Below are 49,394 nucleotides of genomic sequence, written 5' to 3' on the forward strand. Positions count from 1 at the left end.
GACGATCTCATTACCGGCGTTGCGGATGATTTCTCCATTCACCGGATCATTGTTAAGCCGCATACGAGCGACCAATTCGTCCCAATCATCACCAGCTAACCGTGCCCACCGCCAGAGCGTAGTGAGGGTTCGATCATCACCTTCCTGAGTTGTCGCAATTTGCATGATGAGGCCGGTGACGACCGAACGCGCTGTATCGGTAAAGAAGCGGTTCTTATCGTCGCGCTCGACGGGGACGAGCATTTCCGCGATCATGTGCGCATCATCGACTAAATGAATGCTGCTGGTATCGGCTAGAATATCGAGTGGGTTATAGGATTCCGCTTCACCAATATGCTCTTCGAGCAATCCCCACGGATTGAGAATGACAACCTGTCGACCACTCTCCCGCTGATACCTCGCTGTGATCGCGGCATTCTCACCTTTGGGGTCGATGATAACCCAGGAACCGGTATAACCACCCAAGCCGAGCAGATTCGGGATAATCAAATTCGTGCCTTTGCCACCCCGTGTACCGGCAACGCTCAGAATGTGGCCTTTGTCCTTGAAGACGAACCCGCCACCGATATAAATCCCTGGGCCTTGCCTGTAGGGATTTAATTCATCAGGTCTGGCAAAGCGTGCCGAGCCAAACCGGTTGCCTTCGATCAGCTCGTTGTTAACACCAATCTGCCAACGTCGGAAAATGAAAAATACGACGAGTGAAAAGAAAAGATTGAAGCTCATGAAAACAAGAAACGCATAGCCCTGCATTCCCATTAGTGATGCGACGAACCAGAGAACGAACAGAAGCCCAAACAGAACGAACCAGCCCAATATCGCCCAGACAACCATCGCAAACTTAACGATGGGCCGCAGGGGATAGAGCAGGGGGTATTCCGCCAATGGCTTCATAAAACGCAGATAGGCTTGCGTATAGCCGAATAAGGCTCCTGCCAAAGTAATAGGTGTTAGGAAGAGGCCGACTAGAAACAGAATAATTCTGTTCTGTAGCGAAGGATTGGGGGTGATATTGAAAAGCTGATTGATTTCATCAGAGGTCACACCGAACCCGTTTGTGGCTGGTTTTGGTGCGCCTACCATTTGGGGTTGGGCGGGATTCATCAAAGAGTAGGTTAAGGAGGGTAGAAACGTTGCCCAAAAACGAAAAAAGAATAACTCCCCGCAACGGGATTTTTCCCGTATTTGTGAGATGGTCTAATTTATCGGCACACTGGACTTGCTTAACTTCGCAAGACCATGCAGCAAACCAGAAAGCCCAAAACTCGGTGTAAATATGACGCTGACTTCAAAAGTGAAGTCGTTAAAATGTTGGTCAGCGGCCAGACTGTCGCCTATATCTCTAAAGCATTAGGCATTTCAGAAAATCTAATCTACCGCTGGAAGAATCAGAACCAAGGGGTAAAAAAGGCAACCTGTGAGCAAAATGAGTTAGCTCTGGAAAATCAGCAACTTAAGGATCGAGTACGGCAATTGGAAACCGAGCGCGAAATCCTAAAAAAAGCCTTGAGCATTTTCAGCCGACAGACTTGACGTTATACTATGAGCTCATTCATGCCCTGACTGATACGTTTACGGTCGAAATACTCTGCTCTGTGTTAGGCCTGAGTCGGACGGCTTACTATCGTTACCAGCGAGGGGAAAGCTACAAACCAACGGTTGAAAAGGGGAAGAAACAGCAGTTGATCGAACAAGTTTTCGCCAATCATAAGCGTCGGTATGGGAGTCGACGGGTTGTAGCTGAATTGAAGGAGCAAGGCCATGAAGTAGGACGGCATCAGGTGCGAACACTTATGAAACTAGCTGGCTTACAGCCTATTCAGCCCAAGTCGTTTGTACCACGAACGACGGATAGCACTCATGGAAAAGGCTATTGGCCTAACCTATTATTAGATCAGCCCTTACCACAGGAACCTAATTTGATTTGGGTAAGTGATATCACGTATTTGCCTTCGACCAATGGAGAATGGGCCTATTTAGGCGCTTGGCTGGATCTGTTCTCCCGGCGAATCGTAGGGTGGCGCGTCGACGATAACATGGAAGATGCCTTGGTTATTATACCTCTGCGTAACGCCTTGCAATCTCGCCAGCCTTCACCCAGCTTAATTACCCACTCAGATCGAGGAGGTCAATACGTATCGAATGAGTTGCATGAGTTGATCAACTTGTGGCATATTAGGCCCAGCATGAGCCGAGCCGACGATCCCTATGACAATGCCTTTGCGGAGTCATTCTGGAGCCGCCTAAAAGCGGAATTATTGGAAGGAGGAACGTTCTTGAGTGTGGACGATGCTCGAACCGAAATCTTCGAGTATATTGAAATGTACTACAATCGGGTGCGCAAGCATTCGTCACTGGGCTACAAAAGCCCTGAACAGTTTGAGCAGGAGTATTATACAAAACTTGCAAGTTCAGTGTGCCGCTAAACCGGACCACCTCATTGAATGGGTGTTTTTCGCACAGGAAAAGTAATTGCCCAGAAAAAAGAAAAATCGGTTTGCCTTGAAAATCAGTGCTTTCCTTGTCTTAAAGTAGGTATTGTAGGACGGACAAGCGAATTAAAAACAGCACTCCGAAATTATTTTAGCGCTATATTGATGGTCAACCCTTTTAAAGGTTGAACTCAAGATTGATAGTTTATAGCTGCTACTATTGAATGGTGTGGATAGAAACTAAAAAAGGGACCAACATTGTTAGTCCCTTTTTTTTCTAAGCAGTGCTTAGGGAAGGTATCTGATAGAGAATCTAACGAACCAAGTTTAGCTACAACTATACGTTTTGCCGCTTAAGAATTCATACGAACCCGCATTTTTATCGTACGTGATAACGAGTTTGATTTGCTTGACACCCTGCTTACAGTAGGTGAAATCTTTTCGGGCTGCCAGTGTCTTAGTGGTGGCCAGCACCCATCCTGAACTAGGCGATGTGGTCATGTTATAATAACATGCAACGGTAATGGAGCTTGTGGTCGATTTGTTCCAGACCCAACCATAGGTATATGGATAAGATACAATTCGTGTTTCAGTTGCTACATTAGCAGCCGCAATTTTTAGTGCTCCTTGAGGATCGCTAATGCGATCATCGATTGCACTTTTTTCGCAAGCCGACAAGCCGATGAAAACAAAGAAGAACGTGATTACCCAAGTAAGAAGTGCTTTCATTATCTCTTATGGTTTAGAAGTGAACTTTGTTCGATTCTAAATTAAGGCTAATTTTCAGTATTCCAAATTTTTCTTTGAGCAAAATTTTTAAGGATCTTAAAACGGATGGGGTATTACGAAGCGAGGCACATAGAGCATAACTGGCGTTCCTCTGAACGGAATATAATGCAGGATAAAAAAGGGGTTTCCGATTGTATAATGTTTCGTTATCTTCCTAAACAGATTGACAATGAACATAAGGATTCTGCTTTGTCTGCTGAACAATCTCAAAATCAGTTACCCATATCATTTAAGGCGTCAGTTCGTGATATTGTAAAAGCAATCGCTACGAATGTTGACATTCAGGGTGTTAACCTTGTCGATAGAGTACAAGATCCTGGTTTCCGTTTTACGAGCGAGGTTGACCCTGATTTTGGAACTGATTTGTCGGAAGCCTTTGCCGTACTATTAGCAAGAGCTCGCGCTCTTGCTAGCCAACTGCATTCTGAAACGGCTAAAAAGGGTGGAGCGACAAGTAGTATTTCCCGGAATGAACATGCCAATGCTTACGCAGCGAAAATGTTTGGTATGATTAGCGACTTAAAATCTGAACATGGTATTTCAACTTATCAAGCAGTAGTGGACTTGCTGAATGATAAAAAAGTTGAAACAGCCGGTGGTAAAACGACTTGGCATATAAAAACGCTGCAAAATTTAGAGAAGCGTTGGCAGAATTTAGGCTTAGTGCCGTCTAAGCCTAAACTGAAGTAAATCACTTGTTCTCGTTACCCTTCCATTCAGACACATCTGATTTCTGCTTGGCACCGGAAACATAGATAAACTCCTTACCGGCAAAAATCAGATGTCTCCTTGCTTCCTATCGTCCAAATTCCGAACGTTGTAGAAACTGAAATGGGTGAGTGTCGCAAGACGTGCTTTGTAGCTACAAAAACTCCGTAATTGTAGTTTCCAAACCGTTCTTGTAAGGGCGGGGATGCTCCCTCCCTTAACCCTCCCTGTAACCGCTACCGCGTATGGCACGACCCCAAAAGGACGATGCGGACAAACGCGAATTCACCATTCGCGTTCGCGTCACGGCATCTGAGAAACTGCGTATCTGGCAGATGGCAGCCGAGAACGGCTATACGCCCAGCGACTTCATGCGGTTACGGACGATGGCCGCTACACAACCCTTGCGGCATAAGCCGACACCCGAGCGTGAATTGATGCTCAACGTCATGGCCGAGCTTGGTAAGATCGGCAGCAACGTCAATCAGATTGCCCGTGCCCTTAATAGCCGTGATGAGACGGGGCAATTGATTGGTATCAATACGGATGAGATCAATCAGGCCATGCAAGGTTTGGATAACCTCATGGCACATGTTCTCAAACTCCTCAGCTAATGGTCATTCGAGGAGCGATACGGGGCAATGGCAAACAGCTAGCGCATTATCTTCTCTCCGGTGAAGCCAATGAACGTGTCCAGATTGTGGAAGTTGCCGGTCGCTCTAATGCAACCGACGCTTATTTGCACCAGACCTTGCAAGGTATGTCCTTAACCTCCGAACTGACCAAAAGTCAGAAAGGGCTGTATCACGCCCAGATCAATCCGGCCTATAGCGAAGACCGGAAGATGAGCGAAAAGAACTGGCTGAAAGCGGCAGACATTTTGGGTAGTGAGTTAGGGTTACAGGAGCAACGGCGCGTGATTGTCCTCCACACCAAAAAGGGTCGGACACACGCGCATGTGGTCTGGGAACGCTACGACCATAAAACGGGTAAAGTGATTTCCAACAAGTTTAGCCGGTTGGCTCAGGATCGCGCTCGTAAAGAAATGGAGCGGGTGTTTGAACAGCAGCCAACACCCCATCGGAATCAGCATCGGCCTGAACTTAAAGAAGCACTAACCAATCTGTGGAATGAAACTGGAACGGGGAAAGAGTTTGTCAAAGCCGTTCACGACAATGGGTACCTGTTAGCCGAGGGAGTCCCGCGCCATCCGTTCATGGTAGTGGATGAGAACGGACGGTCGTTCGATCTGGTGCGCCAGCTAAAAGGTGTACGGATTAAAGAGGTGCGTCAGCGTTTACGCCATGAAAAGCTAATCCCTGAAAAAGAAGCCATCGAACTGATGCGGCAAAAGCAGGATGGCAGCAGTGACGCAAATAAGGATGAACAACAGCGTGATTTAGATAAAGCGAAACGAACGGCTGGTGCTTTCTGGGATAATAAACAGGAAACGACTTTAGAGAACGCAGAGACTCAGAGTGAGAAGCGCATGAAAGATTTGGCTGAAAACTTTATTCAGTCAGGGAGGGAGTTGGCGGAAATCATAGATCAATCTGATAGCCTTGAAAAGAAAAAGAGACGGGTAGGGGAATATTTTCTGAATGCCGATGAATTGACGGGCGAAGCCGAGGAAACCGAAGTCGATGAACCTGCAACACAATTAGTAGACGATTACACAGAGACACAAGAGGAGATAACTACGAAGTCACAGAGCACAAAGAGCCGACAGAGACAGCAAAGGGTAGCGCAGCAATTTGCAGCTAACGAAGAAGACACAAGCCAACCGAGTGCAAAGCCAGATAGTAAACGGCATCAGGACATCCTGAAAGAGCTTATGCAGGCCGAGTACGAATTGGTTAATCAAAATGATAAACCACAGGAAGAAACCGTGCAGCGACAGCAGACAACCGCACGGCAATTTTTTGAAAATGAAGACTTAACGACAGCCGAAGTTGCCAACGACGAAAACGAGCTTCAACGACTGATGCAGGAGCAGAGGGCGATCCGAGAGCGCAAACAGCACAAGGTCAAAAAGCGGTCTCGCTAAAAATATGCGTGAAAAATTCGTTGAACTGGTGCCCTTATTGGTACGGGCCTAAAATTCTTGTCCAAATAAAAATCACTTACAAGGTTTACCTCATAAGTGATTCATCTGCTTTTGACTGCTCGGAAAACAGTTGCTTATCGTTAATAACTTAAAACAGTATCGAGGGCATCATCTGCCTCTTTGTGGATGAAGTTGGACTGATAGTTAAGGGTTGTCTTCAAGTCCGAGTGGCGATAGAGCTTTTGCAACATCAATGGATGAATTTTATCCCCTGCTATATTTCCGAAGGAATGCCGCGCGATGTGAGCGGACAGATTTTTTTGGATGCCACACATCCCGGCGATTTTCTTTAAATTCTTGTCAATCAGCCGTGTCGCATTCCGAGTTTTTCTGAATATATCGCGTGGATCGCCGAGGTTTGCATCTTTCAGAAACGGAAAAACGAACCCCTGATTTTCCGATCTTTTCCCAAAATAAAGTTCTAATATCTTTTGGGCTTTCTCTGGGACTTTGAGGCTTACAGGCTTTTCGTTTTTGTTCATCCTATAGTAAAGGCGGCCATCTAAAAAATCCAGCCACTTCAGTTCCACCACATCCGAAACTCGGATGCCAGCGAAATAGAAGGCAAAGAGCCAGACATTCTTGGTATCCCACAGGGATGTCTCCGGCTCCAATACTAAATCTTCGATATTGTCGATTTCGCCTGGTGTGCATCCAATTTTATTGCCGGACATAATTCTTATAATTTCATTGTCTCCGCCAAAAGGATAGTGCTTCTCATCGACTAACTTTTCCTGTATGGCCGCATTAAAAAGGGTTCGTATAAATATTAACTCGTTGGCAATGGTACGTGTGCTGTGGGCTAGGTACGCAGCACAGAACGTTTTGAAGCGGTTGAGGAAATTGACATCGATTTCCGAAAAAGCCAGTTTAGTGTTGTTTTCGAAGAATTTTAGGTGATCTTGTAGGGTGAGTGTTCCTTTTCGCCCCTGAGATATTCGCTCTTTTCGTCGGGCATTGATGCCCTCAATGATCTTTTCTCTGGAAAGTGCGGGGTTCCAGGTGATAAACTCATGAATATTATACAGGATAGAAAGCTCTGGCTGGCTAACCGAAAACGTCCCGGTTAGATGTTTGCTTTTGATCCTTTCGGATGCAAACTTGAAAAAGGATACTTTGGTATTCTTCCGGGTATATTTTTTCTTGATCTGTGCAGACGACAAATCCTCATCCAGAAGGTCGGCTCTATCAGAGATGGTTTCGACCTTGGCGAGCTCCTTGCCAAGAAAGACATTGAGCCGGGTCGATCCCTCATGCGATTTTTTTACTTTACATTTTTCGGCATCCCAATCCTTTTCGAGTATATACTTTCCAGTAAAGACATATCGGATTTTTCGATCCTTGGTTATCCGGATCGCAATAGGGAAGGTATTGTCGGTTTTTTGATCCTTTTTGTTCTTCCAAAGAACTAATTTCACGGTTGCCATACGTCTTTAGTTTATTAGTAAAGATACAAAAAAGAACGCAATCGCCTTAAACATACCTTAAACATTTTATGGTTTGAGGTGTATCAATATGGTCTTATAGTAGATAAGAAACAGCCTAATTTTGTCAGAAAAGCACTTCTTGAAATAGATCAAACCATAGTTCGTTAGGCTCATAACCCAAAGGTCGCTGGTTCGAGTCCAGCTCCCGCTACTAAAAGAGGCAAGCCGTTACAGATCAATTCTGTGACGGCTTTTTCGTTTCTTGCGACTGCTTCATAGTATTGCCATATCGCCAATAGGTTTGTCTGATTCATGGAAGAGCTCATCGCCTATTTGCTCCAGTTTGGATACCTTAACTTTCAACAGCGTGAATTAATTCTGGCTAAAGCCAAACACTGGCGCATTGCCAAAGGGGCGTATTTTGCCGAAGCTGGAAAAATTTCTACTCAGATTGGTTACGTAACCGACGGGATTTTTAGGGTTTGTTACTATGATAAACAAGGCGATAGTTTCACCCGGTACTTTGTCTATGAGAACCGATTTGTTGTCGATGTGAGTAGCTTTCGGGATGAAATTCCATCCGCCGAGTACATTGAAGCGATTACAGATTGTCAGCTTTTAGTGTTCTCCAGAGAAGACTTTATCCAGCTTTCTGCCCTTATTCCCGGCTGGCACGATATGTTCGTGAAAATTACGTCATATGTCCTGGAAAATAAGTTGAAGGTAACCAGCAATATGCTGGTGCAGGATGCTCAAAAACGATACCTGAATTTTCTTGACCATTACCCAGGGTTGGCTAATCGGGTTCCGCTTAATATGCTGGCTTCTTATTTAGGCATTACACCCTCTTCACTCAGCCGGATCCGAAAAAATATCCCGTGATTGTATTTCTTGCCAAATGGCAATTGCGTTTATCGGCTTACAGGTCAACTTTGCCTCGTCATTAAACAGAAACCGATGGAAACGACGAATCTCTTGAGGCAGATTGAGTTTATAAAGGAAGTGGACAAGCTGAAGTACATCGTTCGCAAAACGAAGCTATTCAACAGTGATCGGAATGAGAACGACGCCGAGCACAGTTGGCATCTGGCTCTTATGGCCATCGTTTTGGTCGAGCACGCTAATTTTCCGGTTGATCTGCTCAAGGTTATTAAGATGCTACTGATTCATGATCTTGTCGAAATAGACGCTGGCGATACCTTTATCTATGACACGCAAAAAAGCCATGACAATACGGCTGAGGAGCGGGAGGCTGCTAAACGGATTTTTGGCTTACTGCCCGATGAACAGGCTACTGAATTGATCACTATTTGGGAAGAGTTTGAAGAGCAGCAGACCAATGAAGCTAAGTTTGCCCGAGCGATGGACCGACTTGAGCCTCTGTTGCAGAATACCTCGAATCAGGGTGGTACCTGGACTGAATTTGGTGTGCGTTATAATCAGGTGTACGCTAAGAAGAAAGTAATTGAACAGGGGTCTACGCAAATCTGGCAATACGCTGAGCAGCTTATTAATGACAGCGTTGAGAAAGGAATCTTAAAAAAGTAAGGCAGCCGCCCTGGCTGGGCATGACATCCACTATTTTGGGCGTCATGCCCAGCCAGGATACTAGCCAATCACTGTGCAAGGATACGCAACTTGGTGGCCCATCACCAGACAGTTATCCGTTCATGCTCGGGTTTGTACATTTTGTCGCCTTCTCGCACATTAAACGCTTTGTAAAACGGAGTGAAATTCATCAGTGGCCCATTTACGCGCCATTTAGCCGGTGAATGTGGATTGGTGTTTACGTACATCCGTAGAAACTCGTCTCGTGTTTTTACCCGCCATATTCTGGCAATGGAAATAAAAAACCGTTGGTCAGGCGTAAATCCATCCAGTTTCGTTGTGTCTTTGCCTTGCTGGGTTAGTTTAAAGGCGTCATAGGCGATGGCAACTCCGGCCAGATCCGCCGTATTTTCTCCAACGGTTAGCGGGCCTTTTATAGGTACCGAATCCAGCACGGTAAATCGGTTATATTGATCAATCACCTGCTGGGTTTTCGCTTTGAATTTGGCATAGTCTGCTTTTGTCCACCAGTTTGTCACGTTACCGACTTTATCATATTGAGCACCCTGATCGTCGAACGAATGGGTTATTTCGTGACCAATGACCATACCAATGCCCCCATAATTCAGCGCATCATCGGCATTCATATCAAAGTAGGGCGATTGTAGAATGCCAGCCGGGAACACAATTTCATTGAGAGGAGGATTGTTATACGCCGTTACGGTGGGTGGTGTTGTAAGCCATTCTGTCCGGTCGACTTGCTGGCCTACTTTGGCCAGGTTATAAAGATAGTCCTGTTTATTCGCCGATAACCGGTTTTCGAAGTAAGCATCTCGTTTTACAATTACTTTTGAGTAGTCGCGCCATTTGGACGGATAGCCAATTTTTTCGCTAAAGGCGTGTAGCTTTTCTTTCGCTCGGGCTTTGGTCGAATCGCTCATCCAGTCCAGTTTGTTGATGCGGGCTTCAAAGGCTTTTTTGAGATTGTCGACCAAAGCGGTCATCCGTCGCTTGGCTTCTTCAGGGAAATACTTCTTTACGTAGATCTGCGCCAGTGCATCGCCCAAAGAACCATCGACGGCCTGGGTCATTTCTTCGGATCGGGTTTTCTTAACCGCTTGCCCAGTCAGAATTTTAGTGTAGACAAACGTGGCTTCGTCAAAGGGTTTACTTAAATATGTTGCGTAGTTGGTAAGCGCATGGGCTTTTAGGTAGATTTTCCAGGTAGGGATCGAAACGGAGCTTAACAAAGCGTTGAGCTTTTCATAATAAGCAGGTTGGCCTACGTTGACGGAGTCGGCTTTTACACCCAGGTTAGTTAACAAGCCAGTCCAGTTGAGAACAGGTTGTTTTTTAGATAAAGCAGCTACTGCCAGCTTATTGTAATTGGCATTTACATCCCGAAGTTCGATGTTGGTTCTGTGGGCGGTTGCTAATTGCTTTTCAAGATCATAGACCACCGTTGCGTTATTCCGGGCGGTCGTTGGGGCAGCGCCGGTTAATTCAAACAGACGGGTGAGGTAGTTTTTATAGCCTTGCTGAATAGCGCGTGTCGACGAGTCAGTTTTGAAATAATAGTCTCGTTCAGGTAATCCAATGCCGGTTTGGTAAAACTGGGCAATATTGACCGTGCTCTGTTTATTGTCGGGACTAACCGAAAAGCCGATGATCGACGCATTGCCAACTTTTTGTTCGTCGGCCACCAGTTTCAGTAACGACCCAGCATCCGTAATCGCATCGATACGGGTCAGAAGAGGTATTATAGGTGTATAGCCGCGTTTGTTGATCGCGACCGTGTCCATACCTGATGCATAAAAATCACCCACCTGTTGTTCGAGGCTCCCCACGGGATGCTGGCTTGCAGCCAGACTATCCAAAATTCCCTGTAATCGTATCCGTTGCGGGTAATTCAGAAAAGAATACGACCCAACACCCGTCTGACTGGGTGGTATACGGGCGGTATCATACCAGATGCCATTGGCGTACATGAAAAAATCATCTCCGGCTTTCTTCGTGGTGTCAATCCCTGTTATGACCACCCGTTTGGTATCCGAATTGTGCTTACAGGCAACTGCCAGCAGCAGTGCAATTGAGAAATATAAAAATCGTTTCATGCTCTATGTATACTGGTTGTTGTACCAGACCTGGTTTTGCCTTTGTAAGTTAATAACGATCACGACTTGATAGCGAATGTTTTCCTGGATTCCATGAGGCTGTCGGGGAAACAGGTCAAGTAGAGGTAGCGCGAAAACAACTTCTTAAGAAGTCAACCCGTTTGCCTCGACCAATGAAGTATGTATTAGCCACGGTGTTAAGTCTGCTGCTCATGACCAGCAACGCCCAATCTCCCCTCCGACTTGCCATTGCGGGTCTAAGCCATGGCCATGTAGGCTGGGTGTTTAACCGTCCCGACAAGAAAGATGTAGAACTTGTTGGTATTTACGAAACGGATCAGGCATTGGTCGATCGGTTTGTCAACCGCTACAAGTTGGATAGAAAGTTGTTTTTTACGGATATGGGTCAGATGCTCGATCAAACCAAGCCGGATGCGGTTTCGGCCTTTGGCGCTATCAGCGATCACATTACTATTGTCCGCGCCTGTGCCCCCCGAAAAGTGCATGTGATGGTCGAAAAACCGCTTGCTACGACGTTTGCCGATGCGAAGGAAATTCAACAGCTTGCCCTGAAAAATAGTATTAAGGTGTTAACCAATTTTGAAACCTCCTGGTATGCCAGCAATCAGTATATCCATGAACTCTACCAGGCCGGGAAGTTGGGGGAAATCAAGAAAGTGATGATCAACGATGGGCATGAGGGGCCTAAAGAAATTGGTGTTAGTAAGGAGTTCTTTGCGATTTTGACCGACCCGGCTAAAAATGGTGCTGGTGCTCTGGTCGACTTTGGCTGTTACGGGGCCAATCTGATGACCTGGCTGATGAACGGCCAAAAACCGCTGACTGTAACCGCCGTTACCCATCAGAATAAGCCTGATATTTACCCCAGAGTCGACGACGAGGCTACCATTGTTCTGCAATACCCGTCGGCCCAGTGCATCATTCAGGGCTCCTGGAACTGGACATTTGCCCGGAAAGACATGGAAGTATATGGCACAAAGGGGTATGCCGTTGCTGTCGATGCCACTACCATTCGGGAGCGGCTCCAGGCTAAGGAGCCTGAAGAACGCAAGAAAATCGCTCCTCGCCCTGCTCCTTTCACCGATCCGTTCTCGGTACTGGCCGATGTGGTGCAGGGTCGCCTGAAATTAGAGCCAAACGACTTATACGAGCTACCTGTTAATGTGACGGCCGTTGAGATACTGGAAGCCGCAAAACAGTCGGCAAAGTCAGGGAAGACCGTTTCGTTAAAGTAACCTGTTTTGCTCTATACATGAATCGCAGGGATTTTCTTGCTATAACGGCCGGGGCTTACAAAACCGTTGGGCTTAGCTCCTTAGTATGGGGAAATGATACGCCCATCCCTATCATTGATACCCACATTCATTTGTTCGATACGAAGCGCCCGGAAGGTGTGCCCTGGCCGACGCCCAAAGATGGTCCACTATATCAGCCAGCCCTACCCGATCGCTATCGGAAGATCGCCACACCGCTGGGTGTAGTAGGCGCCATTGTGGTGGAAGCCAGTCCCTGGGTTGACGACAACCAGTGGGTGCTTGACCGGGCCGCTCAGGATAAAATCATTGTTGGAACGGTAGGCAATCTTGAACCAGGGAAGCCAGATTTTCGCCGACAGCTCGAACGGTTCCAGCAAAATTCGCTGTTTCGTGGCATCCGGTATGGAAATCTATGGGATCGGGATTTGGCTATCCAACTGGCAAACCCTGGCTTTGTGGCCGATCTTCAGGTGTTGGCTCAAGCGGGTTTGGTGCTGGATACCGCAAACCCGAACCCGGCTTTACTGGCTGCGATCGTTCGGTTGACGGAACAAGTGCCGACCTTGCGGATCATCATCGACCATCTGCCCCAAATGATTGTTCCTACAGAAAACGCAGCCCGGAAAACCACCGAAGCTTATTTGCAGGCATTGAGCCAGCGCCCTCAGGTGTATGTGAAAATTTCGGAAGTACTGCGCCGGGTAGATGGTACGGTTCCTCGGCAAGTAAGTTATTATCGCGAGCGGCTGGATGAATTGTTTGGACTTTTTGGCGAAGACCGATTGCTCTATGGCAGCGATTGGCCCAACAGCGATCAGAGGTTGCCTTTCGATGCCGGATTGCGATTGGTACAAACGTATTTTATGAGCAAAGGCCGACGCGTGGCCGAAAAATACTTCTGGAAAAACTCGGTGAAAGCCTATCGGTGGATCAGACGCGACCCCTCGCAACCGGCCTGAATTCGGTAGTGAGACGGGAAAGAGGATGCGTCTGATTGAAGCAACTTGACGGTTATCAAAAGAAAATGATGCGTATAAGCGTTTATGGGTGTAGTAAACACCTATACACCTTCACACATGGCCGATCAGCCCAACTGGCTTCATAAATTAGGGAATCTTCTCGTTCCCTCCAGCCAGAACCAAAGCAACGCCAGCGCCACGGTAACGAATAAACGAATCCTGGGCGAGCTGGTCAATTCGTTTCAGGACTCTATAAGTCGGGAGTCGGTTGGGGCAAGCATGCTGTTCAATGCCCACTTTCTCATCATCCTGCATCCCGACACGTACGAAGAACGACAAAATGCATTCCCGGTTATTGTTGATGAAGCGGTGAAGGCTTTCAAGGCGCTTATTGAATCGCAGAAAGGGCAGTATGAACGCGTAGCGCCCGTAGCCTCTAGCTGGTTTTTTAAATTTGGAGGTGGTCGGGAGTTCAGTGGTGAAACCGTCTCACCTACGGATGTGTATGTGGTAGGAGCGCTTACGGGTATTTTGCCCGGTAATCAGCAGCGGCAATCACCGGATAAGCTGCACGTAACTCGCCGGGTGAAACAAACCAATCGCTACGAAAAAGTGGATGTGGACCTGAATACGTTTCAGCATATCGACTTTCGCGAACCGGGCGCTTTTGTTGTGAAGTTCAAATTTAAGCCAACGCCATCCACCAGCGAACGAGCCCCTATGCCGGGATCAGCGACCCGAAATGCACCAAACTTACCACGTAGCCTCGCTTCCGGACTGGCTGAGATCACGTATTACATAGCTGAGCTAAACAAGGAAGATGCGTACCTGATGCGTGACCGGGAGATTGTAATCGCTCGGAAAGAACCCGAAAATCAGCATTTCCCGAACTATCTGCTTCTCGAATCGGCCTACGTGTCGAACCCCCACGCCCGTATTCGGTACGACGATGCAACCCAAACTTTTCACATTGCGTCGTTCAGTCGGAATGAAACCCGTGTGAACGAACAGCTTATTCCCCGCAGCGAACCCGCTAGTCCACAATGGTACACCCTGCCCGATAAGGCTCAGATTCTGCTGAACAGTATGGTCACGCTAAACTTCCAACGGACGACCTAAGATGATCGATGCACTGATTGTTTTCGCCCTGCTTTTGTTTGTCGGTTTGCTGATCTGGAAACATTTTCAGGATTTACCTCGATAATATATCTGACAGGATTTACAGGATTTCCTGAGAGAAAGACAATCCTGTAAATCCTGTCAGATAAAAAAGCCTTGCACCGCTGAATGAATTCAATCGTATTTACCGGCAGAACCGATGTAGGCCGACGCCGAACCGATAATCAGGATGCTTTTCTGTGCGCAACGATCTGGGCAGAAACCAGTGCATTATTGGCGGTTATCGATGGGGTTGGTGGGTATGCCGGGGGCGACCGGGCTGCGGCTATTGCCAGGGAGTCGATAGAACAGTACATGGCTGCTCCTAACGGCAATCCCTTATCGATGTTGCGTGAAGCAGTCGTCTTTGCCAATAATCAGATTTATAGAGAGCGACAACAGGAGCTTCGGCTGGCAAATATGTGTTGTGTGCTGACTACGGCCATAGCGGATAGCCAGTCGAGTAAATTGTATTTTGTTCATGTGGGCGATACGCGCCTATATCGGTATCGCCAGGGCATTCTCGAAAAACTTACTTACGATCACTCACTGGTTGGCGTTCGGGAAGATGCCCAGGAACTGACCGAAGCCGAAGCCATGCAACACCCGCGCCGGAACGAAATTTTACGGGATGTTGGCTCCGCCATGCACCGGGTCGATGATCCTGACTTTCTGGAGTCGGGCGAAACGGATTTTCTGCCGGGCGATCAGTTGCTGCTCTGTAGCGATGGTCTTACTGACCTGGTCACGCAGGCCCAGATTAAAGCTGTTCTGGAGCAAAAACAGTCTTTGGATGAACAAACAGCCGAATTGGTTCGATTAGCCAATCAGCAGGGAGGGAGCGACAACATTACTGTCGTGCTGGCTAAGAATAACGGGGGAATTGATGAGCCTGCTGCGAATAAGGATGCCAATAAGGGTACTCAGGCGTCGACGTTGAAACAGCCTGGCGTAGTAGTTGCCGCTGTTGCGGATACGCCAACGTCTGCTAGTTCGAAGCCAGGCCGGAAGCGATCTGTAGGCTTTTTAGTCCTGGTTGGCCTGATTGTGATCAGTCTGATTACTGCCATTGTGTGGTATCAGAATCAGCCATCCGGCCAGTCTGATTCCGCAGCGGCCGATTCGGTGTTAACTACCAATCGTCAACCGTCTGATTCATCTGTAGTGGTGAAGCCCGACGGACGACTGGATTCATTGGTGCAAATGGCCTATCGAAGTAAAGAGCATCGGTTGATTTTGTCGGCTGATACGTTCCGGCTTAGTAAACCCCTGTTGGTAACCGATTCGTTACAAGGTATACTGGGCGGCAATCGACCAGCAGTGCTGCTCCCTGCCGATTCTACCAAGGCTCTGCTGGCTTTACAGATTGTTCGATCTGGAAAGGTTCAGTTGGAAAATATTATCATTAGCGGGTTTAAAACGGGGATAGAAGTAACCCAGGGCACCCGGTTACAGTTATCCAATGTATCCTTTCAAAACGTTGAACTGCCTGTTCGGGCGGCTATTCGGCAAGAAAATTTCCGCAAGGCCGTCATCACATTGTCGGTAGAAAATCAGCCTGATTCAACCAAAACACGACACCAGTAATGTCCACGATTCGATTTGACACACGGTTTCCGGGTTATGAAGTGCTGAGCGAATTAGGACGCAGCAATGCCCGTATCCTGAAAGCGCGTCACCTGGCAACCGGCGATTTGGTAGCAATTAAGCACTTTGCGCTCAATACCGATGCTGAAACGCTCCGTCGGTTTGAGCGGGAATCGGCTATTATGTCCAGTATCGCCCATCCTAATATCGTAAAGGTGCGGGAGGTGCGTTTGGAAGCGGAGTTACCTTATCTGGTCATGGAGTTGATTGAAGGGGGAAGTCTCGATCAACTCATTGCCAGTCGGGGCTCGCTGGATACGTCGACGGCTAGCCGGTTGGGTTTGCAAATGGCCAGTGCGTTTAAGGCGATTCATCCGCAGGGTATCGTTCATCGGGATATTAAGCCGGAAAATATTCTGTATCGTCCGCTGCCAAGTGGAGAACTGCATTTCCTGTTGACGGATTTTGGCGTGGCCCGCCTGCACGAGCAGTCGAATACACTGACTGGCCAGTCGCTGATGACCTACGAATATGCTTCTCCCGAGCAGTTCAACGATCCACGAAGTGTGGGGGCGGCAACGGATTATTATTCCCTGGGTGTGGTTTTGTACGAGTGCCTGCATGGAAGCGTACCGTTTGCTCTGGACGATCATACAGGTATTGTGACGTTCATGAATAAAGTACTGACGGAAGCTCCTCCCGCCCTGACAATTTCGTCGAACGACCAGACCCTTAGCCCATTTGCTGACTTACTGCGGGGCTTGTTGCAAAAGAAAGCCGCTGATCGACTGAGCGATCCTGACGAATTGACCTGGCTACTCAAACAGGCTGAACTAACCTGGTTACAGGCGAATCGTACCCATCAGGTCCGAACCTCAGCAGAGCCTATAAAGTCTGCAACGCTCAGGGAGCCTGAAAAGAATAAGGATACCTCAGCAAACGTAGCCCCGCTGGAAGCCAGGCCGATACAGAATCCTCGTTCTCGTAATCCGATGTCCGGCAGTCTGAAATGGGCCGCTTTGGCAATCGCTATTTTTCTAGGCATCGTTGGCTTATACCTTACCGTTCTCAAACCTAGATCCGGTACACGCACAACGCTCGTTGATACGCCCATTACCCACACGGATTCGACTGAAGTATCTGACCGTAGCGAAGAAACGGAGCGCCAGCAACGGGAGGCAGAGGAAGCCGTTCGGAGAGAACAACTTCGGCAGGAAGCCCAGGCCGCAGCTGATGGGCTGACTGTTAAGGCGAATGACTACCGGGTTGGCTTTTTCGGCGGCATCAAAAACGTGCAGCTTCAACTGAGCAACCCAAGCCAGGTCACGTTCTCATCGGTTGTCGTTAAGGTGAACTATTACAAGGATAACGGAGGGCTGTATAAGTCAGAAAAGGTGTCTTTCAACAATGTCGGACCCAATTCATCGGCCATTCAGAGCGCACCGAATAGCGATCGGGGGACCAAGCTTACCTACAAAATTGTGGAGCATCGGTTTGCCCCTCCGCTTGATTCCCTAATGCAGACCGCTTCATCAGACTCGATCCACTAATTGACCCATGCCAACAACTGTCAGTGTCAATACGCATTTTCCGGGTTACGAAATCATAGGCGAGCTAGGCCGATCGAACGCCCGCGTGCTGAAGGCGCGTCATCTGGCAACGGGCGATCTGGTGGCGATTAAGCACTTTACCGTCAATACCGATGCCGATACCCTCCGGCGGTTTCGACTCGAATCGCAGTTGATGACCGACATCCAGCATCCAAACGTCGTGCGTGTGCGCGAAGTGCAGCTGGATATGCCTATGCCATTTATTGTGATGGAATGGGTTGAGGGCGGGAACTTACGCACCCTGCTTGGCGAACAGGGATATCTGGACATACCCAATACCATTCGTCTGGGGCTCCAAATGGCCGAAGCCTTTAAAGCGATTCATCCGCGCGGTATTATTCACCGCGACATCAAACCCGAAAATATCCTCTTTCGCTCGCTGCCTTCGGGGGAAATTCATTTTCTGCTGACCGATTTTGGCGTGGCCCGCCTGCGGGAACAGTCGCAAACGATGACGGGCCAATCGTTGATGACCTACGAATATGCGTCGCCGGAGCAGTTCGATAATCCACGGGGTGTCGATGAGGCTACCGATTACTATTCGCTGGGCGTAGTATTGTATGAATGCCTGTCGGGCAAAGTCCCCTTTTCGATGACGGATAGTACGGGCATTGCGCGGTTTATGGGCGAAGTGCTTCGTTCAACACCCCCCGCGTTGCGGTTGCCATCCGGGCAAAACGTGCCCCCAAGTCTGGATACGATTCTGGAATGGATACTGGCCAAAAGCCCAGCCAGACGACTGCATGACGTGAACGAGCTTATATTCCTACTGAAGCAGGCCCAGGTTGAACAGACCCAGACCAGCCGATTGTCGGCTCAGCAACCATCGGTTCCGTCGCGTACGATGGCTGCTCATGTACCGATGTCCCAATCGGTGGCACCAGTCGAACCAGTCGCTGATGTGGAACCCTATATCCGTACCAACCGATGGCTGAACGGACTGATCTTTTTTATGGTCACCCTACTCATTGGGTTAGCGGTGCTGTACAAAAATTATCTGGACGATGCCAAAACCAAAATCCATATCGTAGCCGATTCAACACGCATGACGACGGACTCATCGGATACGGATGTAGTCGAAGGTGATACCACATCAGCGTCATCCGAGTCCCCGATAGAGACTATTACTGATTCGACCAACACAGAAACTCCGCCAGAAACAGTGCCTGAACCACCCGCCAACGTACCCGATTCATCGAACGTAGTCGTTGACTCAGCCGCAGCGTTTAACGAATAACCTTTCAACCTTGCTCGGCCAATTAAGAAAAGGGCAAAAAAGGGTATGACTACCAAACTATGAATATATCCTCTGGTCATTCTGGCCGTTACTATTTGCTGGGCGTATCGGTTATGTTGCTACTGCTAGTTGGACGGTTGTATATGAACTTGCTTCCCACGCTTAATCAGGCGAAGGGGGCTCTTGCCAGTGGTCGGGCCTTAACGCTCCATTCCGGGCTGAAATCGGCGTCTGTCCAGCGACTTCTCAACACGGGTAATTACTACAGTGATCCGAAAGACCGGGCGCTGGTTGCCGATTCGCTGGTCGCTAAACTTCGACAACAGGGGTCGCCCGAAAATCTGGGGGCCTTAAATAAGCGGCAGTTTTCGGTACTGGCACCCGTCGCGTGGCGAGGGCGAATGGGCGGAGTCGATTTCCAGAGCCGATTGCAGGTGTCCCGCCAGCAAATGGGCTTCGATTCAGTTCTGTACGTTCGCGAACTAAACAACCCAAAACCCTACCCAGCTTCGGTTAGTGCAGGAAACGGCACGGAAGCGATAACGGGTCAGGTTATTCGGGATGAACAGCCAATGGCCGATGTGTTGGTTCAGTTAAAGCGACATCCGGCCACGGCCCAACCCGATACCCTTCCAGACCGATTCATCTATGCCCGAACGGATGCCGATGGCCGATTTTCCTTCACGGGCTTGACCAACGGTGCGGGCTACAGTGTTGTGCCTTTGAAGCCTGGTTTTGAGTTTGGAAGCCGGCGAGGAACGAGCCATCTGACGAGCGACCAGAGCTTCACATTTGCAGCACGTCGGCATCAACTACGGCTAATTGGCTCAACCGTTTACGGGCAACTTAAAACAGATCATGCCTTCACCGTTCGAACCCCAGCGGCTTTTACCTTACAATTCTGGGCAATTGTTGGCCTGTTCCTGCTGGTTTTCTGGCTCGTTCAGGGCTTCTGGGACATCCGCCGTTTCCACCCCGACCCTTTGTTATTAGCCATTCTGATGTTGCTGACGGGTATATCGGTAGTAACGCTACTAGCTATTCAGGACCCGTTGCAGGATATGCTGTATGCCTGGCAAACCGTGCAGGGAGTTGCGGCTGGACTGCTGGGTATGACCATTGTATCTCAACTGCCTGTTGGTCGCTTGTATGCAGATTGGCGCTACGACTGGCTGTTTACTTTTCGGAATCGGGATGCCGTGCGGCTTTCTGGCTGGACCTGGCTGGTACTTGCTGTCGGTCTGGCAGTCTTGACTTTACTGGTTGGTTCGGGACCGGAAGGGAGCGGTGTACGGGTAAATCTGTCTATACTGGGGCTGACGTTTCAACCCAGCGAAATCACCAAATACCTGCTGTTGCTCTTTTTTGCGGGTTTCTTTGCTGCCCATGAGCAGCAGATTCGACAATTGCCCGATCTGCGCTGGCGATTTGGGGTAAGTTTCGGCGCTCTGGCTGGCGCAGGAGCACTGATGCTGCTCTACCTGTTGCTGGGCGATATGGGCCCCGCCCTGGTCGTTTGCTTTACGTTCCTGTTATTTTATAGTATCGCCAGGGGAAATCTGCCCCTCACGCTGGCAACGGGGCTAGGGTATGGGTTGGCACTCTGGTTATTGCCCGGTTGGCTGGCTACTATACTCAGTTTTGTTGGGCTGATCGGGTATATGTACTGGCGGGGCGATGCCCGTTCCCAAACCGGACTTGGCTGGGCCGCATTGTTGGCCGAAGCGCCGATACTACTTTTACTCGTAATGGCCATGTTTGCCTTTGGCGATCAGTTGCCGTTTGTTGGGAACCGTCTGGCCGATCGAAAAGCTATGTGGCTAAGTCCCTGGGATAATGATGTTTATGGGGGCGACCATCTGGCGCACAGTTTCTGGGCCTTGGCATCCGGCGGCTGGACGGGGCAAGGCTTAGGAAAAGGATTTGCCAGTGCCATGCCAGCCGCTCATACGGATATGATACTCCCCAGTGTGGGCGAAGAACTGGGTGGATTGGGCGTAGTGGCTGTTTTTCTGCTGATGGGTATTCTAGTGCACCGGATCTTGCTACACGCCCGGCGGGCTGGTCAGCCGTTTAGCTTTTTCCTGGTGGCGGGTATCGCGCTGGCAACGGGCGTTCAGTTTTTGATCATTGCGGGCGGTTCCATTGGCTTACTGCCTTTAACGGGTATCAGTGTGCCTTTTATAAGCTACGGCAAAATATCGCTCATTATCAATTTGATAGCTATGGGGGTTGTGTTTAGTGTGGCAACTAGACCGGGGCAGTCTGAACAGCGCCAATACCTGGAGAAACACTATGATGTCGTCCTGATGGCGGGTATTGCTGGTTTTCTGCTGGGTGTGCTGGTGCTGATTGGTCGCCTGTTGCCCATCATAGGCTGGCGGGGTAACGAGTATATTGTGCGGCCCGCCCGTGTCGTTACCCGCAACGGTGATCCTGTGTATAGTTACAATCCCCGAATCGAGCGGTTAACCCGCGTACTGGCTGCGGGTACTGTCTACGACCGGAATGGGTTGGTGCTGGCAACCAGCTCGCCCGAACGGGTTACCCAACAACTGGCCCGGCTTCGGCAGATCGGCCTGAAAACCGATCAGCTTCAAACGCTCATACAAAAACGGCAGCAGCGGTATTACCCCTTTGGAGAGCACCTGTTTTTCTGGACGGGGGATTTAAATACGCAACTCTTCTGGGGGCAAAGTAATGGATATTATGCCGAAGCAACCCACTTCAGCGAGTTACGGGGTTTCAACAGCCGTCCTCGAAAAACAACGCTGGTTACGACCGATTACAGGGCCGACCGCTTTAGTCCAGTCGTTCAACAGGCGCGGACACTAACCGTTTATGACTACAGCGAACTAGCCCCAGCTTTACGGGCAGGGATCGATAGCCGGGAAGTGGCCGATCGCAAAGCAAAAAATCGCGACATTCATCTGAGTATCAACGCAGGATTGCAGGTGGCACTACAACAGGGACTGGCGCAGTCGGACTATAAAGACAAACGCCTGTCAGTGGTGGTACTGGACGCTGGTTCGGGCGATGTACTGGCATCGGCAGTTCATCCGCTACCCGCCCTGAAAACACCCGATGTGCTGCTGTTGTCGGATCGGGATCGGCTGAAACTCACGTATCTGGTCACCGAACGGGATTTGGGCATGACCTATCCGACAGCTCCCGGTTCAACAGCTAAAATCCTGACTGCCATGGCCGCCTTTAACAAACTGGGATCATCGGCCTCGGCTATTCGCTATCCGATTTCGTGCGAGGAAATTATTCGACGCGGGGCGCGGGAATCGGAACCCTGTGGAGAACTGGTGGATATGCGGAAGGCAATCGTTCGGTCGAGCAACGTCTATTTTATCCGAACCGCGAATGACAACGCGCTGGATACTGAACTGGCTGATCTCTATTTAGCCACAGGGATGAACGTCGATCTGGTTGGTGGCTACTCCTTTTTGGATACCCATACCGATGCGGAACGGGTTCAGATACGCCAGCATTGGCGGGATTCATCGTTTGTCGTACGTCGGAAGTTGTATCAGAGTACGCAATATCCAAGACGTTACCGAAGTGAGTTTTCTGGGCTGGCCTGGGGGCAGGGACAGTTGACTGCAACGCCCGCATCAATGGCTCGCATGGCCGGAGCTATTGCCAACAACGGTGTTTTACAGCCTTCGCGCTATGTACTGGACCGGGCCGGAAAAACCGAGCCAATAACCAGCGGCAAGCCCGTAGCCCGACAGCCTGGTTATGCCGAACAATTAAAAGAATTCATGATTGAGCAATCAAACCCACCGTCGGGACGTAGTAAGATAAGTATCGCGCGGGTAGCGGGTAAAACAGGCACGCCCGAACGGGTTGTGCAGGGCGTACAGGTCAACGATGGCTGGTATGTGTTTTTTGCTCCCACGCCTGACGGACGCTCGAACACAGTTGTGGCAGTACGGATCGAATTAGGACAATCTTCAGCCGATGCCGTCAGTTTAGCGAATACCGTAGTGGCTCCTATTTTAAAAGAGCGTAACTATTTGGGAAGTTTTTAACGTAATGCGGGTGGAAAGCCGCAACCTGTAAATAGCCATACAACCTGGTCTACGGCTGCACGGGTTTCCAGCCGCGTTACACCAATTCATTATGAGCCTGATAGAAAAAGTCAAAAATTTATTTGGGTTTACCCCAGCTGAGCAGCAACCGACTACAGTGGCTTCTAATGTCCCTGCTGAGGCTGGACAGCCAAATCCTGGCCCGTTAAAAGCAGTACCAGCGGGGCCTCCACCAGCAGCTCTGTTACGGGAGCAGGTTATGCGGTTTATAATCGGTAAACTTCGGGCCTATCAGAATGAGCCCGACACCGCTCCTGTAGGCTTGCGATTGGCTGTTTTATGCACAGATACTGAGGACGAAGACTTATACCGGGTCGTTCTGTGGGCGAACCAACCGGGAAAGTTTCAGGCTGAATTGGCTCGTCAACTGGCCGATCATTACATTACGCTTCCTAAAAACTGGCAGTTCGAATTCGCCTTTTTTATGGACCAATTGCCCGACACTACATATCGGGAAGGCAATCTGGGTTTGGTCGTTGTCGATCGCGCGAAGCCCGAAAGCGCCACTCTTCGGGCGAGAGTAGTTGCTCTGGTGGGGCAGATGGAGCAAGCGGAATACATACTTGATTCAACCCAGCAGACCACGTTCTGCATTGGCCGTGGGCATACAACCCAAACGGCATCGGGGCGGGTCCGAACCAATGATATTGTTATATTGAATGACGACGATCCAGGATTTGACCCCCAAAAAGGCGCTGGCAATGGGGCCGTTAGTCGGGCGCATGCGACAATTCGCTTTGATATGATTCAAAAACGTTATGCACTGCTGGTCGATCCAGGTGGGCTGCCTTCCGGGGGAAATAAAACGAAGATCATTCACCCGAACGATACCATCGAACGGGCCGATATTTCAGGCATGAGTTACCCTCTACAAAGTGGCGACCAGATTGAGCTTGGGGGTGAAGTGATGCTCTTGTTTGAGCTTCTGTAAAGCGGCTCACTATGGGTTAGAGTAGGCTCAAGTAAATCATTCTATGTGAAGGCTTTGGTAGTTCTGGGCAAGACGTACGTCGTTTGCAATGCCTGGTTTATTTCCTATGAAAACCTTATCTCTGCTTTGCCTTTTCTTCTTTTTTCCGTTGATCCTGTTGGCCCAGGCAACGGAATCGTATCCTGTTCACCCTGATGCGCAGCCTCAGGAGGGAGTTCCCAAAGGCGAAGTGCTTAAATTCACATTCGAGTCGTCCAAGGTTTTTCCTGGCACATGGCGCGAGTATTGGGTATACATACCTGCGCAATATAAGCCTTCTCAACCCGCCTGTGTGTATATAAATCAGGACGGCATTCAGTGGCAGGCCCCCGCCGTTTTTGATAATCTGATTCATAAAAAGGAAATGCCCGTCACGATTGGCGTGTTCGTGATGCACGGGCGTGTGAGAGCAGCTAATTCCGATGTAGCTCTGGATCGCTTCAACCGGAGTTTTGAATATGATGGGTTAGGGGATAACTATGCCCGCTTCCTGCTAGACGAGCTTCTGCCCGAGGTTGAAACCAAAAAGGCCTCAGATGGACGAGCTATTCGTCTGTCTCATAACGGGAATGATCGTGCCATCGGTGGCTCAAGTAGTGGGGCCGTTTGTGCGTTTACGGCTGCCTGGGAGCGCCCTGATGCATTTAGCCGGGTATTTAGCACGATTGGTACGTATGTTGGTTTACGCGGGGCCGATCACTACCATACCTTAATCCGGAAGGTTGAACCCAAACCGCTGCGCATTTTTCTACAGGATGGCACCAACGATCTTAACATTTACGGTGGCGACTGGTGGATGGCCAACCAGACGATGGAGCGTGCCCTGACGTTTGCGGGCTACGATGTGCAGCACATCTGGGGCGAGGGGGCTCATAGTGGCAAACACGGAACGGCGATTTTTCCCGATGCCATGCGCTATCTGTGGAAAGGGTGGCCCGAGCCCATCAAAGCAGGTACGTCAAAAAATCAGATGCTTACTGATATTTTAGTGCCCAATGAAGGCTGGCAACTGGTTGGCGAAAACTATCGCTTCGCTGATGGGCTTTGCGCCAATGCTCAGGGCGAAGTGTTTTTTAGTGATGGACCAACGGGGGCGCTATGGAAAATAGGTCTTGATGATAAACTGAGTCAGGTTGGTAGCAAGCGTAAAGGAGGCCATCGTCAGGCATTCGGCCCCGATCAGCGGATGTATGCCACTGCGAATGCAGGTTCTGGCATAACCGCCTATACACCTGACGGAAAGGCGTCGGTTGTGGCCGAAGGGCTGACTGGCTATGATCTGGTGGTAGCCAGCAATGGCAATACCTACGTTACCAGTAAGCGTACTGATGCCAAAGGCGGTAGTCAGGTGTGGCTGATTCCACCGTCGGGCAAAAAACTTGTGGTCGATACCGATCAATTTTCGGCGAGTGGGATTACGCTATCGCCCGATCAAACGCTTTTATACGTATCCGATTCTGATTCGCACTGGGTCTACAGTTATTCGATCCGGGCAGATGGTACCCTGGCTAATAAACAGAAATATTACTGGCTTCACTCACCCGATACGGCCGATAATGCGGGAGCAGACGGTCTTAAAACCGATCGGGATGGGCGGCTCTATGTGGCTACTCGTCTGGGTATACAGGTATGTGATCAGGCGGGCCGGGTCAATGCTATCCTGCCAATCCCGGCTGGAAACGTATCCAGCCTTTGTTTTGGGGGCGCCGATTTTGGTAGGCTCTACGTAGCATGCGGTAATAAGGTATACAGCCGTAAACTGAATAGTAAAGCGGCTAATACATGGGATAAGCCCAGCAAGCCTACGGCTCCGAGATTATAAGTTTATCCACGTGTGCCGAACATTAGTACCTAGATAGGTGGCTGTCTGTGATTCATATTGACTTACGATTAAGTATTTGTCAGTGCAAAAAGGTAACATAGGTCCTTGGTGTTGGTCGCCAATTGTTGCCGTGTTATGGGCTAGATAAGTTAAATGCGGGCTGATATGTCACTTCTGTTGTCTTTTTGGTTTCAATGAGCTATTTTTGCGGAGTCTGATTGATTGGGTATTCGGTTAGGCTATAGTCACCCTTTGTAGAAATATGGAAATGTTTCTATAATTAAGAGATTAGCATGAGTTTAATAATCCGTTGTTAATCAGTGCATAGTGGCTATTCTGCTTAGGGGTGGGCTGGTTTTAATTATACGGTAACTTTACTGTATAAATGAAAAGAGTAAAGACTCGTATGGTTGGAAACTAAGGCCGCTAATAAGGTGATAAATGTACTAAATACTATATAATAGTATATTGTTGTATGTAGGTTATGCGCTTTTTGGGTAATTTAATGTATGTTATTGAGTACTTTGGCCCGATATTTATACAGAAAAAGATAAAAAATGCTTTCCTCTTAACGTTATAATTGTATGCCTTCTTGCTTGCTTGTTGAGAGCGATCTTGTGATTGCAAATCAATTAACCACTTACTTAACACAGACTACGCTTTTTGATCCACCGATTGTGTGCTCAACAGCGATGGAAGCCTTCCAGTTACTGACAGATTACCCTGTCGATTTAATCGTATTGGATCTGGATTTGCCTGATATAACAGGGATTCAGCTGCTTGAAAGCCTGGTTAATGCTCCGCCGGTTATTGTGCTGGCTGATCATGCTGAGCAGGCTGTTGCCTGTTATGATTTGGATGTGGTTGTCGATTTTTTGCTAAAGCCTGCCGCTTATTTACGTTTTTTGCGTGCCGTCCAACGGGCTTTATTGCCACAGTTCAGCCATAGCTTCGTAAGAGATACCAACTTGGTAGCTGGTAAAAAGGGAGCTGAATTAGTTCGATCGGCCCGACACTTGAAACGGGTCGTACTCGATGATATTCACTATGCCAAAGGGTAACACATGAACTATATGCGCGATTTATAAAAATGAACGAACCTCCAGATAGAAGCTCTGGAGGTTCGTTGTAGCGAATAACCGCTCTTAGTTTTTTCCACCCGAAACTTTGCCGGGTTTAGCTGGAAAGCCTGGCTGAGTGATTTCGAAATTTTCCTTCTGCTTGGCATCGGCAACCATCTTCCGAACATCGGCCAGTAATTTTTTAGCGTCGTAAACCACACCGTCTTTCACTGTGTAGGTAACGCCCCCCACGCGCTCTACCTCGTTTTTGTCGTTCAAGTGAATGGCCCCCGTTCCATAGAGCACTTTCAGGTTAGCCAGTGGGTTTTGATCAATAATTACAAAATCAGCCAGTTTGCCTACTTCAACGGAGCCAATCTGATCGGCCATACCGAGGGCTTCGGCCCCTTTCAGCGTAGCCGCCCGGATTACTTCGAGCGGATGGAAACCGGCTTCGCGCAGGAGTTCGAGTTCGCGGATGTAGGCAAAGCCATAAAGTTGATAAATGAAGCCCGAGTCAGAACCCGTGGTTACGCGGCCTCCCCGATTTTTATATTCATTGATAAATTCCATCCAGAGCTGGTAGTTTTTCTTCCAGGCTACTTCCTGCTCAGTACCCCACGAATGCCAGTATGACCCGTGCGAAATCCGGCTGGGCCCGTAGAATCGCCATAGGCTGGGCATGGTGTAATCGTCGTGCCATTCGGCGCGTCGGGCCAGCATCAGTTCGCGGTTGGCTTCGTAGATGTTGAAGGTGGGGTCGAGGGTAAAGTCGAGCGCAATCAATTCATCCATGACCTTATTCCAGCGTTCGCTGCCGGGCTTAGCGGCCTGTTGCCACAGATTACCCGCTTCCTCAAACCGATTTTGCTCATTGTTGTAATTGTAGTTGGCCGGGTAGTTCTGCACGGTCTTATCGTCAAAGAGGGCTTCAGGCAGTCCATACCAATGTTCCAATGAGGTCAAACCCGCTTTGGCAGTCGCCAGGGCGTTCATGCGAGCTACTTCGAGTTGGGCGTGGTGACAGGCTGACCGTAGGCCGAGCTTTTTGTTTTCTTCCAGCGCTGCCCGAAAAATAGCCGGTTCGGCACCGAAAAATTTAATGCCATCGGCCCCGCGTTTGGCATTTTGCTGCACCCAGGCGCGGGCTTGTTCGGGCGTAGTGATTGGGTCTTTCGCGCCCTGCCCAAATACGGTGTATGCCTTGATGCGGGGAGCGGTAATTTCGTTTCGTTCACTTTTCGCCCTGTGTTCCAGTACCCAATCCAGTCCATTACCGCACGATGGGTCGCGGATGGTGGTAATGCCGTGCCCCAGCCAGAGTTTGAACACGTATTCGGCATTGGCTCCCTGTGCCTGCCCACCAATGTGCCCGTGCATATCTATAAAGCCCGGCATCAGGTACATGCCTTCGCAGTTTAGTTCTTTATCGCCAGGGTCAGCTTTGGGGCGGTTCTTCGGATCGATGGGTACGCCAGGGTAACCCACCTGTTTGATCTGCGTAATCCGGTTTTTTTCGACCACAATATCGACAGGACCAATAGGGGGAGCCCCCGTGCTATTAATCAGCGTTACCCCTCGAACGATCAGTTTGCCAAACGGCCCTTCGCCCTCATGGCGGGCCGGGGCTTTTTCAACCTGACCAAACAGGGCGTGAAAAATGAAGAGTGAAAAGTTAAGTACAAAGAGGAGTCGTGTATACGGTTGTATCATACGGACAAATCGTTTTTGATAAACAGTTGTAAGATAAGCGAATCTGCCGGATTTTTGCACAGACGGATAGAACGCAGATTTTTATGGTTTACACAGATCATGATGAATCATACCAATCATAAAAATCTGCGTTCTATCTGTGTTCACTTGCCTATCGTATGCGCCAATTCATCATTACTAATTTTCTGCTCATTGTGCTGGTGCTTGCTGTGGCATTTGCCTTTATTATGAAAGCGACGATCTTTCAGAAGGAGCCCGATACGAAAGCAAAACCAGCCGAAACTGCCCCCACTGTTTTCTCGAACTACTGGTTTGCCAATAAAGCGGAGCTGAACAGCTATCGGCTTCAACAGGCCAAAAGTGGGGCGCTGCATACAGGCGAGGCTACGCTGATTTTCCAGACAGAGAATTTCCTGCCAGCTAAACAGGTAAAAGCCGACCAACCGGCAGGGGGGATTCCGGTACTGAAAACCAGCCTGTTCAAAAGGTTTGCCACAGGTCTCTACGAGTATTCGCTGTCGACCTCGGTCTTTACACCAGTCGAGAAAAGCGGTGGTCGGCCTGTACTGTTCCCGAATACGTTGAAAGTCAGCATGGCAGGGCAGGAGTGGGATGGCCATTACTACCAGCAGATTAACTACCGCGACAATGCCTATCAGGTGATCGGGAAGTCGTTTCTGGAAAAAGAGGTCGATGACGCCTACCCACTCGATAAAGTCATGCTTGAAGATGAACTCTGGAATCAGATTCGTATCAATCCTGACAAATTGCCCACGGGCGAAACCCGACTGATTGCCGGAACCATGACCGCCCGACTTCGGCGTAAACCCATTCGCGTGTTACCGGCCAAAGCAACGCTGGCCAATTACGAAGGGGTATTGTTTCCGGGTAACTACCTCAAATCGTACACAATCGAATACCCTACCGACGACCGGACGCTGATCATTATTTTTGAGCGTGATTTCCCCCATAAAATCGTTGGTTGGGAGGAAACCTACGATACCAAAGATAACCTTCTGACCTCCAGAGCCGTTTTACAGAAGACAGTTCAAACGGATTACTGGAATCATAAGGCCCCGGCCGACAGTACATTACGGAAGGAGCTTTTACACTAAACACCTATTCAGTTGGATTAATCCGGCTGGGTAAAGCTATGCCTAAGTTCACGAACACCATGAATCGTATTATCACTTTTTGCTTATTCATCGTATGGCTAACGGCCTGCTCTGGCGATGGCGATAAGCCTAAAACAACGACCGAAGAGCCAATTTATACGCTGATTTTTCTGGATAAAACCCGCAGCGTGAACATCGATAAAGCGTTTGTAGGTCAGAAATACCAGCAAGCGCTAACCGACATCATTGAACAGAACATCCGGCAGAAGGGCGATAAGCTGGACGTGTATTTTATCCATGAAAATACATCCAAAGCTCGTGCATTGAATATAACCGTTCGGTCCGAAATGGAAGATGTATCGGCGGCTAGCCCGACTGATCGTGAAGCGGCTGAAACAGAGTTCAACCTGTCGCTCACGCGCGAAAAAGCGCAAATCCGGCAGCGGGTGCTCCAGCAGTTGGTAGCGCAAAATGTTGGTTCATCGAACCAGGAAACGGACATCTGGGCCAGCCTACCTGTTATTGCTAAAGCCAATGAATCGGGCGCTACGGTGAAAGTGTATTACCTCAGCGACATGATCGAGAGCGTAAAAGGTGCAAACCGACGAGATTTTCAGGTTACCCCGCCCAAAGACAACGCCCAGGCCGATGAATGGGCAAAAGCCGATGCCGAGCAGCTTAAAAAGTACACGCTGGGTAGTCCGGAAATCACAATGATCCTGCCTTTCGAACCGAACGCATCCGTAAAGGAGAATAACCCGGCTGTTACGCAGTACTGGCAAAAGCTCTTCTCTGAACTGGGTGTAGGAACTGTAGAGGAGCAGTAAATCAGGACGAGATGGAAGGCGTTTCGGCTGGAATTTCGAAGTGATAACCTTCCGAAAAGCCAGAAAAATCTTTGTTCAGGCAGTAAGACGTGAGGGACAAACCCTCCCCTTCGCGACGAACAGCCAGGTAGTGGAACAAAGGTTTGTAATCGGCGGCTATATCGGGCAGGCGGCTTGGCGATGTATTGAGAGGCTGACGCAACCCCCCGCCACCGCCGATCACCAGGAATGTTTTTCCGTCGAACTCATACCGTTCGAACGCGTGCGAATGTCCGGTAATAAACAGTTTTGCTTTTTGGGAACGGAGGTAAGGTGGCACAAACCGTTGCTGAACCAGCTTGGATGAACCTACCAGTTTGCTGTTGGAGTAGGGAGCGTGGTGACAGGTCACAATAACGACTTTAATTGATGGGTCGTTGTCCAGTTCCTCCAGTGTTTGCTGATACCATGTCTGTTGGGTAACCAGATCCGCTATCGACAGGATACTGAAATTAGAGTTCAGCATAATGACGGCAATGGAATCGGTTACTTTCACATAGCCTGTATGAATATGGTCGGGAAAGCGCTGCTGAAAATTTCGGGCACCTTTCCGGGGGCGGCCCATCACATCGTGGTTACCCATGATGGCATAAACGGCTGTTTGAACTTCCGTACATTTTAGCAGAAACTGATCGATGATCCGCCACTTGCTATTCCGATAACCCAGCGAAACAATGTCGCCCAGCCAATAGAGAACGGCCGGTTGAATACGCAGGATTTCGTTGAAAATTACCTGCGTAGCTTTTTTGTTCTGGTGTGTGCGCAATACCAGGCGTTCGACCCACATAGGCGCCTGTGTATCGCTCAGAAATAAAATATCCCGTTTACTCGTATCCGTTTCCATAACTATTCATGCATTTTACCAGGAGAATGCCCGCCAAACCAACTGCAACTCGGCGGTGAAGGCCGCGTTCTCGACGGCTACGGCATCGAACCATTTCAGCTCTCCTGCTATCCGAAAACGACGGCCAATCGGATAAGTGTATGAAGCGGCCGCCATCCAGCCTAAACTATTCGTATTAGTCATGACCGTACCCAGATAATCGAGCCGGGAATGATTAACATATAAACCCGTTCCGGCGGTTATCGCCATCCGACGCGCTATGCTCCGATCGGTACCCGTAAGCCACCCCAATGGCATCGAAAACACGACCAGAATCGGAACGGCCGACACATACACGTGCGTATTCTCGCCCGCTACCTGCCCTCGGTAACTATACATCGTTGTCCAGCCCGTTTCGAGCCCTACCCGAAGCCGATGATCGGGGTACCACATTACCCGGAGGGAGGATGGTGTACCAAATCGGCTCAGGCGCGTCTGCTCAATGGCAGCCGGTACACCAAGGTGCGTTGAATAATACGACAACCCTCCTCCTGCTGTTACAACCACGGTGTAAGGGCCACGTCGTGTATCGGTAAGTGTATCGGCTTCAATAGCCTGTAGCCGACGCTGCCGACGGGCCGACGAGGGCCGCTGGGCCTGAACAGCCAGACTTAGTAATAGTAGCAAAACCACCCAGCTTGTTGTCTGTAAACGACGATAGATCATGCTCACGGCTGTTCAGTATAGTGATAAAAGGCAACAACAGGCGAATAGTTGGAAAGGATACCGTCGAACTGATTCTGACCGATAAACTCCCGGATAAATTCAGGTTCATCGAGGGTCCAGACAAAGACCGTCAGTCCGGCTGCTTTCATAGCCTGTACTTCGGCGGTTTGTGGGCCGAGTGTCCAGCGAGGAGCCCAAATTCGTGCTCCAAGACTACGGGTGAGCGCGGTGTCTAGTTCGCACAGGATTGGGGTATTTTCTTTGTTAGCCAGGGCTTTGTACGAATCCACTGCTTCAGTACTGGGCAATCCAATAATGATGCGCAAGTCACGCCCAGCCTGAAGTGCTTTCTGGCGGTACTTTTGCTGAATAGCCTGCACTTTGTCCATCGGGCCAATGTATTTGGTATCGAGCCAGACAAAGTTCAGCGCTGTGTTGTTCACAACCGTTTCCAGGGCTTCTTCCAGCGTTGGTATTTTTTCACCGTTGATGAGCCGCACAAACGTGCTTAATTGCTGATACGTGTAGTCTTCGACTGGCCCCATCAGGCCATTTTTCTGGATGAGCCGCAGATTAAGTGTGTTGTCGTGGTACAGAATCGGGACACCATCTTTCGTATAGCGAACATCGACTTCAATGCCGGTAGCGCCTAGCCTGGACGCCAGTTTGATGATTTCGACCGAATTTTCAGATGCAGGTAGCAAATCTGATGTACGTCCTCCACTGCGGTGCGCCATAATGGAAAACGGCCGAGAATTAAGCGGTCGATTATAGGTTAAGGTAATCGGATGACTGAGTTTACTGTTTTTATCGCCGTACAGCCCGTCGATGACCATGGTATCGCCGGGCGCCAGCTGGCCTTTATAAAGCTGGAGTTTGCCCTGATGCTTGACCCGGAGCGTTAACTGAGCCAGGCCGATTTGATCGTTCACCAGTTTACGCCAGTAACCACCCAGCACCAGGCTATCTGTTTGTGACGTGCCTTCAAGGTTAAAATACGCGGCATCTTTACCCGTAAAAACCGACAGGTAGTAACTGGTGTCGGCCCCATTGTGTAGATACGTCCATTTCAGGGCTACCTGATCGCCAAATTCGCTGGCCCCGTTCGAAACGGTATACACGCCGTTCGTAACTGCCCGAACAGCCGTTCCAAACTGACCTGAACCAGGCAAATTGGTAAAATCATAAGGGACCAGAGCTTCGTACGTTTTCCGGCAACTCAGAGAGGCTACCAGAAGCAAACCCAGCAGACTATAGATGACCGGTTTCATAATATAAATCCAAAAATAAGTTGAGGGTAAAACAGGTTTCGGTCAAACGTGTCGAATAGCGACCAAAGTTGCCAGTTGAAATTGGAATAGGCTCCCCGAACGCCCACCGACACATGGCGCTGGTGATAAAAGGGCTGTTCGAGCATAAACGTAAAGGCTACTCCATTTACCTCCCGGCGGTTATATACGACCGCCAGCGAACCCACCTGCGACCGATAGTAGAGGTCTACGATAGCTTCGGTTCGGAACGTAAACCGAAGATCGCGGGTGAGTTTATAACCCACCGATACATTCGGAAACGTTTCGACACCAAAGGCCTGGCTGCTGAACACATCCTTGATTTGTAAGGCACCCAGCCAGCCAGTTATGTCGTAGCCGGCCGACATAAACAGTCGGTTGGTAAACGGTTTGACCCACCGAAAGCCCACGCCAATGTTACTCTGTACGAACTGAGTTTGAAAGCGGCCGGTCAGATAGAAATTTTTCGACAGCCCCCGCTGCAGGTTAAAGTCAATGGCAGGCACACTGACCCGGATTTCTTCCGTTAGTTCGGGGGGCGTGGTGGTAAAGACAACCCCAACTGACTTGCGCCATTTGCCGGGTACTGGCGCCTGAGGAAAATAAATGCCGGGCTGCAATGGCCAGACTTTGCTGGATTGAGCCATACCCAACTGGGCAAACCCGATCAGCAGAGCTGAATAGCCCAGTTGTCGGAATAGGTTACTGGAAGTGTAGAGATTTCGAATGGTAGCCACTTAAAAATCGGTATAAGCGTCAGAAGTACTAAACCGTGTGGACCGTAATTTGTTGCTTCGGATCATCGTCCAGGTTAGTAAATCTAGATAATTTGCTCAATTAGCGGGGGGACAACACGGTTGATGATTCAGTAATTCCACCAATGAAGTAATCGTGCAAAAGTAGCTATACCGTTTTCGTAGGGTGTATCTCTGAGAGAGTTACCTAGACCGGATACGATATTTAATTCCTATTAAAAAAGTAACCAGCCCGAATTGGTCAGGCTGGTTAAATGGCAACGCAAACACTAAACTCAACTTATCTCACTATAAAAAATCAATGTTACGGGTGGAGGTACGGACTCTAGCTAGCAAAGGCATAGTCAAATTCCGGCGTTTGTTCTACAAGGCAGTCAGTATTTTGGCGGAGACTCAGGCAGCGTAGTTGCGTATTGATTTGGCGCTGGCACGTCCTGTATGTTGATAAAGCGTCTTCCTGGCTGAGATCGATCAGTAAATAATCATATCGGCGAAGTAGTAAATGAATGGTTAAGACCAGCTCAGGTTCACCCAGTAAAATTTCGGTACGAAACGCGCCCAACCCGCTTTTTGACAAAAGGCCTACCCAACGGTTCAACTGTTCATTGGCGGTTTGTTTGGCTTCCCGAAATAGGGAAGCTTTCAGTGGCTGATCGGCATTCTTGTTGAAATCAAACGCATAAACCACCGTCAGGTCAATGGGTTCTGACTGTGTTTCCAACCAGCGATTGAACGACAAGGCCATATCGACCGACCCATCCGTGAGCAAAAGAGCTTTTTTCATTGCGTAATCCTACCAAGTATTCCTGTCAAAATTAGGCGAGTTGGTTACGCTGAAGTATGAGTAGCGTTAGGCACAGGGCTGATTCTGGTCAGCCGACAGGCTGGCTTTCAGGGAACTTCGGTTTGTGGCCGAAGAAGGAATGGCGACAGGATTTTTGTCAGACTATTGGCTGGACTGAGTGACGAAAGTCTGCTTCGGGCTTGACCTGTCTCAAGAATTTTGCGGGAAGGAAATGCCAATTTTACAGCTACAAATTGCCTTTATACCATGGCACTCACGTCGTCTGTATTTCCGGTTTTGCCACAGCAGCCTATCTTACTGGTCTGTACATCGGCCAGTAATTCACAACGCCTGGATATAGACTGGTTGCTGGCGAAGCTTCGGTCGCTTGTCAAGCCGGGTATACAGATTATGTGCATCGACGAATCCACGCATCCTGAAGTTGTTCGGAGTTTTGGCTTTACGAGCTTTCCAGGCTGTGTATTGCTTCAGCAGGGTTTCGAACTTTGGCGATATGCTGGCCCGATTGATTATGCTGTGCTGTCTACTTGATAACTCAAGAAGACAGAGACAGGCACTGAACCAATCCTAACTATCCACTACTTCGCTAACAGGCTGTGGCACATCGGTATGGCGTCCTGAACGCGGACCGGGAGTTGATAATGTGCCAGACCACGACCGATCAGTAATAGAGCAACAACAACAGTCGCCAGAGAAAGGGCGCGGTTCAGGTATTGGCGGCCAAGTATCGACAACCAGCCTGTCATCAGATTGACACCCAGCAGTGCGGGTAGCGTTCCCAGGCCGAACAGGAGCATATAGGAAGCTCCGGCCTGAGGGGTATTGGTGGCCAATGTACCGGCCAGGGCCAGATAGGTAAATCCGCAGGGGAGCAGACCATTCAGGATACCCAACAGCCCGAAGCCTATCCAGCCGGGCTGTTGCATATGCTGGCGAAACGTGCGGGTAATCTGGTTGTCGAGCCAGGGCCAGCGTAGCCGGGCGGGTAATCCTTTTCGCCAGAAAAAACTAATCAACAGGATAAGGCCACTAATAACGGCTAGCGGACGTTGCCAGCCCATCAGGTGTAACCCCAGGCTCATTGTACCGGCTAATGCGCCTAATATGCCGTAGGTAGCTACACGCCCCAAATGATACAGACCAACAGCTTTCCAGCGGGCATTTTTTGGAATTCGGCCAACGGGTAGAGCTGCTACCAATGGTCCGCACATACCTACGCAGTGCAGGCTGCTGATCAGACCCGTAACAAAAGCGGTAGCGAGCCAGGGCGACATAGCTTATAAATCGAATTGACTTTCCTGATAATACTCGCGGGTGCCATCCGACCACGTGAACTGTACGCGCCAGCGCCCACGGGCCAGAGCAGCCGTTGAAATCACCTGCTGGGCCTCATGGCTGGCTGGAATCGTTACCTTAAAATCCTGCTTCCGATTACCAGGGCGGTAAAAAACAATCTGACCATTTTGCAGGGTTTTGGGCAGTTCACAAACCACCTGCTGCTGGTCGGGCTGATTGGTGATGACAGCAGTCGTGTTTTGCCGGGCATTTTTCTCCCGATCGATTTGCCGCTGATAGTCAAGCTCATTCTGGTAATAGTTATCACTAACCAGGTCGACATGCTCGCGGCTCATCTGGTACACCATCGTACCGATAAAACCTGCAAAGAGTACAAATACAAGAACGATTGATTTACCCCAGTTCATAGATTTAATGAGCGAAAGAGTGAATGAGTGAAAGAGCGAATGGGTTGAGTAAAAAATAACGTGCGTCAGCATTCGCTCTTTCACTCATTCACTCTTTCGCTCATTGGACAGGTCCTAAAAATGTTGTGTTTATTTTATCGACGACTTCGCCATCGGATACAACTTCGATAACGAGTTTGGTACTGTTCTGATGGATCGATTTCTCGGGTAATAGGATGAAAAACATACCCTTTGTCAGCTCATCGGCAGGTGCTTTTGTGATCGGTTGTACCATCCGTAGTTTGGCTCCCGGATAAGCCACCCGGAACGAAACAGGCTTGTCTTTGTGCGTTTTGTTGACTAGTTCGACCAGATACAGATCGGAAATCATGCCCCCCGGTTCGCGTTGAAATAATTGGCCCGGCGCCCGCAGAACGGTGGTGTCGAGATCGCTGCGGCTTACCAGCAAAAAGCCCCATACACTCATGAGTAAAACCAGAATAACGCTATACGCTACCATACGAGTGGTTATACGCCAGGGTTTCTGTGTCCGAACACCTTCGAGCGAATCGTACCGGATAAGGCCGCGTGGACGACCAATTTTATCCATTATGTCATCGCAGGCATCGATGCACAAGGTACAGTTCACACATTCCATCTGATTGCCATTCCGAATGTCGATACCCGTCGGGCAAACCTGTACGCACAGTTTACAGTCGATGCAATCGCCTTTGGGCTGGGCACTAGGGGCGAGGGGCAGCGGGCTGAACGTATCCCGGTGGTCGAGTGTAGCGGTTGTACCTTTTTTCTGAGTGCTACGCTCGATTTTTCCTCTTGGCTCGCCCCGGACTTCGTCATACGTGATGAGTACCGAATTTTTGTCCAGCATTACGCTTTGCAGACGGCCGTAGGGACAAATAGTCGTGCATACGTATTCGCGCACGTGGGCATAAACGGTGTAGAAAACCCCCGTGAACACCAGAATGGCTGTCAGCCCGGCCAGATGGTTCGCCGGATTGTCGGTTATGATGGTCAGTAAAGCATCTTTGCCAATGATATACGCCAGAAAGGTATTGCTGATAGCGAACGAAAGCAGGAAAAAGAGACTGTACTTAGCCGACTTTTTAAGGATTTTTTCGGTAGTCCAGGGAGCAGCATCCAGACGTTTGCGGGCGTTCTGATCGCCTTCGATCCAGATTTCGATGCGCCGGAAAACCATTTCCATGAAAATGGTTTGTGGACAGGCCCAGCCACAGAATACGCGTCCATAAATCGTTGTAAACAGAACGATAAAGACAATAAAGGCCAGCATACCAATGGCTACCAGGTAAAAATCCTGGGGCCAGAAGGTAACACCGAAGAAGTTGAATTTCCGCTCCAGAATGTTGAATAGGAACAGCGGCTGGCCATCATGACTCAAAAAGGGCCCGGAAAACAGGGCAGCCAGTAGCACCCACGATACGACATTCCGCCAGCGATAGTACCTCCCTTTTACCACACGAGGATAGAGCCATTCCCGCTTACCAAACGTAGGGTTGGGTTTCTTTTCAGGAGGAGCGTTGAGTGTTGCGTTCATTGGTTTCGTTGTTGGGAGTTATTACACAGAGATACAGAGAGGTTAAAGAGATTCACAGAACTATCTATTGTTTCTCTGTGTGACTCTGTGGTTCTTTGTGTATCTCTGTGCAATAGTCATACTTAATTTATCGCTACTTTCTCGCCCTGTGGTTCTTTGGCGCCTGCGGGCTTAGTGCCCTGTATGGAGAGTATATAGCTGGAAACCTGCTGAATCTGAAGGGGGTTGAGTTGCTTTTTCCAGGAGATCATGCCTTTGTCAGGCACGCCTTCGGTAACCGTGTGAAATACTTCTTTCACCGAGCCGCCATGTAGCCAGTATTCATCTGTGAGGTTCGGACCAACTTTGCCTTCGCCATTCTGACCATGGCATGCCGTACAATATTGGTTGAATAGTGTTTTACCGGCCTCTAACCCCTTCGCTTCTGTGATTTTTGTAACGGTGTTCTCATTGATTTTGCCCGCTACCAGTTTCACATACGCTTCACGTTGTTTTTCAGCAACGGTTACTTCCTGATTGTATTCCTGCTCCATTACATTCCCCGTACCAATCACGTGGAAAATGAGCAGGTAAATAGCGCCGAAAGCGATGGTCAGGTAGAACAGACCCATAAACCACGGAGGAGTAGGGTTGTCGAGTTCGGCGATACCATCGTAGGCATGTTCCAGCATCAGGTCTTTTTCGGTGCTCAGCGTGTGCAAACCGGCCCACTTTTGCCAGGCGGTCCGATTGTCAGCGGGTTTGGCTCCAGGGTTCGATTTTAGTTCCAGTGCCTGACGCAGAATGTAAGCTAGATAAAGCGTAATGACTAATAGTAATCCGGTGGCAACGGTCACAAAGATCATCACCATTACCCACAGCAGGTCTTCGCCGGAGCTTAGATCCCAGATCGATTTGCCAGTTGTCGGGTCAAACAAAGTTGTTACGAGAAGATTCATAAAATAGATCGATTAAACCTCGCTGGATTCGTCGAGGGGCAGGTTACTCATTTGCTGCATATGGCGTTTGTCGGCGAGCAACAGGTACAATCCGACCAGCAGGAAAAAGGCGAAAAACGTCAGGAACGAACCGATCATATAGACGTCTGCCCCAGGTATGGCTGAAATAAATTGCTTGAACATGGCTTTTTGAAGGAGTTAGTAGGTAGGAGCGAGGAGTGAGGAGGGCTGACATGAGCCTATTTCTACTAGGGCTATTCTCGCTCCTAACTCCTCGCCCCCACTACTTATTTCTGTGCGGTTTCCATTTTCTTAATGTCCGTTCCCAGCCGTTGCAGGTAGGCAATGAGGGCTACGATTTCGCGGTCGGGTTTTACATTGATCCCTTCTTTGGCCAGCCGACCACTAACGTCGGTTGCCTGTTTGGTCAGATCTTCGTTGGCCTGGGCAATAGCGAGGTCATCGTAAGGAACACCAATCTTGTTCAGGGCTCGCAGTTTCGCTGATGTGTTCGAAATATCGAGCTGCTGCGTGATCAGCCACGGATAGGCAGGCATCACAGACCCAGGCGACATTGAGGTTGGGTCGTTCATGTGGTGGTAGTGCCAGGAGTCGGGATATTTGCCGCCTTCGCGATGAAGGTCGGGGCCGGTCCGTTTGCTACCCCACAGGAATGGGTGATCGTACACGAATTCGCCAGCTTTCGAGTATTCGCCGTAACGCTCGGTTTCGGAACGGAACGGCCGGACCAACTGACTGTGACAGCTTACACAGCCTTCACGGATGAAGAGGTCGCGACCCTGTACTTCGAGTGCGGTATAAGGCTGTACAGAAGCAATGGTTGGCACGTTCGATTTGACCATGAACGTTGGGATAAGCTCAATGAGCGAACCAATCAGGATAACGACCAGCGATGCAATCAGGAACTGGAAAGGCTTGCGTTCCAGCCAACGGTGCCAGTAGGTCTCGCTGCCGGTTGGTTTATAGCTGACAGGCAGTGCATAGGCTTCGGCTTCTTCGTTGGCAACCAGCTTTCCAGCGGCCATGGTTTTGAAAAGGTTATAGCCCATCAGAATAGCGCCCAGCAGGTACAGCGTTCCACCCAATGCCCGCATCATGTGCATGGGCAGAATTTGCAGGGTTGTTTCGAGGAATGTCGGGTATTTCAATACGCTGGCATCCGTAAACTCTTTCCACATCATGCCCTGCGTGAAGCCTGATATGTACATGGGGATGGCATAGAACAGAATACCCAGGGTGCCGATCCAGAAGTGGAAATTCAGCAGTTTTTTCGAATATAATGGTGTGCGATAGATGCGCGGAATAAGCCAGTACAGCATAGCGAAGGTCAGGAAACCATTCCAACCCAATGCCCCAACGTGTACGTGCGCTACGATCCAGTCGGTAAAGTGCGCAATCGCATTAACGTTTTTGAGCGAGAGTAGCGGCCCTTCCAGCGTGGCCATACCATAGGCCGTCAGGCCAACGACCATGAATTTCAGAAGGGTATCTTCCCGAACTTTATCCCAGGCACCGCGTAGGGTCAGCAGACCGTTGATCATACCGCCCCACGATGGAGCAATCAGCATAATCGAGAAAACGGTTCCGAGCGATTGCGCCCAGTCGGGTAGAGAACTATACAACAGGTGGTGAGGGCCTGCCCAGATGTACAGGAATATCAAGGCCCAGAAGTGTAGAATCGATAGTCGGTACGAATACACCGGACGGTTGGCCATCTTAGGCAGGAAGTAGTACATCATGCCCAGGTACGGTGTGGTCAGGAAGAAAGCCACGGCATTATGGCCGTACCACCACTGAACCAGCGCATCCTGCACACCCGCATACATCGAATAGCTTTTCAGGAAGCTCACCGGCATCTCCATCGAATTGACGATGTGCAGTACAGCTACCGTTACGAAGGTGGCGATGTAGAACCAGATAGCTACGTACAGGTGCCGTTCGCGACGTTTAACGATCGTGCCAAACATGTTGATGCCAAAAACCACCCAGATCAGCGTAATCGCAATGTCGATGGGCCATTCCAGCTCGGCATATTCTTTGGAACTGGTAAGACCCAGTGGCAACGTAGCTACGGCCGACAGAATAATTAATTGCCAGCCCCAGAAGTGGATTTTGCTCAGTACATCGCTGAACATCCGGGTTTTACAGAGCCGCTGGAGCGAGTAATACACACCCATGAAAATGGCATTACCGACAAACGCGAAAATGACTGCATTGGTATGCAACGGACGAATCCGGCCGAAGGTAGTATACTGATTGCCCAGGTTGGCGGCTGGTGCAAATAATTGGGTGGCGGCAATAACACCGACGAGCATCCCGATGATGCCCCAGATGATCGACGCTACGGCAAAGTCACGGACAATTTTGTTGTCGTAGGCAAAACGCTCCACCAGCGTCTCACCGCCGGGTGGCTGCTGCCCAATGGACACCTTGCCGGGCTTAACCAGGCTGGAAGCAGCATCAGCGGCAGGTTGATTAATCGAAACATTCATAATGAACGAGATAGGGGTTACTTTGCGTGTGATTGAGGTTCAGCAGTATCCGGTGCGTCGTCTTCCAGAAGCATCCGAATCGAGGGGGTGTACAGATCATCCTGCTGCCCAGTCCGCATCGACCAGAAAAAGGCCCCCAGAAAACCCAGTGCCATCATCAGGCTGACACCAATCATGAAGAAGATAATGCTCATCACCGTCTCGATTTTGCTGGTTCAAAATTGAGACGGTTTGCCCGTACGAATCATGAGTTTCGTCAGGCAGGAGACTGATTTTGGCCCGGTCAGGCAATGACCTGACAAACGTCAGATAATAAGTTGACGAGCGTCAGGTAGAGGGGAGGTGGCGAGGGGCAACTTTGCGCTCATTCGTAGCTATCTTCTTCTAAAACGGGTGCATGTGCTGTCAGATTCTTTAATCTGACAGCACCGTAATGTGCCTGTGAAGTACCTCGAATGACCATCAATTTCTCTTTTATGATCATCCTCGCTTTCTTTCTGACGCACTGGTACCTGTCGGTACTGATGCAAACCTTTTTTCTTCACCGCTATGCTGCCCACCAAATGTTTACGATGAGTAAAGGGTGGGAGAAGTTTTTCTACGTCGTGACGTTTGTGGCTCAGGGGTCGTCGTTTCTAAGTCCTCGCGCGTATGGTATTATGCACCGCCTACACCACGCACACGCTGATACCGAGCAGGACCCCCATTCACCGGAGTTTTCCAAAAACCTGTTCGACATGATGTGGAAGACCCGGATTTACTATAATGACATTCTGAATAATCGCGACCACATTCCGGCGAAGTTTAAGAAAGGCGTTCCCAACTGGCCATGGATGGAGTGGTTTGGCGATCGCTGGCCTGTTCGGCTAGCCTGGGGAACGGCATACACGTTGTTTTATATCCAGTTTGCGCCTTCGCCCTGGTTTTTCCTGCTGCTGCCGTTTCATTTTCTGATGGGGCCGGTTCATGGTGCTATCATCAACTGGTATGCACACCGCTACGGGTACACTAATTTTGAGGTAAACGATACGGCCAAAAATCTACTTCCCTTCGATTTCCTGATGATGGGCGAATCGTATCATAATAATCATCATAAATATGGTGGCCGGGCCAACTTCGGGGGTTTCCGTTGGCATGAGTTCGATCCCGCTTATCCACTACTGAAACTACTCAACTCGCTGCACGTGATCAAACTGCGATTCGGCCGCGACGAAGCCTATATGTAAAAATGGCTGCCGTTCGTCTGTGATACAATCGCGGGCGAACAGACGAACACAATCATTCATCCGGCTGAAAGCCACGCTCTTCCAGCGGTTTCCTGCGTTCGTCGTCATTGATTTTCTGAGCTGTTCAACGGGGTGCAACTTTGTTTCATCAAACAAAAACAAATCGAGAACAGACCATGAAAAAGTTATTCATTCTGATGCTGGGACTGGTAGCCGGTACTGCATCATTCGCTACAACAACTGCCAACGAGAATCCGGTTGCCGCCATAACGCTGACTGCTGATAATAAGGTTAAACTGGTTATAGCTCCTGAAGATGCCAAAGCAACTATTGCATTGCAGGATCGGGAAGGTCATTTGCTCTATACCTCCTCGGTCGATTTACGCCAGGGAGTCAAACAGAAATTCAATATCAATGAGTTGAGCGTTGGTACCTACCAGATCGCCGTTAAGGTAGGAGAACAAAGCACAATAAAAACCTTCGTGATTCAGGAGCGCCCGGCCGAAACATTCGTTATGCTCGAATCCTAATCCATCAGGCTAAGTCTATGCAAAACCGGTTTCTACGACCGGTTTTTATTTTTCCAGACCATTCGCTGACTATAGGAAAGACCGGTTTGGTTAAGGGTTACCATTAGTTTTTTGCTATTGTACGCTTCGTCTATTTATGGATAATCGGCTTACATCGACACAGAAGTGGCAGTTGGCCATTCGGCTGCTGGTACTTTTTTCGCCCCTGCTGCTTTACGTCAATTTGCCCGAATCAGCGCGAAATACAACGGCTTTGGTTCATTCGATTCCTTTCTTTATCCTGTTCAGCATAATTAATCTGGGATTGTACTACCTCTGGATCAGTGCTACCGACTGGTGCCAGCGGCAACTGTCGAATCGGTTCAGCAGTGATTTCCTGATGCAGTTCAACTGGCGGTCCATTCTGTTGACTCTCCTGATCTCATTCTCGTTGGCCCTTCTGTTTACGAAACTGCTTCCCATGCTTTTATTCGGCATACTGAAAGTTGTCAAGCAAATATGGCCGTCGTTGCTGCCCAGCCGTGGCCCATCACCCTTTCCGCCTGCGGTGATGGCCTACATTGGTCGCGCCAACAACGTCTTCTCCATCGTCATTGTGCTTACGGCCTTTTACCTGACCATCAGCGAGCGGTCGTTCCGGCAGTTGAAAGATGTTCAGCTAAAGGCCGAAAAACTGGAAAAAGAAGCCCTGTTAAGTCAGTTCGGTGCTTTGAAGAGTCAGTTAAGTCCGCATTTTCTGTTCAATAGCCTGAGTATTCTGACGTCGCTGATTCATGAAGATGTCGACCTATCGGAGCAGTTTATCAAGCGGCTGTCCAAGGCGTATCGGTATATACTCGAACAGCGCGATCAGGATTTGGTGCCGTTGTCAACCGAGCTTGATTTTATTCAGGCGTATACCTTCCTGCTCAAAATTCGCTTCGAGAATAAATTCGATGTGCTGATCGACGTACCCCAGGCTGCCCAGCTTCAGTATCGGATTGCTCCGCTCACGTTGCAGCTCCTGGTCGAAAATGCGGTGAAGCATAACCGAATGTCGCAGCGGGAGAAACTCAAAGTGCGTATCTACGTCGAACAGGATTGGCTATTGGTCGAAAACCCAATTCAGGCCCGCGACCAACCCGAACCATCGACCGGTATCGGATTATCCAATATTGCCAACCGCTACTCGCTCCTAACCGATCGGTCGGTCTGGTTCGGTGAAGATCAAGGGCAGTTTATCGTCAAAATCCCACTTTTAACTTAAAGAGCGAAAGAGTGAAAGAGTGAAAGAGTGAATGGGCGACGAGCTGGGTTTCACTCTTTCACTCTTTCACTCTTTCGCTCTTTCGCTCTTTCACTCTTTAAAACATGAACGTAATCATTATTGAAGATGAAGACCGCTCGGCCCGGCAGTTGGAGCGGATGCTGAAAAAATACGATCCAGCTACGCAGGTGCTGGCCCAACTGCCCTCGGTAAGTGAATCGGTAGCCTGGCTTAGCCAGCACTCCGTACCCGATTTGATCCTGATGGATATTCACCTGGAGGATGGGCTGGCATTCAGCGTTTTCGAGCAGATTCAGTTGACGGTGCCCATCATTTTTACGACGGCCTACGATGAGTACATGATCAAGGCGTTTAAAGTCAATAGTATCGACTACCTGCTCAAACCCGTCGATTATGACGAGCTGGTCCATGCCCTCGATAAATTCAAAACCCTGCGAAGCGTATCGTCCAGCCCCGATCTCACCAAACTACTTCAGGTGGTGCAGCAGTTTCGGGAGTCACCTTTCAAGGAGCGGTTTATGATCAGCATCGGTACTAAAATTCGAAGCGTCGAAACGAGCGAAATCGCGTATTTTTTCTCGGAAGAGAAAGCGACGTTTCTGACCACCAAAGAAGGTCAGCTACTTCCGCTTGAGTATAGTCTTGACCAATTGACGGGTATGCTGAACCCATCACAGTTTTTCCGGGTAAACCGACAGTTTTTAGTGGCCCGGTCGGCCATTCAGACGATCCATGTTTACTCCGCCGGTAAGCTAAAAGTTGATCTTCGTCCAGCCTCTCGCCAGGAAGTTTTGGTCAGTCTAAGCCGTATCGCTGATTTTAAAGACTGGCTGGGTAGGTGAGTAATCATATTTTAACGCAATTACTCGGCAATCCTTTGCTTGACTTTGTTTACGCGACTGCCGATTCGGAGCAGGTAGTATAACCAGCCTGATAAAACGACTCCAATCACGGCTACGACCACCCAAATTTTGCCATCCTGCCTTAAGACTTCTGCTAACTGATCCATAGTGAATTAACTTATTGATTCATTCGATTTCGCGTCGGCTAAACGTTTGCTGGCCGATTGTTCCAGTTCCTGCTGATCATCTAAAATACTTTCTACTCGTCGCAAGCGTACCCGTAGCTGGGTGATCCAAAAACCTAACAGTGTAAAGCCAACGAAAGCGGGTCGGATGATGCGTTTGATCGAATTGTCGGCGTCATACTGATTGAAACCAGGGTTACCGCCGTTGCCGGGATGTAGCGAGTCGGTTAATCGCGGCAGAATAAGGATAAGCGGAATGAAAACCGCAAAAGCGAAAATATTATACACCGACGATATCCTGGCTCGGCGGGTATCATCATCGACCGATCCCCGTAATATAAAATAAGCCAGGTATAAAAGCATGCCAACGGCTACTCCATTGGTCTTGGGATCGTTTGGCCACAGATCGCCCCAGGCAAAGTAAGCCCATACCGATCCGGTAATACAGCCCAGCACACCAAACAGCAGGGCTGTATTAGCCAGTTCAACCGATATCAAATCGTCATCCAGCCTGCCCTTTCTTAAGTAGCGAATGGAGAAAATGGCCGACCCTAGCAGCATGGCCATCATCGCAATCCAAAGAGGAGGATGGAAGAATGTGTTGCGGATGGCTTCGTGCAATATGGGCAATTTGGGGACTGGACTCATCAGCCCTGCGATAAATACATAGGCTAGAATAAGAACAGTCAGCGCTTTCCACCAGTGTTTCAGCATAGATAGAGCAATTTTAAAAATGGGCATTCCATGTTAAGAAGCCTTGAATCGGCAAGTTATACCATATACAACGGACTAGATAGTCTTTACTTCTTTTCCTTTCGCATTGCCAATACACCCAGCATAGGGCCGGGAAGCAGGATGTAAAAAAGCCAGCCCGACAGACCAATTTGCGTAACGAGCCAGGCCATGAACTGAATCGAAATGACTGTGATCAGAAATCCCAGGCAGGTAACCAGCGTAAGGATACTGCCCCGATTTTCGAGGGTAGCATGACTGGCTACAAGCGTTGAAAATTGGGGCGAATCGCCAGCGGCAGAGCTTCCCCATACAAATAGAAAAAGACCGAATACAGCTACCGGAGCTTTTAACAGAAATGGCAGCAGGAGAATGCATAAGCCAGAGGTGATTAATAATGATCGGGCTACTCGGGCACTCCCCATCCGCAGGGCAAGAAAGCCTCCGCCAATACAGCCTAAAGAACCTGCCCCAATAGCACCAAATGCCCAGAGTGAAGTGGCTATTATGGCTTCGGAATGTTGCTGTTGATAGTAGATAATCAGCGCGGGGAAAAAGGCCCATAATGTGTATAACTCCCACATATGCCCAAAATACCCCAGCATAGCCGGGCGAAAGGCCGATCGCTGAAAGAGGGCGTGCAGAGCCTGAAAACGAAAACGGTTTTTCGAGGGTTGAATGGAGCTGGCAGGCACTAGACCATAAAGTAAAATGCCCCCACTAATAGCCAGCGCACTTACAGCCAATAGTAGACTGCGATAGGGCAAGTTACTGCCTAAACCGCGAATCAGATGGGGAAAGGCCGTTCCAATTACCAACGCCCCGACCAGAAAACCCATAGCTTTCCCAAGTATAGGTTTAAATCGGTCGGCGGCTATTTTCATGCCTACGGGATACACCCCCGCCAGAAAGAAGCCCGTCAGAAAACGGCTCACCAGAATCGTTACAGGTTGTATCGGAAGGAACAGCCAGATCAGATTGGCTGCTGCCGCCAGACTAACGGAAACCAGAAAGACATGCGTGGCCCGAAATCGATCGGGAATGGCGAGCAGGGCGTATAGGAGTGTCCCCGAAATAAATCCAATCTGTACGGCTGAAGTTATCCAACTCGTGAATTCGGTTGTTTTCAGAAGCGTTTGCAGTTCGGGCAGGATGGCGTTCCCAGCAAACCACAGTGACGTTCCCGCAAACTGGGCAAATACCACAACGATCAGTTGAAGATTAGTCTTCGAGGAAGGCAGCATCCCCAAAGATAAGCAGTAATTTTTTACGACAGGGTTTACAGGATTTAAGGGATAGAAAATCTTGTACATCCTGTAAATCCTGTCGAAAAAAATTATCGCCAGCCCCGGTAACTCCGAACGCCAAAGGTAGCAATGGCCAGCATGGTTGCTGAGCTGATCGGCATCAGGATAGCGGCTACAACGGGCGACAGGTTGCCAAATAGCGCGTAGCTCAGGCCAATGCCGTTATACAGCAGCGACACCACAAAGCTAAACCGGATAACACGCATACTGAATCGGCTGAAATCCAGAAAGGCAGGTAGCTGAGTCAGCGCGTTTGCTTCCAGAATGGCATCGCTGGCGGGGGTAAACTGAATGGTATCGTCGGTGACGGCAATACCGACATTCGCTTGCTTTAAGGCACCGGCATCGTTCAGGCCATCGCCAATCATCACGACCCGTTTGCCCGTGGCCTGCAAATGCTTGATGAAGGCTAGTTTTTCCTGAGGCCGACAGTTGAAATGCATTTGTCCGGTATCGGGAAACCATTGCTTTAGTTCCGTTTTGGTATGGTCGTTATCGCCCGACAATAAATAGAGCTGGTAAGATTTGTTCAGGCCGGTAAGCATGGCGTCTAGACCCGAACGGTATTGGTTTGGAAAACGAAAGCGTCCTCTGCATTCATCGTTAATACTTACGTATACTGCCGATTCGGAAGGCGTGGTTATATCGGTTTCGGTAGTTGAAGGCACAGATTGGGGCGATGAAAGCGCATTGCCGGAGAGGGCGTCTTCACAGGCTAGAACGGAGGCATTGACAAACGAACGCGTTCCTAGTTTAACAATTTGCCCATCTACCACCGCCTGAATGCCATGTCCGGGCACCTCGGTGAATAAATCCATTGGTAGTGACGAACAGTCTGCCAGATGAGCCGCCAGTTTTCGGCTAAGTGGGTGAGCCGAGTGCCGCACCAGCGAAGCAATCATGCTGCGTTCAATAGAAGTCAGTCTGGGCGAAAGCTCTTCAATAACTCCCGACTCATCACTCTTTCGTTCTTTACCTCTCTCGCTCTTTACCTCCGTCAACGTTCCCGTCTTGTCAAACACAATGGTGTCGCAAGCGGCCATTTGCTCAATAACTTCCGCGTTTTTGAGGTACAAATGGCGTTTACCTAATAGTCGCAGGCCATTACCCAGCGCAAACGGGTATGAGAGTGACAACGCGCATGGGCAGGCAATAATCAGTACGGCTGTAAAGACATTGACCGCTCGTGCTGGATCGTGTTGCAGGTACCAATACAAACCGACGACTGTAGCCAGTGTGATGACCGTAATGGTGAAATATTTCCCAACCGCATCGGCAAAGGTGCGGATACGCGACTCGTTATCCTTCTGAAACGCATCGTTATTCCAGAGCTGGGTCAGGTAACTTTGCGATACGTCGCGGACAACTTCCAGTTCGATAGCTTCGCCGACCTGCTTACCACCTGCGTACACCAAGGCACCTGGCTCTTTCGATTCGGGCTCCGATTCGCCCGTTACGAAGCTGTAATCGATGAGTGCGTTGCCTTTGTAAAGCAGCCCATCGGCCGGTATCAACTCCTGATTACGAATTCTGATCCGATCCCCTTTATGGAGTTGAGCAACTGGAACTACGCGCTCCCCGCTCCCCGCTCCCTGCTT

General features: G+C 49.4%; 45 protein-coding genes. 24 read left to right on the forward strand and 21 right to left on the reverse strand.

Translation table 11 applies throughout. The features are described from left to right. On the reverse strand, window positions 1-1,104 hold a 1,104-nt coding region (locus BGO59_RS34770; protein WP_293692037.1), incomplete at its 3' end, for a type IV secretory system conjugative DNA transfer family protein. A 135-nt stretch (window positions 1,105-1,239) separates the two neighbouring features. Between BGO59_RS34770 and BGO59_RS34775 the strand changes: the two genes are divergently transcribed. Beyond that, the gene (locus tag BGO59_RS34775) at window positions 1,240-1,533 is read left to right on the forward strand and encodes a transposase (protein ID WP_293692039.1); all 294 of its coding nucleotides are present in this window, start codon (window positions 1,240-1,242) and stop codon (window positions 1,531-1,533) included. Further along, window positions 1,530-2,426 (forward strand): IS3 family transposase, encoded by an 897-nt coding sequence (locus BGO59_RS34780; protein WP_293692041.1) that lies wholly within the window; start codon window positions 1,530-1,532, stop codon window positions 2,424-2,426. The genes BGO59_RS34775 and BGO59_RS34780 overlap by 4 nt, the downstream gene beginning before the upstream one ends. A gap of 333 nt (window positions 2,427-2,759) precedes the next feature. Here BGO59_RS34780 and BGO59_RS34785 read toward each other — a convergent pair whose 3' ends face one another. Further along, window positions 2,760-3,161: a hypothetical protein gene (locus BGO59_RS34785; protein WP_293692042.1), complete on the reverse strand. Its 402-nt coding sequence runs from the start codon at window positions 3,159-3,161 to the stop codon at window positions 2,760-2,762. Between the two features lie 165 nt (window positions 3,162-3,326). Here BGO59_RS34785 and BGO59_RS34790 point away from each other — a divergent pair, with 165 nt between their 5' ends. From BGO59_RS34790 to BGO59_RS34800, 3 genes are all read left to right on the forward strand, one after another. Next, the gene (locus tag BGO59_RS34790; protein ID WP_293692044.1) at window positions 3,327-3,911 is read left to right on the forward strand and encodes a hypothetical protein; all 585 of its coding nucleotides are present in this window, start codon (window positions 3,327-3,329) and stop codon (window positions 3,909-3,911) included. A 263-nt stretch (window positions 3,912-4,174) separates the two neighbouring features. Then, window positions 4,175-4,543: a plasmid mobilization relaxosome protein MobC gene (gene mobC, locus BGO59_RS34795; RefSeq protein ID WP_293692046.1), complete on the forward strand. Its 369-nt coding sequence runs from the start codon at window positions 4,175-4,177 to the stop codon at window positions 4,541-4,543. Next, window positions 4,543-5,976, forward strand: a complete 1,434-nt coding sequence (locus BGO59_RS34800) for a relaxase/mobilization nuclease domain-containing protein (RefSeq protein ID WP_293692048.1) — start codon at window positions 4,543-4,545, stop codon at window positions 5,974-5,976. The genes mobC and BGO59_RS34800 overlap by 1 nt, the downstream gene beginning before the upstream one ends. 140 nt (window positions 5,977-6,116) lie before the next feature. On the opposite strand, the gene BGO59_RS34805 is transcribed toward BGO59_RS34800, so the two are convergent. Next, window positions 6,117-7,463, reverse strand: a complete 1,347-nt coding sequence (locus BGO59_RS34805) for a site-specific integrase (RefSeq protein WP_293692050.1) — start codon at window positions 7,461-7,463, stop codon at window positions 6,117-6,119. Window positions 7,464-7,775: 312 nt separating this feature from the next. Here BGO59_RS34805 and BGO59_RS34810 point away from each other — a divergent pair, with 312 nt between their 5' ends. Both BGO59_RS34810 and BGO59_RS34815 read left to right on the forward strand, forming a co-directional pair. Beyond that, a complete protein-coding gene (locus BGO59_RS34810) occupies window positions 7,776-8,345 on the forward strand; it encodes a Crp/Fnr family transcriptional regulator (protein ID WP_293692052.1) in 570 nt (189 codons plus the stop codon). 75 nt (window positions 8,346-8,420) lie between these two features. Then, window positions 8,421-9,011: an HD family hydrolase gene (locus BGO59_RS34815; protein WP_293692054.1), complete on the forward strand. Its 591-nt coding sequence runs from the start codon at window positions 8,421-8,423 to the stop codon at window positions 9,009-9,011. A gap of 101 nt (window positions 9,012-9,112) precedes the next feature. Here BGO59_RS34815 and BGO59_RS34820 read toward each other — a convergent pair whose 3' ends face one another. Beyond that, the gene (locus tag BGO59_RS34820) at window positions 9,113-11,125 is read right to left on the reverse strand and encodes a M13 family metallopeptidase (RefSeq protein WP_293692056.1); all 2,013 of its coding nucleotides are present in this window, start codon (window positions 11,123-11,125) and stop codon (window positions 9,113-9,115) included. A gap of 173 nt (window positions 11,126-11,298) precedes the next feature. Between BGO59_RS34820 and BGO59_RS34825 the strand changes: the two genes are divergently transcribed. The 10 genes from BGO59_RS34825 to BGO59_RS34870 all read left to right on the forward strand — a co-directional run bounded on the left by BGO59_RS34825 (window position 11,299) and on the right by BGO59_RS34870 (window position 26,906). Then, the gene (locus BGO59_RS34825; protein WP_293692058.1) at window positions 11,299-12,381 is read left to right on the forward strand and encodes a Gfo/Idh/MocA family oxidoreductase; all 1,083 of its coding nucleotides are present in this window, start codon (window positions 11,299-11,301) and stop codon (window positions 12,379-12,381) included. A 17-nt stretch (window positions 12,382-12,398) separates the two neighbouring features. Then, on the forward strand, window positions 12,399-13,361 hold the full coding sequence (locus BGO59_RS34830; RefSeq protein WP_293692060.1) for an amidohydrolase: 963 nt from the start codon (window positions 12,399-12,401) through the stop codon (window positions 13,359-13,361). Window positions 13,362-13,445: 84 nt separating this feature from the next. Beyond that, window positions 13,446-14,480, forward strand: a complete 1,035-nt coding sequence (locus BGO59_RS34835; RefSeq protein ID WP_293692062.1) for an FHA domain-containing protein — start codon at window positions 13,446-13,448, stop codon at window positions 14,478-14,480. A 168-nt stretch (window positions 14,481-14,648) separates the two neighbouring features. Further along, window positions 14,649-16,106 carry a protein phosphatase 2C domain-containing protein gene (locus tag BGO59_RS34840; protein WP_293692064.1) on the forward strand — a complete coding sequence of 486 codons (1,458 nt, stop codon included), beginning with the start codon at window positions 14,649-14,651 and terminating at the stop codon, window positions 16,104-16,106. Beyond that, window positions 16,106-17,656, forward strand: coding sequence for a serine/threonine-protein kinase (locus BGO59_RS34845; RefSeq protein ID WP_293692066.1), 1,551 nt, complete (start codon window positions 16,106-16,108; stop codon window positions 17,654-17,656). The genes BGO59_RS34840 and BGO59_RS34845 overlap by 1 nt, the downstream gene beginning before the upstream one ends. A 7-nt stretch (window positions 17,657-17,663) precedes the next feature. Next, entirely contained in the window at window positions 17,664-18,953 is a 1,290-nt protein-coding gene (locus BGO59_RS34850) for a serine/threonine-protein kinase (RefSeq protein ID WP_293692068.1), read from the forward strand. A gap of 59 nt (window positions 18,954-19,012) precedes the next feature. Continuing rightward, entirely contained in the window at window positions 19,013-22,993 is a 3,981-nt protein-coding gene (locus tag BGO59_RS34855) for an FtsW/RodA/SpoVE family cell cycle protein (RefSeq protein ID WP_293692070.1), read from the forward strand. A 91-nt stretch (window positions 22,994-23,084) separates the two neighbouring features. Then, entirely contained in the window at window positions 23,085-23,984 is a 900-nt protein-coding gene (locus BGO59_RS34860; RefSeq protein WP_293692072.1) for an FHA domain-containing protein, read from the forward strand. A gap of 106 nt (window positions 23,985-24,090) precedes the next feature. Continuing rightward, a complete protein-coding gene (locus tag BGO59_RS34865; protein WP_293692073.1) occupies window positions 24,091-25,845 on the forward strand; it encodes an SMP-30/gluconolactonase/LRE family protein in 1,755 nt (584 codons plus the stop codon). Window positions 25,846-26,429: 584 nt separating this feature from the next. Beyond that, the gene (locus BGO59_RS34870; protein WP_293692075.1) at window positions 26,430-26,906 is read left to right on the forward strand and encodes a response regulator; all 477 of its coding nucleotides are present in this window, start codon (window positions 26,430-26,432) and stop codon (window positions 26,904-26,906) included. Window positions 26,907-26,990: 84 nt separating this feature from the next. Here the strand turns inward: BGO59_RS34870 and BGO59_RS34875 are convergent, their stop codons facing one another. Further along, on the reverse strand, window positions 26,991-28,619 hold the full coding sequence (locus BGO59_RS34875) for an amidohydrolase family protein (RefSeq protein ID WP_293692077.1): 1,629 nt from the start codon (window positions 28,617-28,619) through the stop codon (window positions 26,991-26,993). A 158-nt stretch (window positions 28,620-28,777) separates the two neighbouring features. Here BGO59_RS34875 and BGO59_RS34880 point away from each other — a divergent pair, with 158 nt between their 5' ends. Both BGO59_RS34880 and BGO59_RS34885 read left to right on the forward strand, forming a co-directional pair. Further along, on the forward strand, window positions 28,778-29,734 hold the full coding sequence (locus tag BGO59_RS34880; RefSeq protein WP_293692079.1) for a hypothetical protein: 957 nt from the start codon (window positions 28,778-28,780) through the stop codon (window positions 29,732-29,734). Window positions 29,735-29,793: 59 nt separating this feature from the next. Next, complete coding sequence (locus BGO59_RS34885) at window positions 29,794-30,561, forward strand: hypothetical protein (RefSeq protein ID WP_293692081.1); 768 nt, start codon at window positions 29,794-29,796, stop codon at window positions 30,559-30,561. A gap of 1 nt (window position 30,562) precedes the next feature. On the opposite strand, the gene BGO59_RS34890 is transcribed toward BGO59_RS34885, so the two are convergent. The 5 genes from BGO59_RS34890 to BGO59_RS34910 form a co-directional block, all read right to left on the reverse strand. Beyond that, a complete protein-coding gene (locus tag BGO59_RS34890; RefSeq protein ID WP_293692083.1) occupies window positions 30,563-31,444 on the reverse strand; it encodes a metallophosphoesterase family protein in 882 nt (293 codons plus the stop codon). Between the two features lie 15 nt (window positions 31,445-31,459). Further along, entirely contained in the window at window positions 31,460-32,149 is a 690-nt protein-coding gene (locus BGO59_RS34895; protein WP_293692084.1) for a hypothetical protein, read from the reverse strand. A 2-nt stretch (window positions 32,150-32,151) separates the two neighbouring features. Continuing rightward, complete coding sequence (locus tag BGO59_RS34900) at window positions 32,152-33,420, reverse strand: glycerophosphodiester phosphodiesterase family protein (protein WP_293692086.1); 1,269 nt, start codon at window positions 33,418-33,420, stop codon at window positions 32,152-32,154. Further along, window positions 33,417-34,175 (reverse strand): hypothetical protein, encoded by a 759-nt coding sequence (locus tag BGO59_RS34905; protein WP_293692088.1) that lies wholly within the window; start codon window positions 34,173-34,175, stop codon window positions 33,417-33,419. The genes BGO59_RS34900 and BGO59_RS34905 overlap by 4 nt, the downstream gene beginning before the upstream one ends. Before the next feature lie 343 nt (window positions 34,176-34,518). Next, window positions 34,519-34,977 carry a hypothetical protein gene (locus tag BGO59_RS34910; protein WP_293692090.1) on the reverse strand — a complete coding sequence of 153 codons (459 nt, stop codon included), beginning with the start codon at window positions 34,975-34,977 and terminating at the stop codon, window positions 34,519-34,521. A 267-nt stretch (window positions 34,978-35,244) separates the two neighbouring features. Between BGO59_RS34910 and BGO59_RS34915 the strand changes: the two genes are divergently transcribed. Next, window positions 35,245-35,529: a thioredoxin gene (locus tag BGO59_RS34915; protein ID WP_293692092.1), complete on the forward strand. Its 285-nt coding sequence runs from the start codon at window positions 35,245-35,247 to the stop codon at window positions 35,527-35,529. 47 nt (window positions 35,530-35,576) lie between these two features. Here the strand turns inward: BGO59_RS34915 and BGO59_RS34920 are convergent, their stop codons facing one another. The 7 genes from BGO59_RS34920 to ccoS all read right to left on the reverse strand — a co-directional run bounded on the left by BGO59_RS34920 (window position 35,577) and on the right by ccoS (window position 41,901). Then, window positions 35,577-36,272 carry a sulfite exporter TauE/SafE family protein gene (locus BGO59_RS34920; protein ID WP_293692094.1) on the reverse strand — a complete coding sequence of 232 codons (696 nt, stop codon included), beginning with the start codon at window positions 36,270-36,272 and terminating at the stop codon, window positions 35,577-35,579. Window positions 36,273-36,275: 3 nt separating this feature from the next. Further along, the gene (locus BGO59_RS34925) at window positions 36,276-36,773 is read right to left on the reverse strand and encodes a FixH family protein (protein ID WP_293692096.1); all 498 of its coding nucleotides are present in this window, start codon (window positions 36,771-36,773) and stop codon (window positions 36,276-36,278) included. 28 nt (window positions 36,774-36,801) lie between these two features. After that, window positions 36,802-38,256: a cytochrome c oxidase accessory protein CcoG gene (gene ccoG, locus BGO59_RS34930; RefSeq protein ID WP_293692097.1), complete on the reverse strand. Its 1,455-nt coding sequence runs from the start codon at window positions 38,254-38,256 to the stop codon at window positions 36,802-36,804. Between the two features lie 122 nt (window positions 38,257-38,378). After that, a complete protein-coding gene (locus BGO59_RS34935; RefSeq protein ID WP_293692099.1) occupies window positions 38,379-39,194 on the reverse strand; it encodes a cbb3-type cytochrome c oxidase N-terminal domain-containing protein in 816 nt (271 codons plus the stop codon). A 12-nt stretch (window positions 39,195-39,206) separates the two neighbouring features. Beyond that, on the reverse strand, window positions 39,207-39,377 hold the full coding sequence (locus BGO59_RS34940) for a hypothetical protein (RefSeq protein ID WP_170061224.1): 171 nt from the start codon (window positions 39,375-39,377) through the stop codon (window positions 39,207-39,209). Window positions 39,378-39,481: 104 nt separating this feature from the next. Next, on the reverse strand, window positions 39,482-41,707 hold the full coding sequence (ccoN, locus tag BGO59_RS34945; protein ID WP_293692101.1) for a cytochrome-c oxidase, cbb3-type subunit I: 2,226 nt from the start codon (window positions 41,705-41,707) through the stop codon (window positions 39,482-39,484). A gap of 17 nt (window positions 41,708-41,724) precedes the next feature. Continuing rightward, entirely contained in the window at window positions 41,725-41,901 is a 177-nt protein-coding gene (gene ccoS / locus BGO59_RS34950) for a cbb3-type cytochrome oxidase assembly protein CcoS (protein ID WP_020596265.1), read from the reverse strand. A gap of 282 nt (window positions 41,902-42,183) precedes the next feature. Between ccoS and BGO59_RS34955 the strand changes: the two genes are divergently transcribed. The 4 genes from BGO59_RS34955 to BGO59_RS34970 all read left to right on the forward strand — a co-directional run bounded on the left by BGO59_RS34955 (window position 42,184) and on the right by BGO59_RS34970 (window position 45,572). Further along, window positions 42,184-42,933, forward strand: a complete 750-nt coding sequence (locus BGO59_RS34955) for an acyl-CoA desaturase (protein WP_293692104.1) — start codon at window positions 42,184-42,186, stop codon at window positions 42,931-42,933. 176 nt (window positions 42,934-43,109) lie between these two features. Further along, complete coding sequence (locus BGO59_RS34960; protein ID WP_293692106.1) at window positions 43,110-43,463, forward strand: T9SS C-terminal target domain-containing protein; 354 nt, start codon at window positions 43,110-43,112, stop codon at window positions 43,461-43,463. A 136-nt stretch (window positions 43,464-43,599) separates the two neighbouring features. Beyond that, on the forward strand, window positions 43,600-44,709 hold the full coding sequence (locus BGO59_RS34965) for a sensor histidine kinase (RefSeq protein WP_293692108.1): 1,110 nt from the start codon (window positions 43,600-43,602) through the stop codon (window positions 44,707-44,709). A gap of 104 nt (window positions 44,710-44,813) precedes the next feature. After that, window positions 44,814-45,572, forward strand: coding sequence for a LytTR family DNA-binding domain-containing protein (locus tag BGO59_RS34970; protein WP_293692110.1), 759 nt, complete (start codon window positions 44,814-44,816; stop codon window positions 45,570-45,572). 20 nt (window positions 45,573-45,592) lie between these two features. Here the strand turns inward: BGO59_RS34970 and BGO59_RS34975 are convergent, their stop codons facing one another. From BGO59_RS34975 to BGO59_RS34990, 4 genes are all read right to left on the reverse strand, one after another. Beyond that, window positions 45,593-45,739, reverse strand: a complete 147-nt coding sequence (locus BGO59_RS34975; RefSeq protein ID WP_293692112.1) for a CcmD family protein — start codon at window positions 45,737-45,739, stop codon at window positions 45,593-45,595. 6 nt (window positions 45,740-45,745) lie between these two features. Further along, a complete protein-coding gene (gene ccsA / locus BGO59_RS34980) occupies window positions 45,746-46,471 on the reverse strand; it encodes a cytochrome c biogenesis protein CcsA (RefSeq protein WP_293692210.1) in 726 nt (241 codons plus the stop codon). Window positions 46,472-46,557: 86 nt separating this feature from the next. Then, window positions 46,558-47,733, reverse strand: a complete 1,176-nt coding sequence (locus BGO59_RS34985) for an MFS transporter (RefSeq protein WP_293692114.1) — start codon at window positions 47,731-47,733, stop codon at window positions 46,558-46,560. A gap of 92 nt (window positions 47,734-47,825) precedes the next feature. Further along, on the reverse strand, window positions 47,826-49,394 hold a 1,569-nt coding region (locus BGO59_RS34990; RefSeq protein ID WP_293692116.1), incomplete at its 5' end, for a cation-translocating P-type ATPase.

Source organism: Spirosoma sp. 48-14, from assembly GCF_001898575.1.
Lineage (GTDB): Bacteria > Bacteroidota > Bacteroidia > Cytophagales > Spirosomataceae > Spirosoma.

Excerpts from the sequence above, each read along its gene's own strand:
- BGO59_RS34775 (WP_293692039.1), top strand. The coding sequence starts at position 1,240 with ATGCAGCAAACCAGAAAGCCCAAAACTCGGTGTAAATATGACGCTGAC.
- BGO59_RS34785 (WP_293692042.1), bottom strand. The coding sequence starts at position 3,161 with ATGAAAGCACTTCTTACTTGGGTAATCACGTTCTTCTTTGTTTTCATC.
- BGO59_RS34790 (WP_293692044.1), top strand. The coding sequence starts at position 3,327 with ATGCAGGATAAAAAAGGGGTTTCCGATTGTATAATGTTTCGTTATCTT.
- mobC (WP_293692046.1), top strand. The coding sequence starts at position 4,175 with ATGGCACGACCCCAAAAGGACGATGCGGACAAACGCGAATTCACCATT.
- BGO59_RS34800 (WP_293692048.1), top strand. The coding sequence starts at position 4,543 with ATGGTCATTCGAGGAGCGATACGGGGCAATGGCAAACAGCTAGCGCAT.
- BGO59_RS34805 (WP_293692050.1), bottom strand. The coding sequence starts at position 7,463 with ATGGCAACCGTGAAATTAGTTCTTTGGAAGAACAAAAAGGATCAAAAA.
- BGO59_RS34810 (WP_293692052.1), top strand. The coding sequence starts at position 7,776 with ATGGAAGAGCTCATCGCCTATTTGCTCCAGTTTGGATACCTTAACTTT.
- BGO59_RS34815 (WP_293692054.1), top strand. The coding sequence starts at position 8,421 with ATGGAAACGACGAATCTCTTGAGGCAGATTGAGTTTATAAAGGAAGTG.
- BGO59_RS34820 (WP_293692056.1), bottom strand. The coding sequence starts at position 11,125 with ATGAAACGATTTTTATATTTCTCAATTGCACTGCTGCTGGCAGTTGCC.
- BGO59_RS34825 (WP_293692058.1), top strand. The coding sequence starts at position 11,299 with ATGAAGTATGTATTAGCCACGGTGTTAAGTCTGCTGCTCATGACCAGC.
- BGO59_RS34830 (WP_293692060.1), top strand. The coding sequence starts at position 12,399 with ATGAATCGCAGGGATTTTCTTGCTATAACGGCCGGGGCTTACAAAACC.
- BGO59_RS34835 (WP_293692062.1), top strand. The coding sequence starts at position 13,446 with ATGGGTGTAGTAAACACCTATACACCTTCACACATGGCCGATCAGCCC.
- BGO59_RS34840 (WP_293692064.1), top strand. The coding sequence starts at position 14,649 with ATGAATTCAATCGTATTTACCGGCAGAACCGATGTAGGCCGACGCCGA.
- BGO59_RS34845 (WP_293692066.1), top strand. The coding sequence starts at position 16,106 with ATGTCCACGATTCGATTTGACACACGGTTTCCGGGTTATGAAGTGCTG.
- BGO59_RS34850 (WP_293692068.1), top strand. The coding sequence starts at position 17,664 with ATGCCAACAACTGTCAGTGTCAATACGCATTTTCCGGGTTACGAAATC.
- BGO59_RS34855 (WP_293692070.1), top strand. The coding sequence starts at position 19,013 with ATGAATATATCCTCTGGTCATTCTGGCCGTTACTATTTGCTGGGCGTA.
- BGO59_RS34860 (WP_293692072.1), top strand. The coding sequence starts at position 23,085 with ATGAGCCTGATAGAAAAAGTCAAAAATTTATTTGGGTTTACCCCAGCT.
- BGO59_RS34865 (WP_293692073.1), top strand. The coding sequence starts at position 24,091 with ATGAAAACCTTATCTCTGCTTTGCCTTTTCTTCTTTTTTCCGTTGATC.
- BGO59_RS34870 (WP_293692075.1), top strand. The coding sequence starts at position 26,430 with ATGCCTTCTTGCTTGCTTGTTGAGAGCGATCTTGTGATTGCAAATCAA.
- BGO59_RS34875 (WP_293692077.1), bottom strand. The coding sequence starts at position 28,619 with ATGATACAACCGTATACACGACTCCTCTTTGTACTTAACTTTTCACTC.
- BGO59_RS34880 (WP_293692079.1), top strand. The coding sequence starts at position 28,778 with ATGCGCCAATTCATCATTACTAATTTTCTGCTCATTGTGCTGGTGCTT.
- BGO59_RS34885 (WP_293692081.1), top strand. The coding sequence starts at position 29,794 with ATGAATCGTATTATCACTTTTTGCTTATTCATCGTATGGCTAACGGCC.
- BGO59_RS34890 (WP_293692083.1), bottom strand. The coding sequence starts at position 31,444 with ATGGAAACGGATACGAGTAAACGGGATATTTTATTTCTGAGCGATACA.
- BGO59_RS34895 (WP_293692084.1), bottom strand. The coding sequence starts at position 32,149 with ATGATCTATCGTCGTTTACAGACAACAAGCTGGGTGGTTTTGCTACTA.
- BGO59_RS34900 (WP_293692086.1), bottom strand. The coding sequence starts at position 33,420 with ATGAAACCGGTCATCTATAGTCTGCTGGGTTTGCTTCTGGTAGCCTCT.
- BGO59_RS34910 (WP_293692090.1), bottom strand. The coding sequence starts at position 34,977 with ATGAAAAAAGCTCTTTTGCTCACGGATGGGTCGGTCGATATGGCCTTG.
- BGO59_RS34915 (WP_293692092.1), top strand. The coding sequence starts at position 35,245 with ATGGCACTCACGTCGTCTGTATTTCCGGTTTTGCCACAGCAGCCTATC.
- BGO59_RS34920 (WP_293692094.1), bottom strand. The coding sequence starts at position 36,272 with ATGTCGCCCTGGCTCGCTACCGCTTTTGTTACGGGTCTGATCAGCAGC.
- BGO59_RS34925 (WP_293692096.1), bottom strand. The coding sequence starts at position 36,773 with ATGCTGACGCACGTTATTTTTTACTCAACCCATTCGCTCTTTCACTCA.
- ccoG (WP_293692097.1), bottom strand. The coding sequence starts at position 38,256 with ATGAACGCAACACTCAACGCTCCTCCTGAAAAGAAACCCAACCCTACG.
- BGO59_RS34935 (WP_293692099.1), bottom strand. The coding sequence starts at position 39,194 with ATGAATCTTCTCGTAACAACTTTGTTTGACCCGACAACTGGCAAATCG.
- BGO59_RS34940 (WP_170061224.1), bottom strand. The coding sequence starts at position 39,377 with ATGTTCAAGCAATTTATTTCAGCCATACCTGGGGCAGACGTCTATATG.
- ccoN (WP_293692101.1), bottom strand. The coding sequence starts at position 41,707 with ATGAATGTTTCGATTAATCAACCTGCCGCTGATGCTGCTTCCAGCCTG.
- ccoS (WP_020596265.1), bottom strand. The coding sequence starts at position 41,901 with ATGAGCATTATCTTCTTCATGATTGGTGTCAGCCTGATGATGGCACTG.
- BGO59_RS34955 (WP_293692104.1), top strand. The coding sequence starts at position 42,184 with ATGATCATCCTCGCTTTCTTTCTGACGCACTGGTACCTGTCGGTACTG.
- BGO59_RS34960 (WP_293692106.1), top strand. The coding sequence starts at position 43,110 with ATGAAAAAGTTATTCATTCTGATGCTGGGACTGGTAGCCGGTACTGCA.
- BGO59_RS34965 (WP_293692108.1), top strand. The coding sequence starts at position 43,600 with ATGGATAATCGGCTTACATCGACACAGAAGTGGCAGTTGGCCATTCGG.
- BGO59_RS34970 (WP_293692110.1), top strand. The coding sequence starts at position 44,814 with ATGAACGTAATCATTATTGAAGATGAAGACCGCTCGGCCCGGCAGTTG.
- BGO59_RS34975 (WP_293692112.1), bottom strand. The coding sequence starts at position 45,739 with ATGGATCAGTTAGCAGAAGTCTTAAGGCAGGATGGCAAAATTTGGGTG.
- ccsA (WP_293692210.1), bottom strand. The coding sequence starts at position 46,471 with ATGCTGAAACACTGGTGGAAAGCGCTGACTGTTCTTATTCTAGCCTAT.
- BGO59_RS34985 (WP_293692114.1), bottom strand. The coding sequence starts at position 47,733 with ATGCTGCCTTCCTCGAAGACTAATCTTCAACTGATCGTTGTGGTATTT.